We start from the raw sequence: 57,671 nt of genomic DNA, 5'->3' as shown, positions 1-57,671 counted from the left end.
CCCTGGCGCTGGCGGTCATCCATGCCATCTTCCGCAGCGGCTATCGCCTCAAGCCATGAATCGGCTTCGGTCTGACGCCCCAAGTACGCTATCATCTGCCGCCGTTTTTTGGTCACGAGGTTTCCATGCCGATCTCTGCCTGCGTCATCCAGCGCCTGGACAAGAGCGCCAGCGACATCCCGGCAACGCTTAAGCCTGCCAGCGAGCTGCATCCCGACAGCGACGCATTGGACAGCCTGGTCACCCGCCTGACCGACGCTTACCACGGCAAGGCCAAGCGCTGGGGCCGGCTCAATGAGCACGCTCCCCCCAGCACCACGGATCGCCCGAGCGTGCAGGATAGCGACGCCAGCGGCGAGGATGTCGCCCCTTGGGACGACGATGACTCCTCCGCGACAGGGACCTCTGGTGCAGGCTCCTCTGGCCTGGACGCCTCTGATGAAGGTCCGGTAGTGGCGACCACCAGCCGCTTCCCTGCGGAGTTTCGTGCCTTCCTCGACGGCGAGCGAGACTTTCAGACACTGGCCAGGGAGCTTGGCGAGGCCATCAAGGGCGTGGTCGACGCGCACCTGCCCACCGGAGGCCACCTGCTCATGGTCGACCAGCGCCAGGGCGAGACCCGCCACCTGTTCGTCGCACTGGTTCACCATCGGGACGGTTTCGTCATCGGTGAAGACGGTCGCGTCGGCATCACCGGGCAGCTCAATCACAGTCAGATGTCGCTGGCCTTTCGCCTCAACCTGACCCAATGGCAGGACGGCGGCCCGTCGAGTCAGTACCTGTCGATGCTGGCAGATCGCGGCGCGAAGAAGCTGGCCGACGACCTGCAGGCCCTTTTGGGCGCTAGCGAAGGCGTCGATCCAAAGAGCGAAACCCGTACCTTGCTGAAGGCCTTCAGCGACTATGTCGAGCAGGAAGACATGGAGGAGGAAGCGTCGCGGGAAAAGACCGATGCGCTGATCGACTACGCCCAGGACCAGGCAAGTCGCGGTGAAGCGATGACCCTGGATGAGCTCTCCGCCCTGGTCAACGATGACAATCCGCGGGCCTTTTACGAGCACATTCGCAACGCCGACTACGGCCTGTCACCGGAAATCCCGCCGGACAAGCGCACCCTCAATCAGTTCCGCCGCTTCACCGGCCGCGCCGAGGGCGTCTCGATCAGCTTCGACTCCCACCTGCTGGGCAACAGCATCGAGTACGACGAAGAACATGACCGATTGATCATCAAGAAGCTGCCCAGCAAGCTCAAGGAACAGCTGCAGGGGGGCTAGTTCAGGCCTCCCGGGATTGCGACGCCATGCTCTCGACCTCGACTACCCGATCCAGGCGCAGCTCGTCCTCCGAACGCTCGCCGGGATAGCCGCCGGGCACGGCCACCACGCGGGTGTCCCCCAGCGTCAGCATCACCGGGTCGTGGACGTGGCCATGGACCCACAGCGCCACGCCCTCCATCAGCGACTCGAGGCGTGAGGCAAAGGCCGGCGACAGCGGGTCGCCCTGATAGTGGGCAGGAATGCACTCGGCCAGGGGAGCGTGGTGGCTGACCACCACCGTGGCACCGGCGAAGGGCCTGGCGAGCTCGGTCTCAAGCCAGGCCCGGTTCTCGCGGTGCAGCTCGACGCTGCGCTCCGGCGAGAAGACCTCGCCATCAGGTTCTTCGATGATCGCGAAGTCGGGCATCTGCCTGAGTGCAGCGGACAGCGTCTCCGCAGGGATGTCCTGCGGGTCGGGACGCTCATCGTAGAGCGCGAAGTCGGTCCACAGTGTCGTCCCCAGAAAGCGCACGCCGTCGAGTTCAAGTCGTGCGTTGTCGAGCAGGTGAATGCCCAGCGTGGCCGCGCGCTCACGCATCTCCTTGCGCAGGGGCTCCATGCGATGCTTGTAAAATTCGTGATTGCCCGGCACGTAGATCACGGGCTGATCGGGAAAGCGCGCAGCAGCCCACTCGATTCCCTGCAGGCCTAGATGAATATCACCTGCCAGGATCACCATATCGGCCTCGATGTCGGGCAGCAGGCGATCCCCCTCGAAGTGCTCCAAGTGCAGGTCCGACAGGATTCTCAGGCGCATGAGCTCGCCTCCGGCTTAAGCGTTATGGGCTGCGCTCACTCATGGCCAGCCTGGCCGCCAGGCCAATGAACAGCGCCCCCAACCCTCGCTCACACCATAGACCAAGACGACGATTGCCGCGCAGCGCTGTGACCAGCCTGGCGCCCAGGATCACCAGCGGCGGCTCGATCAGCCCCGCCACCGCAATGATCAAGAACCCATGCAGGGCAAGCTGGAGGCTGGCCGGCCCTGCGCCTGGCACCACGAACTGAGGCAGAAAGGCCAGGAAGAAGATGGCGACCTTCGGGTTCAGCAGAGAGATCACGACGCCCTGGCGATAGATGCTGGCAGCCCCAGGCAGAGACGGGGCCGGCGCCGCCGTTTCGCTGGACGGGCGGGCGAGCAGCGCCTGAATGCCTAGCCACAGCAGGTACGCCGCGCCGACCCACTTGATCAGGCCGAAGGCGACCGCGGACGTTGCCAGCACGGCGGACAAACCCAGCGCCGCCATCAGCACATGCACGCCCGCCCCACTCCATACCCCGAACATCGCAGCGAAGCCCCCACTGCGGCCATGTCGCGCGGTCTGGCCCAGTACAAAAGCCATGTCAGGCCCCGGTGAGAGATTCAGCAGCAAGGCTGCCGACAGAAAGGTGACCCAGTGGGCCAGGGTATACTCGAGCATGGCGGATCTCGTGGCGGCAGCGTCGGTAGCAAAGCCTTCCACGCTAGGCGACGGGCCCTCAACGCGCAACCCAGTTGAGCCAGAAACACACCTTGCTGCATGCTGTCTTCCCTTGCCCGGCCAACTCAAGACGCCGCCCCCTTCTCCCCTGCCAAGGAGTTCTACCATGTCCGCGTTGCTGCCCCGCCTCGGCTTTATCGGTATCGGTCTGATGGGCGACCCGCTAAGCCGCCGGCTAGCCAAGGCCGGTCATCCGCTGGTCCTCTACAACCGCACCCGAGCTAAGGCCGACGCCGTCGCTGCGGAGACCGGCGCCAGGGTCGCCGATAGCGTGGCGCAGTTGGCCGCTCAGGTAGACGTGGTGATCACCTGCGTGGCCAATACCGAGGTGCTGCGCGAGCTGATGCTCGGGGCCGAGGGGGTCATCGCCAACGCGCGTCCCGGTGGCGCCATCATTGACCTGACCAGCGCCGACCCGGCCGCCACCCGGGAGCTTGCCCAGCTGGCCGCCGAATCCGGCCTCAGCTGGGTCGACGCCCCGGTCTCCGGTGGCGTGGCGGGTGCCGAGGCCGGCAGCCTGGCGATCATGTGTGGAGGCGACCGAGCCCACGTGGACGCCGCCAGGACGATCCTGCAACCACTGGCCTCGCGCATCACCCATATGGGTCCGGTAGGCGCAGGCCAGGTCACCAAGCTGTGCAATCAACTGCTGGTGGCCTGCAATACCGCAGCGATCGCCGAAATGGTGGCACTGGCCGAGTCCAGCGGTGTCGATGCCGGCCTGTTGCCAGAGGCCCTGGCGGGCGGCTTTGCCGACTCAACGCCTTTTCGCATGCTGGTACCGCGCATGGCCGAGCGTGATTTCAAGGCGCCCAGTTGGCACCTGCGCACCCTGCTCAAGGATGTCGACATGGCCACCGCTCAGGGTTATCGCCAAGCCAGCGCCACGCCGATGGCTGCGCTGGCCGCCCAGCTGATGCGCAGTCGACTGGCCAGGGGCGAAGGCGAGAGCGATCCGGCGACGTTGATTCGGCTCTATCGTGACGACGCGCAGCGTAGCTAGACCCGTCTGCGGCGGCGCCGTACACTCGTTCGACATCCGCCATCAGTTACAGGATGCTTTTCCATGGCGTTCAACTCCACCGCCACTTACGTGGCTACCGATGCGCTCAAGCAGGCCGTCAATGCGGCCGTCACCCTTGAGCGCCCGCTGCTGATCAAGGGCGAGCCAGGCACCGGCAAGACGCTGCTGGCAGAAGAACTGGCCGCGTCCCTGGGCACCCGCCTGGTGACCTGGCACATCAAGTCCACCACCAAGGCCGCCCAGGGCCTCTACGAGTACGACGCGGTCAGCCGTCTGCGAGATTCCCAGCTCGGCATCGACGGGGTCGAGGATGTGGCCAACTACCTGCGGCCCGGCAAGCTATGGGAAGCCTTCACCGCCGACGAACGGGTGGTACTGCTGATCGACGAGATCGACAAGGCCGACATCGAGTTCCCCAATGACCTGCTGCAGGAACTCGATCGAATGGAATTCTTTGTCTACGAGACCGGCGAGACGATCCGGGCGCGCCACCGCCCCATCGTGGTGATCACCTCCAACAACGAGAAGGAGCTGCCCGACGCCTTCCTGCGCCGCTGCTTCTTCCACTACATCGAGTTTCCCGACCGCGCCACCATGGAGCGTATCGTCGCCGTACACTTCCCGGATATCGCCCCAAGGCTGGTCAGCCAGGCCCTGGAAGTGTTCTTTGAGCTGCGCGAGGCGCCGGGCCTCAAGAAGCGCCCCTCCACGTCTGAGCTGGTCGATTGGCTGAAGCTGCTGATGGCCGACGACGTGGCGCGGGAAGCCCTGAGCCAGCGCGATCCAGCCAAGAGTCTGCCGCCCCTGGCCGGCGCCCTGGTCAAGAACGAGCAGGATACGGCTCTGCTGGAGCGCCTGGCCTTTATGGTGCGGCGTCAGGGGCGCTGATGTTTCTCGATCTGTTCGACAGTCTCAGGCGCCAGCAGGTCCCGGTATCCCTGCGCGAACTACTGGACCTGCATGCCGCCGTGGACTCCGGCATTGCCTTTGCCGATGTGGACGCCTTCTATCAGTTGGCCCGCACCATCATGGTCAAGGATGAGCGCCACTTCGACCGCTTCGATCGCGCCTTCGCCGCCTGGATCGGGTCCGTGGAAAGCCTCGATGCGGCCATTGACGCACTGATCCCCGAGGAGTGGCTGCGCCGGGAGTTCGAGCGCCAGTTGAGCGACGAGGAAAAGGCGCAGGTCACATCTTTGGGCGGACTCGAGGCGCTGATCGAGACCTTCAAGCAACGCCTCAAGGAACAGCAGGGACGCCACGCCGGTGGCAACAAGTGGATCGGTACCGGCGGTACCAGCCCCTTCGGCGCCTATGGCTACAACCCCGAGGGGATGCGTATCGGCCAGGATGGCTCGCGCCATCGTCGTGCGATCAAGGTCTGGGATGAACGCCGTTTCCGCGACTATGACGATGATCAGGCCCTGGGTCCGCGCAACATCAAGATGGCACTGCGCCGTCTTCGCCGCTTCGCTCGACAGGGTGCACTGGAAGAATTCGATATCGACGCCACGATTCGCGACACCGCTCGGGATGCCGGCCTGTTGAACCTGCGCATGCGCCCGGTGCGCCACAACGCGGTGAAGGTGCTGTTGTTTCTGGACGTGGGCGGTTCCATGGACGACCACATTCGCGTCTGCGAGGAACTGTTCTCGGCGGCGCGCTCCGAGTTCAAGCACCTGGAGCACTTCTACTTCCATAACTGTCTGTATGAAGGCGTGTGGCGACACAATGCGCGCCGTCACAAGGAGCGGTATTCCACGCTGGAGCTGATGCGCACCTTCGGCGCGGACTACCAGGTAGTGATCGTGGGCGATGCGTCGATGTCACCCTACGAGATCACTCACCCCGGCGGCAGCGTCGAACACTTCAACGAGGAGCCGGGCGGCATCTGGCTGAAGCGACTGGTGGAGCGCTACCCTCGCCTGGTATGGCTTAACCCCAACCCGCCGCGCTATTGGGAATATACGCCCTCGACCAGGATCATCCGCGAGCTGGTGCAGGCGCGCATGTACGCCATGACGCTGGAAGGACTCGACGAGGCCATGCGCGAGCTGGCTCGCTAGACCACGACCCCGGATCTGATCAAGGACCCGTCGATGCCCCACCTGCCGCAGCCACTTCGCCGACTCAGACTCTTGGTGCTTGCCGGCGCATTGGTGTGGCTGGCCGGCTGCGACATGGCCACCGGGGTCGCCACGGAAGGGCTGATCCACTCCTACTCTAGGCCCGCTCTGGAACCCCGTGACGGCTATGTGGTGGACCATCGTCACCCCGCCCGTGGCCACAACAGCCGCGTGCATTTCTTGATCCTGCACTATACCGATGAAAACCAGGCCGACTCGCTGCGCGCACTCACCGGACCACGGGTCTCCAGTCACTACCTACTGCCTTTGCCAACACGTCGACTCCAGGGCTCACCCGTGGTGTTTCAGCTGGTGCCCGAGTCTCGCCGTGCCTGGCACGCCGGCGCCAGCCGTTGGGGCAACCGCGTCGGCCTCAACGATACCTCCATCGGCATCGAGATTGTCAATCAGGGCCCCGACCAGCCCTGGGTCGGCAGCGAGCTGGAGCCCCCCGAGGGAGTCGGCTGGATGCCCTACCCCGACAGCCAGATTGAAGCGCTGATCGCCCTGTCCCGGGATATCATCGAGCGGCATGGCATCGAGGCCAGGCACGTGCTGGCACACTCTGACGTCGCGCCCACGCGCAAGCTGGACCCAGGCCCGGCATTTCCCTGGAAACGGCTGCATGATGCCGGCATTGGTGCCTGGCCCGAGCCGGAGCGGGTGGCCCACTATGCCCAGCGCTTCGACGCTCGCCAACGTATCGCAGGAGGGAGCCTCCCCTCGATTGAGACGGTGCAGCGGGCGCTGCGTGCCTGGGGCTATGACATCGACGTCAGCGGCGTGCTGGATGACGCGACCCGCGCCACCCTGCGAGCATTCCAGCTTCACTTTCGTCCCGCCGACTTCAGCGGAAATCTCGACGCAGACACCTGCGCACGCCTGTGGGCTCTACTGGAGCGATACCAGCCAGAGGCGCTGGCGACACTGGCCGAGCCGCAACCAGCTGAGCCTCAACCAGCCGCTCCTCCAGCCGCGCCGGGCAGGTAATGGATCACGTCGTGAAAACGCAGCACCGCGGGCCCTTCGTTGCGCATCAGGTGCGGCCGGTCAGCACAGAAACGTAGCCCTTCCCCCGCCGTCAAACGGTGCCACTCATCGCCCACAGCCAACACCAGCGTGCCCTCGAGCACGACCAGGTGCTCGACCACCCCAGGCGCATGGGGGCTGGAGGCGCTTTCAGCGCCTGCGGCGAGTTCAATCTCGAACATCTCGAAGCCCAGCAGGGGATCGTACGGAAACAACAACTTTGCCTGCATACCCGCGCTGTCCTGCCCCCACACCGAATCACTGGTACTGCAGTGGCGCTGCTCCAGCGGCGAGTCATCGGTGCCGGGGCCTTGACCGAACAACGACGAGAAACTCACCCGAAAACCACTGGCGATGCGCCACAGCGTCGCCACCGTAGGACTCGACTCCCCACGCTCGATCTGGCCCAGCATGGCCTTGCTGACCCCGGTCTCCCTGGCGGTATGTGCCAGGCTCCAGCCCCGCGCCTGGCGCAGCCCCTTGAGGGAGCTGGCGATATGGTGGCCGATGTGGTGGGCAGTGTCCGACATGTCGTCTCTCATGAAAATGCGTGACGCGCACCAGTATACAGAGGCTCGAGCCCACAGCGCTTGTGCGTTATAACGCCCACTGCTAGCCTTGGACGTTATAACGCACAACCTACCCGCCCTTCCCAACACACAGCGACACGCCCCATGACCGAGCCGTCTTCCACTCTTGCTGAGCCAGCGACTCCCCCCGAAAAGCGTCAGCTGGCCAACGACCTGCATGCTTCCACCGTGGCAGCAGGGCTGGTGTCGGTACTGATCGGCTACGCCAGCTCCGCCGCCATCATCTTCCAGGCCGCCCAGGCGGCGGCAATTCCCCCATCACAGATCGGCTCCTGGATGTGGGCCCTGGGCATCGGCATGGGCCTGACCACCCTGGGACTGTCCTGGCGCTATCGCATGCCGCTGCTGACGGCGTGGTCGACGCCGGGCGCAGCCCTGCTGGTCACCCAGCTACCGGGGGTCGCCTTCGACCAGGCCGTGGGCGCGTTCATCGTGGCCTCGGTGTGCATGCTGCTGGTCGCCGCCAGCGGCGTGGTCACTCGGATCATGGCCATCGTCCCGGCAGCATTGGCCTCAGCGATGCTGGCGGGCATCCTGCTGCCGTTCGTTCTCGATATCTTCGCTACTGTCCGTGTCGATCCCTGGATGCCATTGCTGCTATTGAGCGTATGGGTCCTGTGCCGACGCTGGCTGCCAAGGCTTGCCATCATCGCGGTGCTGATGGCCGGGATCGCGATAAGCCTGGCGCGGGGGGATTTCCAGGTCGCCCAGGTCTCGCTGATGCTGACGCGACCTGAATGGGTCTCCCCGGCGTTTGACCTGGCGACCTGTCTGGGCATTGGCGTGCCGCTGTTCGCCGTGGCCCTGACCACTCAGCATCTGCCGGGCCTGGCCATGGTCCGCAGTGCGGGCTACTCGCCTCCTGTCGGCGCCTGCCTGGGCACCACCGGGCTGGCGTCGCTGCTGATGGCTCCCTTCGCTGGGCATGGCATCAACATGGCCGCCATCAGCGCGGCGCCTTGCCTGGGGGAAGAGGCGCACCTTGACCCGCATCGCCGCTACACCGCCGGCGTGGCAGCCGGTATCGGCTACCTGGTGCTGGGGACCCTGGGCGCTACCGTGGCCGCGCTGTTCGCTGCCTTGCCTGAGGGATTGATTGCGGTAGTGGCGGGACTGGCACTGATGGCCACCCTGGGTGGGGCGATGACCACCGCCTTTTCCGACGCTCGCCATCTGGACGCGGCGCTGGTGACCTTTGCGGTCACCGCCTCTCCCCTGACCCTGGCTGGGATTGGATCGGCCTTCTGGGGATTGATCGCTGGACTGGTCATCGTTGCCCTGGGGGCATGGCGCGCCTGAGAAGGCCCCAGGCGCGTTACCAAGCTAGCTGGAGGTGGGCGCTGCTCCATGAGACGCCTCGTCACTGGCCATACGCACCATCGCCAGCGCCTCGTCCAGGGTCGCCACTTGCTCGACGCGCACCAGCTCATTGCTCAGGCTCACCGCGGTGCCGGCGCGTTCACTGATCAGCTGCTCCAGGCTCGCCAGATCACGGGCCTCGCCCATGGGCAATGCATCGACCGAGGTGGTGCTGGTACCGGGCAGGTAGATCGTGCCGTTGGAGAAATCTACCGCGTAGGCAATCACGCCAGGCACGATGAAGAACAGCAGGCCCACACCGTTGGCAACGGCCACCACCGGGTCGATACGTCCACTGATCTGCCCCTTGCGCTCCGGATGAAAGACGGTGCCGCAGCCGGCGAGTGAGGTCAGGGTAGTGGCCAGGACCAGGCCGGTAAGCAGACGGGGTGGACGTAACATGAACAACTTCCTTTGCAGTTTCTAGCGCGATGGTAACGCGATGGTAACAAGGTCGATATCGCTGCCTGGGGCGGCCGTGGAGGCCATCCCGCCGCCTTGGCGACATCTTCCATGAGAAAACTCGCACGCATCCTAGCACGTTTTTCTGCACCACTTAGCTGACCTGGCCAACGCTGCGCAGCACTCCCGCTGTCGACTCCGCTGCGGTACGTAGATTCCGGTTCGCACCAACGGTGGTCTGGCGTTGTGCAGGCTGCCAAGATTGGCTTCCCTGGATGACGCTGTTTTGCCGCCGCGACAGCTTCACCGTACAATGCTCGACACTTTTGATGAGTGACATCGTCAACACACCACACTCTCCATTGCGAGCGTCGACCGATATCAGGCAGCGCCTGATCACCGGCAATAGAAGACTCTGCCGTATCCCTCGACGCTCTACGATCTATCGACTCGATGTGAAGGAATCTGCGGACCCATGCGCGCCACCGACCTGCTGATCAGTACCCTCAAGGAAACGCCTGCCGACGCTGAAGTCGTCAGCCACCAGCTGATGCTGCGTGCGGGCATGATCCGCCGTCTGACCTCTGGCCTGTACACCTGGCTGCCACTGGGCCTGCGCACTCTGCGCAAGGTGGAACGGGTCGTGCGCGAGGAAATGGATCGCGCCGGTGCCCAGGAGCTGCTGATGCCTGCCGTACAGCCCGCCGAGCTGTGGCAGGAGTCTGGCCGCTGGGAGCAGTATGGACCTGAGCTGCTGCGCCTCAAGGACCGGCACCAGCGCGACTACTGTGTCGGCCCGACCCATGAAGAAGTCATTACCGACCTGGTGCGCAAGGAAATTGCCAGCTACAAGCAGCTGCCCGCCAACTTCTACCAGATTCAGACCAAGTTCCGTGACGAGATTCGTCCGCGCTTCGGGGTCATGCGCTCGCGCGAGTTCATCATGAAGGACGCCTACTCTTTCCATCAGGACGAGGCGTCCCTCAAGGATACCTACCAGAAGATGTATGACGCCTATGTGCGCATCTTCACGCGGTTGGGTCTCGACTTCCGTCCGGTGATCGCCGACAACGGCTCCATCGGTGGCACCGGCTCCCACGAGTTCCATGTACTGGCCGACTCCGGCGAAGACGACATCGTGTTCTCCACCGAGTCCAGCTACGCCGCCAACATGGAGAAGGCTGAAGCGCTGCCGGCGCCGCTGGGCAGTGACGCCAGCCGTGCAGCGCCCAGCGAGGAGCTGCGTCTGGTCGACACCCCCAACGCCAAGACCATCGCCACCCTGGTGGAACAGCATGGCCTTGCCATCGAAAAGACCATCAAGACACTGATGGTCAAGGGCAGCGAAGGCGGTCTGGTGGCGCTGCTGGTGCGCGGCGACCACGAGCTCAACGAGGTCAAGGCCGAGCATCTGGAGCAGGTGGCCACCCCGCTGACCATGGCAAGCGAAGAAGAGATCCGTGCTGCAGTTGGCGCAGGGCCTGGCTCACTGGGACCGGTGGGACTCGACATGCCGATCGTGATCGACCGCAGCGTCGCGCTGATGAGCGACTTCGGCGCCGGCGCCAACGTCGACGGCAAGCACTACTTCGGCATCAACTGGGAGCGTGATGTGGCGCTGCCCCAGGTGGCCGACATCCGCAATGTGGTCGAAGGCGACCCCTCGCCGGACGGCAAGGGGATACTGTCGATCAAGCGCGGTATCGAGGTCGGTCACGTGTTCCAGCTGGGCCGCAAGTACAGCGAAGCCATGAATGCCACCGTGCTCGGTGACGAAGGTCGTGCCATCCACCCGTGGATGGGCTGCTACGGCATTGGTGTGACCCGGGTGGTGGCTTCTGCCATCGAGCAGAACCACGACGACAACGGCATCATCTGGCCCGATGCGATCGCCCCCTTCCATGTGGCCATTGTGCCGATGAACGCACACAAGTCCCAGCGCGTGCGCGAAACGGCCGATCGCCTGCATGACGAGCTCACCGCGGCAGGCTTCGACGTGCTGCTGGATGATCGTGATCTGCGTCCCGGCGTGCGCTTTGCCGACCAGGAGCTGATGGGCCTTCCCCATCGCCTGGTCGTGGGAGACCGTAGCCTGGACAAGGGCGAGCTTGAGTACAAGGGGCGCCGCGACAGTGACGCCACCATGGTGCCCGCCGACGCCATCGTCGACTTCCTCAAGCAGCGTATCGCCCTGTAACAGGGCCCTCAACGGTCCCGGGCGCTGAGGCGTCCGGGCCGTTGGCACAGGTCTGATCTGGCGGCGACGCGACAGCCGCAGGGCTGCTCATGCCGTGCTGCGAATCCTGCAGATAAAAAAACCGGCCCCGAAGGGCCGGTTGAAAAAGGGGGATGACTCCCCCTCCCCTGACGCTGGTCAATGGCTGGGTGCTGTGCACATGACACCCAACCTGTCTACGCGGAACCTATCGCTTGCGACGATGACTGTCGCGAATGACAAAGGCGATCCAGCCCGCCATGAAGACCACAGAAAGGGCGACAGCCCCCAGACCGAAGATCACTGCATCATCGAGATACATGGCCCTGCCCTCCCCTTGCTGTGTTGATGGTTCAAGCTTAGCCGCCCTCCTGATGAATTGTGCTGACCTGAGTCAAGGGTCCCTGTGCGACATTCGCCCGCCGCCATATCAGCCGTCGTCCATTCACGCGAAAGCCGCCCAAGGGCGGCTTTTTCTGGCGGTCGCGGACAGCGCAGGCGGTGGTCAGCCAGCGGCCTACAGCACCTTGCGATCTTCCACCGATGAGGCTTCGGTACCCGCGGGCAGTGGGTGCCCCTTCGCCAGTTCCGCGCGGGTCGCGTCGCGTACCTCCAGCACCTCGACCTGATAGCGCAGGGTCTGCCCCGCCAGTGGGTGATTGGTGTCGATCACCACCGTGGTGTCCTTCACCTCGACCACGGTGACGATCTGGGGACCGGCATCGCCGGGGGTCTGAAAACACATCCCAGGGCGCAATTCCGCCGCGGGGAACGCCTGACGCCCCACCTCACGGACCAGAGACTCATCCCTGCGTCCGTATGCTTCGTCAGGGGCCAGGGTGACATCGACACGAGAACCCGGCTCGGTCGCTTCGAGCGCTCGCTCGAGCCCCGCCATCAGGTTGTCGTGGCCGTGAAGGTATTCCAGTGGCTCGCCTCGCTGACGCGAGTCGTCGAGCACCTCACCGTGGCTATTACTGAGCACATAATGGAGCTGGGCCACTTTCTGAGGGGCAATCTTCATGATGCGTTCCTTTCGGAGATAAGTCTCAGTCCTGACGCTTCAAGGCGGCGACAGGCATTTCAAGGCGCTGTTGGCGATGCAGCATGTTGAGCAGCACGATGGCGCGCTCCTCTCCCTTGTGGCTATCGAACACTGCCTTCAGGTCCTTGAACGGACCGTCGGTGATTTCGACGCTCTCGCCGGCGCGGAAATACAGCTGCCCCGGGCCTTCGTCCTTCTCTTGCCCGTGCCGACGCAACAGCTCGACCAGCTCGTCGCTGACCGGTACCGGCATCGACAGGCCGAAGGTGACGATCTTCAGCACCCCCCGGGTCGAGCGAATGGGGCGCCAGTTGCTTTCGACCTGGTCGAGGCGAAGAAACAGGTAGTAAGGAAATAGTGGCTCTTCGACCCAGGTCAGCTTGTTGCGGCGCTTCTTCTGCACTTCAAGCACCGGATGGAAGAGTTCGTAGCCCTGATTGGCCAGATGCTGAGCGGCGCGAAAGGACTCTCCACCCTTGCACTGGATCACGTACCAGCGCGGCGTGGAATCGCCACCAGTGACCGTCTCGTTGATGCTGTGACTCATGTAACTCCTTCCGGGCACCCACCAGGCGGACAAGGATATGACCTGGGGGCCTGTCTTGGTCTCAGTTTCCGGCTCGCCACCGACGCGGCTTGTCGCGCGCCGCTGGTATCGTCCCTGCGGCTTTGCAACAATTCGCCGAGCAGCGCCGGGATACTGAGCGCATTTTACCATTCGGATCGCCGACCATCATGCAAGGAGGCTTTCACATGCCCACCCCTTCGGCCATGCGCCGCTGGATCGAGGCCCTTGGCGTCTATCTGCGGCCGCCTGTACTGGCCATGCTGTTTCTGGGCTTCTCTGCCGGCCTTCCGTTCCTGCTGGTGTTTTCCACCCTGACGACTTGGCTGCGCACCTCCGGGGTTGAGGTGGCAGCCATCGGCTTCTTCTCATGGATAGGACTGCTGTATTCGATAAAGTTCTTCTGGGCGCCTGTGGTCGACGCCTTTCGGTTGCCTCTGCTGACACGCTGGCTGGGCCAGCGACGCAGCTGGATGCTGGCCGGCCAGACACTGATGATGGCCGGACTGGTGGGCCTATCAACGCTTGATCCTGCACAGCAACTTGGCAGCGTGGCGCTGTTCGCCCTGATGGTCGCCTTCGGCTCCGCCACCCAGGACATCGCCATCGACGCCTTTCGCATCGAGTCAGCGGAAGACGATGTGCAGGCAGCCATGGCTTCGACTTACATCATTGGCTATCGCGGTGGCCTGATCATGGCGGGCGCAGGAGCCTTGTACCTGGCCGACCTGGGCTCCTGGCAACTGTCCTATCAGTGCATGGCCGCACTGACCGCCATTGGCATGATCACCGTGCTGCTGCGCCCCGAGCCTCCCCGCAAGCCCCTGGCACAGCGCCTCAGCGCAGAACCCAGGGTCAGGAGCTTCCTGCGTGCCAGCCAAGGCCAACCCGCCTGGTTCAGGCGCACCGGAGCCTGGCTGATCGGCTCGGTGGTCTGTCCTTTCCTGGATTTCTTCTCGCGCTTTGGGCTAGGTGCCCTGGGACTGCTGGTGTTCATCGGCATCTACCGCATCAGCGACCTGGCGATGGCGTCGATGGCCTATCCGCTCTACGTTGACCTGGGCTTCAGCCTGGACACCATCGCCACCGTGACCAAGGTGTTTGGCGTGGTCATGAGCCTACTGGGGGGACTGCTCGGCGGGGTCCTGGTCGTGCGCTTCGGCATCGGACGCATCTTGGTGATAGGGGCTGCCGCCACCGTGCTCACCAACCTTATGTTTACCTGGCTCGCCATGAGCGGCGCTCAGAAAGAATTGCTGGTGCTGACCATCATGGGCGATAACCTCAGCAACGGTCTGGCCAGCGTGGTGTTCGTGGCGTTTCTTTCAAGCCTGACGTCTCGCGCTTACACGGCCACTCAATATGCGCTGTTCTCGTCACTGATGACCTTGCCTGGCAAGTTTCTGTCAGGCTTTGGCGGGCTGGTCGTGGAGGGTTGGGGCTACCCCAGCTTCTTCGTGCTGGCCTCGCTTCTTGGCCTTCCGGCGGTGGCGATGGCGCTGTGGATCAAACGGTATTATGTGAAGGAAGAGCCCTCCAGCGCCGAGGCCTGATACCGGTAGCGAACGTCAGACGCAAAGGTGCGGCTGACGTTCGCTCGCCGGGCGGTCACTTCAGCGGCGAGAACCGCGTTCCTGCAACCAGTCCAGCGCCCCTGGAGTCGTCCGCCACTGGTCACGCATCAGGGTGCGGTACTGCCAGGCTTCGGCACGGGTGCCAGGCTCTGCCAATTGTCCATTGGGAGGCGTCGCCGCGCGCTGGGGGTTGTCGCTGCACAGCAGAGAGACCGCATGGCTGTTATGGCGCTTGGCTCTCTCCAGCGCGGCCGCCGCGTCGTCGAGCTGCCCCAGTCGGTACAGTGCCAGCACCTGACCCATGTACATGCCCAACAGCGGCGCATCCTGCTCAGCGGCATCCGTTTCGCTTGCCTGCTCCAGCGCCTGCCGACTCATCGACAACGCCTCGCCGTCACGGCCCTCACGCAGCAACTGGTCGAGCACCAGCTCACGCAAGCCGAGGCTGTCCTGCTCGTCCAGCGACAGCAGCAACTCGGCCAATTCACGGGAATGCTGGCGCGATCCGCGCTCCATGCCGACCACCAGGGCCAGCCCCGCGCGCAACAGCTGCGCGTTGTCCGCCTGATCCCACTGGAAGGGACCGTCGCCGCTCTGACTGACCTGCTGCAGCCAGCGCTCAAGCCGTTCGGCCAGCGGCTCGAACAGGCTGGGCGCCATCCACGGCAGGCTACCGAAGCGACTGGTCAATGCCAGCGACACCGATTGCAGTACTGCCGGAGAATCGAGCTGTTCGGGATTGGCACACAGCGCCGGCAACCAGACGCTGGCATTGATCCAGGGATCCCCCAGAAACCCCATGGGGGCGTCCGGATCCACGTCCACCTGAAAGCCTTCCTGGAAGGCCGCAAACAGGGTGTCTTCCCGTGCCGTGGAGCGATACACCAGCACACCATCCTGCTGTTCGACCTTGATCGGCGGAGGCGTCGGCAGCTCAGCCAGCAGGGTCTGCAGCCCCACCAGCGGCTCGGCCAGATCCTCTTCAGCGCTCAATAGCTGGTCAGCCAGGGTAGCGCCGGGGTTGTCGGCCAGATCGGCAAGAAACTGCAACTGCTCGGGATCGAGGTCGCCCTGCCGGGTCAGACGACGCAGCCAGAAGCGTGAGCGCTCCACCGCCTCCTCGTCATTGCCTTCATGCAGCAGCAGCATGGCCTCGATGTATGCCAGGGTCGGCGAGTCTGGCAGGGCCTGTTGCGCACGCACGAAGGCTGCGCGGGCACTATCCAGATCGTCATTGTCCAGATGCATCAGGCACAGCCGCTCGAGGGCGACCCCGCGCAGGAACATCGGACCTCGCTCCAGCACCTCGTCCAGCAGCGCCTCCCGCTTGCGATGGAAGCCGCGCTCCTGGAACAGGTCGAGCAGTATCTCGAAGGCCGGCTCCGCCTGCTCGGGCAATCGCTCCCAGTCCGCATTGGTGAACAGGGACTCGAGTATCTGCTGGGCACGGCCGCGCTGACCGGACTCCGCCGCGATCAAGCCCGCCTCGAGCAGCGCCTGGGCGGGGGCTCGACCGCTGGCCAGCGCCGCTTTAAGTGCGTCGCCCTTCCACTCACGCAGCGACAGCATCCACATCAGGTGTGGAGGCAGGTGGCCCGGCAGGCTGACCGCACCACAGCACTGCTTCATCTTGCGTCCGGAGTCACACCAGCAAGGCTCGTTGCGGCCGGGGCGCGCCAGGGTTTCACAGGCGAAATCGAGCCGAGCCAGCGGCGTCTGCGACCACAGCTCCGGCGCCAGCGCCTGGGCCAGCGACTTGTCGCCACCCACACAGTCCGGGCCTTGCTCCCGCGCCCAGCTCATCAGGCTGGGATAGCGTTCATCCTGCCGAATGGCTGCCAGGGCGCCAGAGGCATAGCCCAGCAGTTGATCCACCCATAACGCCAGCATCGCCCTCTCCCCTGAAATTAAAAACGGCACAGTCTAACAGTGCAGAGCTCAGCTTGGCAGACCCACGCCCTGGCCGGCGTAGGTCTGAAAGACCTGCGCTGTTCGATTCTGCATATCCAGGCGCGCCTCGAGACGCACCAGGTTCCAGTAATGTCCGTTGAGCGTGCGCGCCAACATCAACATGCCGGGCGGTGGCTGGAGACGGTCCAGCGCGCTCCATACTCTGGGACTCAGCTCGCGCAGACGCCGATGGACACGCACATCGCCAAAATCCTGCAGCCCCGGCGCAAACAGCGGGGCAATGGCCTCAGCCGACTCCTGATACAACGCCAAGGGCGCGCCTTCGCCCTGCCGCCCGCCGAGTCCTCGAAGGGCCTCATCCATGGCCACAGGGTCCCGTTCCAGGGTCGCCGACAGCAGCGCCAGCATGCCCCTCAGTCGCTCCGGCGGCACCGCTATCACCGCCCCCAGGTCGTACAGGATCAAGCGACCCTGATCATCCACGGCAAAATTACCGGCGTGAGGATCGGCATGCACCTCGCCATGGACGAACAGTTCCTCTGTCAGCCAGTCCGCCAGTGTGCTGGCCACGTGCTGCCGTCGTTCGTCATCGACCTGCTCGATCTCGCGCAGCGGTGTTCCCGGCACATACTCCATGGCCAGCACTCGAGACGTGCAGAGAGAGTCGACAGGTGCGGGAATGCGGATATTGCCCCAGGCGTCATAGCGCTGACGATAGCGCCTCAACATGTTGCCCTCAGCGACGTAGTCGAGCTCCTGGCGCAGGCTCTCGGCCAATTCATCGAACAAGGCATCGAGGCGACTCTGGGAGACCTTGAACCAACGCCCCAGGCGAAGGATACGGCGGACCTGTGCCAGGTCCTGCTCCAGCACCTGCTCGAGGCCGGGGTACTGTACCTTGAGCACCACCTGCTGCCCTTCCAGGGTGGTGGCGAGATGCACCTGCCCAATGGATGCACTGGCGAAGGGGGCGGGCTCGACATGACGAAACAGGGCCTGCAGCTCCCCCAGTTCCTGCTCAAGCGTCGTCCGAATATCCTCCCACGGCGCCGGAGTGGCATTGCGCTGCAGGCGAGCCAGCTCCTCGGCGAGTTCAGGGGGCAGCAGGTCATCCCATTGGGACATGACCTGAGCCAGCTTCATGGCTGGCCCCTTCAGCTCCGACAAGCCGTCGAACAGCGACTCGCCAAGCGCCTGCCAGTCAGCATTGCCGCCTACCCGAGATCGCAGTAGCGTGGTCCCCGTGCGCACCGACAGACCCAACATACGGCGCGTTCTTCCAGCCTGTCGCATGATGCTCCTCGTGCCACCAACGGCAGCGGTCGCAGCGCTCGAGATGGCAAGACTGCCTGGTCAGCCCACTCTCGATGCATAAAAAAATGATATAAGAGTTGTACATCAATCACGTCATGGTACACCTGGCATCGCTCTTCAGATACTGGAAGAATATCCAGAAACATCCCTTCTGTGGTGCGCCATGCGATTGATCATTGCGGAAAAACCTAGCCTGGCGCGCGCCATCGCCGATGCCTTGCCCGGGGCTGCACAGAAACATGACGGCTACCTGTCCGTCGGTGACACCGAGGTCACCTGGTGTCTCGGGCATCTGCTGGAACAGGCGCCCCCGGATGCCTATGACCCAGCGCTCAAGCCATGGCGAAGGGACCACCTGCCCATCGTGCCGAGTCAGTGGAAACTGGTACCGCGGCCCAAGGCACGAGGTCAGCTGGCCGTCATCCGCGCCAGAATCAAGCGCGCCAGCCAACTCGTGCACGCCGGCGACCCGGACCGAGAAGGTCAGCTGCTGGTCCAGGAGGTCATCGAGCACCTGGGCTGGAAAGGCGACGTAGCACGCCTGCTGATCAATGACCTCAACCGCCCGGCGGTCGTCAGGGCATTGTCACGTATCGGCGACAATCGGCACTACCATGCTCTCTATCGCGCTGCCCAGACCAGGGCGCGTGCCGATTGGCTCTATGGCATCAATCTGACCCGAGCCTGGACCCTGATAGGGCGACAGGCGGGTCACGATGGTGTGCTGTCGGTAGGCCGTGTACAGACACCGGTGCTCGGGCTGGTGGTGCGCCGCGACGAGGAAATTCGCCAGTTCGTCCCCTATCCGTTCCACGTGCTGTGGGCAGAGGTGCGCGTCGTCGCAGGGGCCTTCAAGGCCTGGTGGGTACCGTCCGAACAGCATCGGCTGGATGAACGCGGCCGGCTGCTCGATGAGGCCCCGGCCCAGGCCCTGGCCGCGCGCTTGCCAGGCAGCCAGGGTGTCGTGACCAAGGTTGAATCCCGTCACCGGCGCCAGCCTCCCCCGCTGCCATACTCGCTGTCAGCACTGCAGGTCGATGCCGCCCGTCGTCATGGTTTGTCGGCCAAGGCGGTGCTGGATATCTGCCAGCGCCTCTACGAACGTCACCAGCTCATCACCTACCCACGCTCCGACTGCCGCTACCTGCCCCGAGAGCACTTGAAGAGCTTGCCCGGGCAGCTGGCCAGCGCCTGTCGAGATGATGCGACGCTGGGACGCTGGCTGGCCAACGCCGACATGCAGCTGCGCTCGCGCGCCTTCGATGACAGCAAGGTCGGCGCCCACCATGCTCTGGCCCCGACCGGCAAACCCTTCAGCGCAGAGCGGCTGTCCGCCCAGGAAGCCGACGTCTATCGGCTGATCGCCCGCAACGTCCTGGCACAATTCTACCCGGCCCTCGAGACCCAGGAGGTCAAGGCAGAATGCCGACTCCTGGATGAGCGCTTTGCGGCGTCGGGGCAGACACTGCTGGTACCTGGCTGGAAGCCGTTGTTCACTACCCGTGACGAGGCGCCTCCGCTGCCCGCCCTGCACCAGGGAGAAACCTGCCAGGCCATCAATGCCGAGGTGGAACAGCGCGAGACACGTGCGCCAGAACCCTTCACCGACGCCAGCTTGATCAAGGCCATGATGAACATCGCCCGCTACGTGGAAGACGCCGAGGTCAAGCGCACCCTGCGAGACACCGATGGGCTGGGCACCGAAGCAACTCGCGCCGGCATCATCGAGACACTGATCGAGCGGGGCTACCTGGTGCGCAAGGCCAAGACTCTGCGAGCGACCCGCCTGGGCGTCGGCCTGATTCACTCCTTGCCGGATGCGGTCAGCAGGCCTGAAAGGACGGCGCTGTGGGAGCAGCGCCTGGAGGATATCGCTGAAGCCCGAGCGGAGCCCGATCCCTTCGTATCTCAGCTGGTGGTCGACCTCACTGCGCTGGTGGCCAGCGCCGATAGCCAGCGGTTGCAGTCCGCCCTGCGCTCCGCTCAGGGTGAAGTCGCTGCCGCCACGCCCGCGAAGCGGGCTGGCACTCGCCGGCGCCGGAGCCAGCCCAGGGCCAAAAAAGGATCCAGCGCACGAGACGCCTCCAGCACCACCTCCGACGGCGGCGCCAACCGCAAGTCCAGCAGCGGCCGGGGGCGCCGCTCGCCACGCAAGGGGAACACCTGATGAGCACGCTGATCGTGGGACCGGGCGCCATTGGCCGCCTGCTGGCATGTCGCCTTAGCGCTGCAGGGCAGTCCGTGCGGCTGCTTGGCCGACGTCCGCTTCCCCGGCAACAATCACTGACGGACCCCCACGGCCAGCACCAGCGACTGCTACTCACCATCAGTACGGATCCCGGCGAGGCCTGCCAAGGCGTCGAGCGGGTCATGCTGACCACCAAGTCATACGCTACCCAGGACGCCTTTGCCGCCGTCGCCGGACATCTTGCCCCGCAGACGCCGGTGATCCTGTGGCAAAACGGCCTGCGCGTTCAGCGCCCCATCACCGAGGCCTGGACCGGGCCGGTGCTATGCGCCTCCACCACCGAAGGCGCCTATCTCGAGGACGACCACGGGGTGGTACATGCCGGTCACGGGCAAACCGTGATCGGTCATCTGGACGGCACCGCTAACCCAAGCGGCACTGAGCTTGCAGAGGCATTGGCCGGTCAACTCCGCCACGCCGGACTGGATGCCCGGGCCGTCGCAGACATCTCGGTCAGGCTGTGGCACAAGCTGGCCGTCAATGCCGCCATCAATCCCCTGGTGGCACGCCACCGAGTCCGTAACGGCGAGTTGGCACAAGCCCCCTATCGCGATGAGGTGAACACCATCATCGATGAAATCCGCCTGATCCTGGCGGCCCTGGAGATCCCCCCTCCCGCAACAGCGCTGGACGGGTCGTACCCGCTGCAGCACGGACACAGCGCCTGGCACGCCAGGGTCTGGCAGGTCATTGCGCAAACCGCCGCCAATCGCGCCTCAATGCTTCAGGACATCGAGGCGGGTCGCCCCACCGAGCACGATGCCATCCTCGGCCCGCTGCTCGACGCTGCGAGCGACGCAAACCTTCCCTGCCCTCAGCTGACGGCGTATTGGCACTTCCTGAATGCTTGAATCAGGCAAGCCTGGAGTAGCATCCACGGGCAGCGATTGCTATTTTTAGCTCCAACGCCAGCCTGGGTGCAGGCCAGGACAGCACTCGGCCCCGCGACGTTTGATGCGGCAGAACGCGACAACCAGACCACCGGCGACTGATACGCGGCAAGGCAAGGCAAGGCAAGGCAAACGGCAAGGTAGATCAGACAGGACAGCCACGACGATAGTCGTAGATACTACGGTCGCTACTGTCTATAGTGAATGGCTATCCATGCTCAGCAAGGCTCTGCCGATGACGCAAATCCGGCGATAAAGACTGTCCGGCGACAGAGACTGTCAGGTGATAGAGGCCGTCCGGTGATAGTAGCTGTCTGGCGATAGAGGCAGTCCGGTGATAGTAGCTGTCCGGTGACGGCTCGAGATTCGTCACAGTCGCCACGCGCTACCTCCTTGGCGGTGCGTCGTAGAAAACGACGCTTGTTGAGAGCGGCGCTTGTGAAGAGCGGCGCTTGTGAAGAGCGGCGCTTGTGAAGAGCGACGCTTGTTGAGAGCGGCGCTTGTGAAGAGCGACAGTCGTCAAGCAACAGAGATTCCGGCCCCGCCGAGCACGGCAGCGTGCACGGGGCCTGTAACAACGAGGCACGACCCGCCCCAGGAAGGGTCGCCATTAGCGGAGAGGCTCCGCCAGGACAACCATCATGACAGCTCCACGCTTCTTGATGTCACCCACGCGCATCGCCCACAGCGATTCGCCATCACGCTCACCGCTCGCGCGGAGACGCTCGATCACCCTGTTCCTGCTGGTCAGCCTGCTGATGCTGGCGGCCCAAGGGGTCTGCGCCAACGAAAACACCACCACGTCCACCCTGGCTGACAACGACGCGGGCCAGGGGGCGACACCGGCCTTTTCTGGCATGGGTCAAGAAATCGTCAGACTCGACAGCGGCGTGCTGGTACAGGGTGACAAGGTACATACACCTGACGGCTATACCTCTGGATTCCGCCTGACAGCCGGTATGGCTCCAGAAGATGTGTCCGGCTGGGACCTGGGCGCCGAGTTGCGTTATCGACATAGCGACGATGTCCCTATGACCGCCAGCGACAGTCAACACGTGCAGGACGTTACCAGCCTGGGTGGCAGCCTGGTGGCCGGCTACCGGATCGGACAGTTCGGGGTCTACGGCAAGACCGGTATGGCACAATGGATCAGCGATCCAGTTACCGGGCGTAACACCTTCGACTCCACCAGCGGCTCTACCCGGGTGCAGGGATTTGGTGCCCGCTGGATGACATCCAGCTGGATCGGGCAGGTCGAGTTCGAGGAAGTGGATGACCGCGAGCTGGAGCACCTGAACATGATCACCGCCTCCTTTCACTTGCCCTTCTGACCCCACGCCGGGGTCCATCGGAAGGTCCTCTGCTGCACTCGTCAGCACTCTCCCAGCAGTTCGCCAGCGCGTTTCCGGCACTTCGCCCACTCGCGGACGCCCCGAGGCAGCTGAAGACCTGCTTGCCCTGAAAAGGCCACCCATCTCTGAGTCGATATCGACTCAAAGAGGCTTGACGCGGCAACCATGAGCCACTTTCAGTCGTAAGTCGCGCCATGCGACATACTTTATCTCATTGTTTCATAAATCTTTTTCTCGAAATGGCCCATGATTCGCTAGATGCTGTGGCATAACACAACATCACAAGGAAATGCTGCCATGACGTCTTCGTCGCGCCCTGTCGATATCGATGCCCAGCGGTTGTGGGACAGCCTGATACAAATGGCCAAGATCGGCCCGTCATCCAACGGCGGCAACCGGCGACTTGCCATGACTGAGGAAGACGCAGCAGGCCGGCGTCTGCTGCTGGATTGGATTGAAGCCATCGGCTGTAGCTGGAGCCGGGACAAGGCAGGCAACCTGTTTATCCGGCGCAGTGGCCGCGAGGACGACCTGCCGGCAGTGTCCATGGGCAGCCACCTGGATACACAGCCCCTGGGAGGTCGATTCGACGGCATTCTCGGCGTGCTTGGCGGCCTGGAAGTACTGCGCAGCTTGCATGAGCGCGACATCGTCACCCGGCGTCCACTGCAACTGATCGTATGGACCAACGAGGAAGGCAGCCGCTTCGCTCCTGCCATGGGCGGTAGTGGCGTATGGTCCGGCCGCCTGGACGCCGCCACCTTCTTCAACGCCAAGGACAGCCAGGGCATCACCCTGGCCGACGCCATCGAGGCCTGCGGCGAGGCCGGCGATCAAGCCTTGGGCGAACCCGACCTTGACGCCTACTTCGAGCTGCATATCGAGCAAGGACCGGTACTTGAGGAACAAGGCCATGCCGTGGGTATCGTCACCGGCGTGCAAGGTATTCGCTGGTACGACATCCGTCTGACGGGACAGTCGGCTCACGCTGGCCCCACCCCGATGAGCTACCGGCACGACCCGCTGCTGGCTGCCACTCGGTTGATACAGCGCATGCGCGAGGAGGTCATGGCCGACTCCGAAGGTGCCGCGCGCTTGACGGTGGGGGACTTCAAGGTCATCGAGCCTTCCCGCAACGTGGTGCCCGGTGAGGTGGAGCTGACGATCGACCTTCGTCATGTCAGCGATAGCGAGCTTGACGCCTTGGACGCTGCGCTTGAGCGCATCGCCCACGAGTCCGCCGAGGCCGAGGGCGTGACGCTGAGCTTCGAGCGGCGCTGGCATTCCCCGGTCACGCCCTTTGACCCGGTGCTGATCGACGCCTTGCGCGATGCCGTCGAGGCCCGCCAACTCGATGCTCCCTGCATGATGAGTGGCGCAGGCCACGATGCGGTGCACCTGTCCCATGTCACCCCGACGGTCATGATCTTCGTGCCCTGCCGCGACGGCATCAGCCACAACGAGGCAGAGTACGCGGAGCCGGATCACTGTGCACTGGGTACCCAGCTGCTGTGCGATGCCGTCATCGCCAGGGCCGAGCGTGAGGATAGCTGAGCAATCGAGTCTAATTCGACTCAAATGAGTTGATATAGACTCAAACGAGCTCTAGCGAGGTGGGCAGAGATGCGCTGTCCCCTCGCTCACAACGCCAACCACCGCTATGACGATCCGCTCCATGATCTTCATGGCGGCGGGCCTCCCCGTCACACTCGTTCACAGCCACAGTCCTCACAGCAATCTTCACAGCAACCGACTTCACAACAATGGTCTTTACAACGATGGTCCCTACAACGACAAACCAACAGGGAGTCTGGCTCCCATGAGCAGTGTCTCGATGCATGATCAGATTCGCACGTTCATCAACGAACGGCGTGATGACTACATATCACTACTGAGCGAATGGGTTCAGGAGGCGACGCTTCCCGGCCACGAGCAACACTATCAGCAGCGCATTGCTGAGCGCTACCAAGCGCTGGGGCTGGATACCGACCTGTGGGAAATCGATATCGACACCCTCGCTGACAACCCCTACTTCCATTGCCAGAGAGATAGCCTGGCCGGTAGCCCCAATGTCGTGGGCACCTGGAAAGGCGCTGGCGGTGGCCGCTCGCTAATCCTCAATGGCCACGTCGACGTAGTGCCGGAGGGTGATCATGACCAGTGGCAGGATCACCCCTTCTCCGGCCATGTCAGCGACGGCTGCCTGTTCGGTCGCGGCGTCACCGACATGAAAGGCGGTAACCTGTCTGCCTTGATAGCGGTGGAAACCCTGATGGCACTGGGCATCCGCCTGAAGGGCGACGTCATTGTGCAAAGCGTGGTCGAGGAAGAGGCTGGCGGCGCTGGTACCCTGGCGGCTCTGGAGCGAGGCTACACCGCGGATGCGGCTCTGATCCCCGAGCCCAGCGAGCAGAAGTTGTTTCCGCGCCAGCAAGGGTCGCGCTGGTTCAGGCTGACGGTGTCCGGGGTCAAGGCGCATGGCGGCACCCGCTATGAGGGCGTCAGCGCGCTGGAGAAAAGCGTTCCCGTGATTCAGGCGATCCAGGCCCTGGAGGCACGCCGCAACGCCGAGCTGGATGACCCTCTCTACGCCGGTGTACCGATTCCTCTGCCGATCAATCTCGGCCGCATCGCCGGTGGAGATTGGCCGTCCAGCGTGCCGGACGATATCACCATGGAAGGCCGTATCGGTGTCGGCCCCGGTGAGACCGTGGCGGCTGCCGAACAGTCCCTGCGGGACGCCATGGCAGCCTTGGCAGAGGTGGACGACTGGTTCATCGACCACCCGGTAGACGTCACCTTCTACGGTGCCTGCTGGCAGCCAGGGGGCATCGATATGGACAACCCTTTGGTGACACAGCTCGCCGATGCCTTCGAGCGGGTCCACGGCCGCCAGCCGGCGGTGCAGGCCTCGCCCTGGGGAACCGATGGCGGGTTGCTTTCCCAGTACGGCATTCCGGCGCTGGTGTTCGGCCCAGGCATCACTCGACTGGCCCACCATCCCGATGAGCACATTCGCTTGGACGATGTCTTTGCCGTGGCCGAAATCATGGCGCTGACCTTGATGGACTGGTGTGAACTGGCCGACACCTGATCCGCTGACCCGATGACAGGACGGGCTAGGCGTGCGCGCTATACCCGACCCACAACAAGAGGCTTTTCGATGGATTTCCACCCCCACGTGCTGTTTCTGTTTGCCAACGCCTTCCTCACGACGGCACTTTCCGTCGCGATTGTCGGCGTCATTCTGGTCAGGGAGTATCGCCCGACCATTCGCCGGCTCAAGCAAGGCGCTCAGCCCGACAGCGCGCCTCAATCTGGGCAGCCCAGCCCTCAGCAAACCAGGAGCCCGTCACCACAGCCCGAGACTTCCCGGGGCTGACCCCTTTGCCAACCCAAGGGAAGTGCTGAAGACATCGGTCCAGCGCCACGAGACGCCAAGCGCCCACAGCGCAGCGAATTGGCAGCGCAGCGAATTGGCAGCGCAGCGAATTGGCAGCGCAGCGAATTGGCAGCGCGGCGAATTGGCGGCGCAGGCATTTGCTGCTGCATTTCCCTAACACAACCACAACCTGTGACAAGAGAGACCTGCCATGACTCTGGCAATCTTCGCTACCGTACTTACCGCCTACGTGGCGGTGGCGGCACTGCTCGCCCGTCGTATCAAGAACAAGGACGACTTCTATGTGATGGGCGAGCAGGGTTCGACGCTGCTGATCGTCGGCACCCTGGCTGCGACCTTCCTGAGTGCGGTGACCCTGATGGGCATCGCCGGCATTTCCTACAGCGAGGGTCCCCTGGTGATCGCGGCGCTGGGCTCCTTCGGTGCCTGGGTCGGCACCCTGATCGCGGTGGTCTTCATCGGGCGCAAGCTCAAGGCGCTCAACTGCCGCACCATGATGGACTTCTTCGACTATCGCTTTAACAACAAATGGGTCAGCGTGGTGGCGTTGATCCTGATGGTCGTGGGCCTGCTCGGCTACGGCATCATCCAGCTGATTGGTGCGGGCCTGGTACTGGCCGAGATCATCGACATCCCGTTCCCGGTGATCATCGTCGCCTTCACCCTGGCCCTGCTGGCTTTCTGCTCGCTGTCCGGCATGTATGGCGTGGTCTACACCGACACCATGATGTTCTTCACCATGCTGGCCATTGCCTTCGTCATTGCCCCGCTACTGATCGGCGATGCGGGCTTTGATGCCATGAAGGGCCTTGGCGAAACGCTGCCTGGCTTCTGGACCATCGGTGGCGCCAATGAGCGTCCGCTGGGCTGGTCCATCTCGCAGTTCCTGGTGTGGATCCTGTTCTTCGCCTGTACCCCTGCACTGGTCTCCCGCGTGTTTCCGGCCAAGAACGACTTCGTGATCCTCAAGGTCGCGGTGATTGGGGTGTTCTTTGCCCCCGCCATGCAGCTGCTGGTGTTTCTTGCGGCCGCCGCCATGCAAGTCATCCAGCCGGGTATCGAGCCGACTGACCGGGCCATGATTGTCGGCTTCATGGAGCACACCAATCCGACCCTGGCGGGCATCGGCCTGGCGGGTCTGATGGCCTCCATCATGTCCACGGCGTCCACCCTATTCGTGCTGACAGGCTTTGCCCTGGCGCGAGACCTCTACGAAAAGCTGTTTGACCGCCAGGTCAGCGAGCGCAAGGGGGTCGTCCTGGGTCGCATCTCCCAGGCGGTGGTGGCACTGATCGTCTGCGCGGTGGCGATCTCGCGCCCCGCCGGCATCTACTGGATCTCCATCTATGCCGGTGCCATCTTCGCCGTGGCCTGGCTGCCGACCATCGTGGCTGCGCTCCACTGGCGCCGGATGAGCGCCAACGCCGCGCTGGCCTGCATGCTGGTGGGCTCGATCACCTTCATTGTGGTGGGCGAACTGGAACGTCATGGTCTGCTGGCACTGCCGCTGCACATCGACAATCTGCAGGTCGCCATTCTGCTCGGCACCCTGGCGCTGATTGCCGTGGGACTCAAGAGCCAGCCCTCGGACTATGAGTTGAAGGTGTTCGACGACATCCGCGCCCGGCGGCTGTCCGACACCACCATCCGCGACATCCTGGCCCGCCCGAACGGCGCCAAGGCACTTATCCGCGAATACCGCCAGGTGTGGTTCATCATGGTGCTGTTCGTGGTCATCGCCGGCGCGCTGTGGGGCTACCTGTTCAGCCAGCTTGGGCTGTAACAGCAGGCTGAGGGGCTGCTGAGCCCCTCTCCCACCTTTACTAACGCTCGCTCCGGGCACACCATGACCCACCTGGTCACTGTCCGGAGCCTCGATGAACCACGGCACCCTCATGCCCGATCAACTGCTGGCCATCCTCAATGCACTCGAGGATGGCATCTTCATTACCGACCTCGAGGGACGCGTGCTGTGGGTCAACCAGGCCAGCCTGTCCCAGCTCGAGACCACCGAAGCACGGCTGTATGCCAGCGACGTCTATACCCTGGAGCAGGAAGGCGTGTTTTCTCCGTCGGTCACCCGCTTCGTGATCGATGAACGCAGGCCCGTCAGTGTCGTGCACCGCTATCGCGGCAAGGACTATCTGGTGAACGGCAGCCTGTTCTGCCTGAACTCAGGCTCTCCCGCCGAGCCCGATGCCGTGCTGGTACAGACACGCAATCTGGACCGTGACGTGCTGGCCTCCCGCTCCCCGGACACCACCCAGGCATTGCTTGACCATGTCATGCACCAGCTCAAGCGCATTCGCCAAGAGCAGGTCGCCAGCGAGACCAGTCCGGCCTCACCCAGCCGCAGTCCGCGCTATCGCCAGTGCCTCGAACGCCTGGACCGAGCCGCCGCCAGCGATACCACCGTGCTGGTCACGGGGGAAACCGGGGTCGGCAAGAGCTGGCTGGTCAATCGCCTGCACCAGTACAGCCCGCGCTCCGACAAACCGCTGATTCACGTCAACTGCGCCGCCATCCCCGAAGCGCTGCTGGAGGCCGAACTGTTCGGCCACCGCAGTGGCGCCTTTACCGGCGCCCATCGTGATGGCCGCGTCGGCTATGTCGCCCTGGCAGAAGGCGGCACGCTGTTTCTCGACGAGATCGGTGAGCTGCCGCTGCCGCTGCAACCCAAGCTGCTGCAACTGCTGCAGGAACGTCAGTACCATCCGTTGGGGGGCAAGGTGCAGAAGGCCAACGTGCGTATCGTGGCTGCCACCAACGCCGACCTGGCGACCCGGGTCCAGGACGGGAGCTTTCGCCCTGACCTGTTCTATCGCCTCAATATCGTGCCCATCGAGGTGCCGCCACTGCGCGAGCGCCCCGAGGACATCCCCCGCCTTGCCACGCAGCTGCTGAAGGACATTGCACAACGCCACAAGCGTCACCTGAGCCTTGAACGCGCCGCCTTGAGAGCGCTGAGCCGCTATCACTGGCCGGGTAACGTGCGCGAACTGGAGAACCTGCTGGAGCGCATGAGCGTCTTTTGCGAAGGTAGCACCATCGGCGTGGCCGATCTGGCCCTGGACCTACCCGAACTGGAGCCGAGTACCGCCGCTGATGCCACGACGTCCCACGGCGCGCTGCTGGCAACGCTTGAAGACAGTGACCCACGGCCACTACCTGAGCGCCTGACGGCATTGGAGCGGGCGGCCATCGATCAGGCCCTCGAACAGCATGGCAGCACGCGCAAGGCCGCCGAGGCGCTGGGAGTCAGCCAATCCTGGTTGATGCGCCGCCTCAGGAAGGGGTGAAGGCCTCAGTTGAGCGCATATCCCTGTGGGCTGGCATACCTTGCACCTCACACTATCTGCCCGGCCATATGGCCGGGCAGATAGTGTGGGCATCGCTAACAGCGCGCTACATGGTCGTCGTCAGCCGGTGTTACGCAGCCCGGCGGCGATACCTGCCATGGTGACCATCAGGGCACGGGACAGATCCGCGCTGATGGCACCGTCCGCGTCACGGTTACGCTGCAGCAGTTCGGCCTGCAAGCCGTGCAGCGGATCGATGTACGGATTGCGCACTTCGATGGCCTGACGAATCAACGGCGTCTTCTCCAGCAATTCCTGCTGGTCGAGGATCTTCAGCAGCTCTTCATGGAGCTTGCGGAAACGCTCCCGCAGCCGCTGACCCAGCGCCTCGAGACTGGGTTCGTCGACCAGTCGATGCTCGTAGTAGGCCGCCAGTTCCACGTCGGCCTTGGCCAGCAGCATCTCCAGCATATCCAGGTAGGTACCGAAGAAGGGCCACTGCTCACGCATCTCTTGCAGGACATCCAGGCCACCTGGTTCTGCCAGGCGCGTGGCGAAGGCCTCGCCGGTGCCCAGCCAGGCGGGCAGCATCAGGCGAATCTGGGTCCAGGCGAAGATCCAGGGAATGGCGCGCAGGGTCTCGACGCCACCATCCTGGCGCCGCTTGGTCGGACGCGAGCCCAGGGGCAGGCGACCCAGCGCACCTTCCGGGGTGACCGCGCGGAAGTACGGCACGAAGTCCGGATCCTTGCGCACCACGCCGACATAGGCAGCGTGGGCGATCTCGGCCAGCCGGTCCATCTCGTCACGCCAGGCGGGCTTGGGCTTGGGCGGCGGCAGCAGCGAGGCCTCGAGCACCGCGCAGGCATAGATTTCCATGGAACGCAGGGCGATATCCGGCTGGCCAAACTTGAAGCGAATCATCTCGCCCTGCTCGGTCACCCTGAGGCTGCCGTTGACCGACCCCGGCGGCTGCGACAGGATCGCCGCGTGGGAAGGACCACCGCCGCGACCCACGGTACCACCGCGACCGTGGAACAGGGTGAGATCGACCGCGTGCCGCTGACACACGTCGACCAGCGCTTCCTGGGCGCGATACTGCGCCCAGGCCGCTGCCAGTTGCCCGGCATCCTTGGCCGAGTCGGAATAACCGATCATCACCTCCTGACTGTCACCTGCAAACTGGCGATAGCCAGGCAACGCCAGCAGCCGGTCGATCACATCGCCTGCACGGTTCAGGTCATCGAGGGTCTCGAACAGCGGCGCGATGGGCATGCCCACGCGACCGCCGACTTCTTTCATCAGCAGTGCCACCGTCAACACGTCCGAGGGCTGGCCTGCCATGGAGATGATATAGGTGCCCAGTGCCTCGCCGTGCTCGGCGGCCACCACCTGGAAGGTGTCCAGGGTCTCGCGGGTCTCCGCCGAACATTCCCAGCGACGCGGAATCAGCGGCCGCGCGGATTCAAGCTCCGCCAGCAGGAAGGCCTGGCGCTGCTCCTCGCTCCAGTCGCGATAGTTGCCAAGCCCCAGGTCGTGAGTCAGCTCTTCCATCACCTGAGCGTGACGTCCGGCTTCCTGGCGCAGATCCAGCTTGGTCAGGGTGACGCCAAATACCGCCACCCGGCGCAGGGTATCCAGCAGCACGCCGTTGGCGATGGTGTCCAGGCCGACGTCACACAGCGAGCGATAGCAGGCCAGCAGCGGCGCATACAGCTGATCACGGGTCTCGATGATCGGCCCACCGTCGTAGCTCTTGCCGTCCAGCTCTGCCTTGGCCCAGTCGCGGGTCGCCTCGACCTTCGTCACCAGGCGCTTGAGCAGCTCCCGATAGGGCTCAGCGACATTGCCGACCTCGGCACGCAGGGCACTGTTGGTGCTCCACATGGACAGCTCGATCTTGAGCTGTTCGAGATCACGCAGATAGAGATCCGCCGCCATCCAGCGCCCCAGCAGCAGCACTTCCCGGGTAACCCGGGCGGTGACATTGGGGTTGCCGTCGCGATCGCCGCCCATCCACGAAGCGAAGCGCAGCGGCGCAGCGTCCAGCGGCAGGCGCTCACCGGCGCTCTCCAGCAACAGGTTGTCGAGGTCTCGATGGAAATCCGGCACCGCCTGCCACAGGGAATTCTCGATCACTGCGAAGCCCCATTTGGCCTCGTCCACCGGGGTCGGCCGATCATGGCGAATCTCGTCGGTGTGCCAGGCCTGGCTGATCAACTCTTCGAGCCGCCCCTTGGCCCGTGCCGCGCGCTCGGGGTATTCACCAGAAGATTCGATCGCGGTCAGGCAGTCATCGATCGCGTCGTACTTCTGGATCAGCGTGCGCCGGATGACCTCCGTCGGATGCGCCGTCAGCACCAGCTCGACGCGCATGTTGGCCAGCGTCTCGACCAGCTTGCGCGGGGTATGACCCTCCTGGCGCGCCCGCTCGAGCAGTTCGCCCAGTACCGGCTGCATCCCTGGCTTGTAGTCCTCGACCCGACGAAAGCGCGCGCGGTAGTGCTGCTCGGCGATGTTGGCCAGATTGAGGAACTGATTGAAGGCGCGGGTGACCGGCAACAGGTCCTTCTCCGGCAGGCGACGCAGATACTCGATGAGTTCCTGCTGGCCGGCCTCCTCTCCCTGGCGTCCCCGCTTGGCCAGTCCGCGAATCGTTTCAATGCGCGAGACAAACCCCGGGCCGAGGTCATCGGCAATCGTGCGTCCCAGGCTGTCACCGAGAATGCGGACGTTGTCACGCAGGGATTCGTGCAGGTCGTGGCTCATGGGGTCTCCTTGTCTATTGTGTCCAGCGGGACCCCTGACGCCGGCCCCACTACGTTGTGGTGGTAAGGTGCCCGTGGATCAGTCGGCGCCAGCCAAGCCCTGGTGTGGCGGCGAGGCCTGCTCGCGTTCTGGCTGCTTGCGTTCTGGCTGCTCGCGCTCCAGCCGCTTCGCCTCCTGCCAGCGCTCTTCCATCTGCTCGAGGGAGGCCCGCTCCAGCGCCGTGCCCTGCTCCACCAGTGCCCTTTCCATATAACGAAAGCGCCGTTCGAAGCGTCCATTGGTGCCCCTGAGGCAGGCCTCCGGGTCGACGCCAAGCCGGCGTGCCAGGTTGACCGTGGCAAACAGCAGATCACCCACCTCACTGGCCGCGTGGTCGTGATCGCCGGCGTCCAGGGCCTCGCGCACCTCGGCCAGTTCTTCCTCCAGCTTGTCCATCACTCCAGCCGCATCGGGCCAGTCGAAGCCGGCCCGCGCCGCCCGCTTGGACAGCTTGGACGCGCGGCTGAGGGCAGGCAGTGTGCGCGGCACATCATCCAGCGCCGATACATGACGGGCCTCGCCCTCGGCACGGCTCTCCCGCTCGGCCGCCTTCAGCGACTCCCAGCGCGACTTCACCTGACGCGTCTCGACCTCGGCCGCGGACTCACCCTGCCGGCGAGACTCCAGGGTGCCGTCCACAAACACATGTGGGTGGCGCTTGAGCATCTTGTCGGTCAGCACATGCACCACATCATGGAAATCGAAACGCCCTTCCTCGCGGCCGAACTGACTGTAGTAGACCACTTGAAACAGCAGATCCCCCAACTCACCAGGAAGCTCGTCAAACGCCCGGCGCTCGATGGCGTCAGCCACCTCGTAGGCTTCCTCCAGGGTGTGGGGCACGATGGAGTCCCAGTGCTGCTTGACGTCCCACGGGCAGCCCTGTTGAGGGTCCCGCAGCACGCGCATCAGCGTGAGCAGATCGTCGATGTCGTAGCGTCGACTCATCCTCGCGACCTCCCCTGGGCGCGCTTGCGCTTTACCTCGATGATGTTGGGCAACTGCTGGATCCGCGAGAACAGTCGCTCCAGCGTCTCCAGACCATCCACCTCGGCGGTGATCGACAGCCTGGCGATGCCATCGTCGGTATCGGTGCGCGTATTCACCGACAGCACGTTGACCTTGTCCTGGCCCAGCACGGCAGTGACATCCCGCAGCAGGCCGGACCGGTCCCAGGCAAGGATCTCGATGTCGACCGGATACTGGTTGCTCGCCCGCGACCCCCACTCGACTTCAATGACCCGCTGGGGCTCGTCGACCCTCAGTTGCAAGATATTGGGACAGTCCTGACGATGAATCGACACCCCACGCCCCTGGGTAATGAAGCCGACAATCGGCTCCCCGGGCATCGGATGGCAGCAATTGGCCATGTTGGTCTTGAGATTGCCCACCCCCAGCACCGTGATGTCGCCATCCGGGGTCTTGGCGGGACGCTGACGCTGCTTGGCCAGCAGTCGGTCCAGGTGTTCCTGCTCGTCGCTGTCGCCGAACAGCTGCTGGGCCTGATGCAGCACCTGACCGATGCGCAGATCCCCGGCGCCAAGCGCAGCATACATGTCATCTGCGTTGGCGTAGTTGACCTTCTTCGCCAGGGTGTCCAGATCCATGTCGTGCACATCGAGACGTTTCATCTCACGCTCGAACAGTGCCTTGCCTTCCTCGACGTTCTGGTCTCTGGCCTGGTGCTTGAACCAGGACTGAATCTTGGCCCTGGCCCTGGAAGTGCGCACGAAACCCAGATTCGGATTGAGCCAGTCACGGCTTGGCGCGCTCTTGTTGGCGGTAAGGATCTCCACCTGCTGGCCAGTCTTGAGCTTGTACGTCAGCGGCACAATGCGTCCGTTGACCTTGGCACCGCGACAGCGATGCCCGACCTCGGTATGCACCCGGTAGGCAAAGTCGATGGGGGTGGCGACCCGTGGCAAGTCGATGACATGACCATCCGGGGTGAACACATAGATGCGATCCGGAGCTACATCGCTGGTCAGGCCCTCTCGCAGATCGCCGAACTCGCCGACCTCCTCGTGCCATTCCAGCACCTGGCGCAGCCAGGCGATCTTCTCTTCGTAGCTGTCGCTGCGGGCGTTGGTGTCGTGGCCCTTGTAGCGCCAGTGGGCACACACGCCCAGCTCCGCTTCTTCGTGCATGGCGAAGGTGCGAATCTGGATCTCGAGCACCTTGTTTTCCGGACCGATGACCGCCGTATGAAGCGACTGGTAGCCGTTCTTCTTGGGATTGGCGATGTAGTCGTCGAACTCGTCCGGCACCGTGTGCCAGCGGGAATGGACAATACCGAGCATGGTGTAGCAGTCCTGGACGCTCGGCACCAGAATGCGGACCGCGCGAACGTCATGGACCTGGGAGAAGTCGATCCGCTTGCGCTTCATCTTGCGCCAGATCGAAAAGATATGTTTTGCCCGCCCATCCACCTGGAAATCATGGATACCCTGCGCCGACATCAACGTCTTGAGGGTGTCCACCACTTCCTGAATATACCGATCACGGTCCAGGCGCTTCTCGGCCAGCTGCCGCGCCACGGTCTTGTAGTCGTCCTCATGCAGGTAGCGGAACGACAGGTCCTCGAGCTCCCACTTGAGGTGACCGATGCCCAGACGATGCGCCAGCGGTGCATAGATATCGAAGACTTCTCGAGCGACCCGGACCTGCTTCTCCCGCGGCGCGTCCCGAACCTGACGAAGGGCGCAGGTACGCTCGGCAATCTTGATCAATGCCACGCGAACGTCATCGATCATGTTGACCAGCATCTTGCGCAGATTATCCTGCTGATCCTGCTGCTGCAGCCCCGGTGTGCTGGTCTGGGTGTTGCTGATGGCAGCCATCTGCAGCACGCCTTGAATCAAGCGGGCAACCTCATCACCGAAGCGCTTGGCCACCTGCTCGGGCTGGATCAGCTTCTCACGCACAGCACGATAGAGCACCGCCGCCTCGATGGCGGTCTGGTCCAGCCGCAGCTCACCCAGAATGTCCGCCATCTCGAGCCCCATGCGGAAGCTTGAGCCATCCTTCAGCCAGGACTTGTGGGGGCGCTCCGACGTCTGCTCCAGCGACTCCGCCAAGCGGCAGGCCTCAGCAAGCTCACTGGCGTCAGCGAGTTTGACATCCTCCTGCAGCCGCGCCACCCACTGGTCGATATCGACCCGACCCTCCGCATTCAGCGGCTGGTCTTCCCGCACTTTAACCATCTCTCCTGACTCCTTGGCGTGGCGACGACGTTGGACGCTCGAGCAACACCATCGACTCCAGGTGCGAGGTGTGCACGAACATGTCTGCCATGGCCACTCGTCGCAGACGATAGCCTCCCTGCAACAAATGTGCCGTATCGCGAGAAAGGGTGGAGGGATCGCAAGCAATATACAAGACCCTGGGCACCGTACTTTTGGCCAGTGCCCGACATAATGCCTCGGCGCCATCACGGGGCGGGTCAAGCACCACCACGCCGATGGACGGGTCTTGCAACAGCCTCTCCACCTGGGTCTGGTCATGCAGATTGGCCTGGTCGGCCGCCACATCAACGCCAACGCGCTGGGCATTGTCGCGCAAGCGCTCGACCATCTGCGCAGCGCCCTCCCAGGCCGCGACCTGATACCCGGCCGCCGCCAGGGGAAGGCTGAAATTGCCGATGCCCGCGAACAGGTCCAACAGGGGCTCGTCTGGCGTCCCAGGCGCGCCAAGCCACGCCAGGGCGGTCGCCACCATCAGTCGATTGACCTCGTCATTGGCCTGCAGAAAATCGCCGGGCGCAATCCCCAGCGCCATGCTGCCATGGGCGGATGGCACCTGCACGGTGAGCGCGGCGCGGGGCTCGATCACCCAGGCAAAGGCCGGCGACTGCCGGCCGGACAGCAGCGCCAGGGCCACCCCGTGGTGCTCTGCCCATTGCTGCCAGAGGTCGAGATCTTGCGCATGCTCGCGCAGCTGGCGGACCACCAAGGTCACCTGATCGTCACTGGCGAGAAGTTCCACGTGTCCCACCAGCCGCGGTGATGCCAGGGCCGACAGCTGCTGGTGCAACGCTGGCAGCAGTGCCGCCAGCTCTGGCACCAACACGGTGCACGAGGTCACCGACACCAGGCGGTGACTGCGCCTGGCACGAAAGCCCATGTGGACGACGCCTTCGGCATCGACCCTGACGCCAAGACGCGCGCGACGCCGATACCCCTCCGTATCGGTCGCCAGCACCTCGATACTGTCGATCTCTGCCTGGATCCCCTGGCGAGCCAGCAGATCGGACAACACCGCGGCCTTGTGCCGGCGCTGACCGCTGCGGGACAGGTGCTGCAGATCACAGCCGCCACAGCGGTCATTGTAGGGGCACGGTGGCGTAACCCGGTCCGGCGAGGGGTCGATCAGCTGGCGTACATGCGCCTCATCAAAACGCTTGCGCGTCAGGTGAACCGCCACCTCGACGCGCTCGCCAGGCAGGGCAGCGTCGATGAAGACCGTCTTGCCGTCCGCGCCTCGGGCAATTCCTCTGCCATCATGGGCCAGGCCGTGAACGTCGACCAGGCCCTCTTGGGCCAGCTCCTGGTGTGCCATTCCCTTGGCAGCTTGCGACGGAGCCGCTTGACGCTCCCTGGCCTGCTGGCCGGAAAGTCCAGAGCCACCAGAGGCACGACGCGGCGGACGGCGTTTTCCCAATCCCACGTCAAGCCTCCGGAGCCAACAGGCCGGTGGACAGGTAGCGATCACCACGGTCGCAGACGATAAACACGATCACGGCGTTCTCGACCTGCTCTGCCACCCGCAGGGCGCCCGCCAGGGCGCCACCGGAAGACACTCCGGCAAGAATGCCCTCCTCGCGGGCCAGGCGGCGCATGTGAACCTCGGCCTCCTGCTGGCCAATATCGAGCACCCGATCGACCCGTTCTGGCTCGAAAATCTTCGGCAGATACGCCGCTGGCCAGCGCCGGATACCGGCGATACTGGCACCGTCCTCCGGCTGCAGGCCGATGATCTGGATGTCGTCGCGCTGCTCCTTGAGATAGCGAGAAACGCCCATGATGGTCCCGGTGGTCCCCATGGAACTGACGAAGTGCGTGATCTGACCATCGGTCTGCTGCCACAGCTCTGGTCCCGTGGTGCGGTAGTGACCGAGCGGATTGTCGGGATTGGCAAACTGGTCCAGTGCCTTGCCCTCGCCCTTGGCGACCATGGTGTCGGCCAGGTCTCGGGCCGCCTCCATGCCACCTTCCTTGCTGACCTCGATCAGCTCCGCACCGTAGGCTGCCATCGCCTGCTTACGCTCGCTCGACGCACTCTCCGGCATGATCAGAACCATGCGATAGCCCTTCATCGCGGCCACCATCGCCAAGGCGATACCCGTGTTGCCGGAGGTCGCCTCGATCAGGGTGTCTCCCGGGGCAATATCGCCGCGCCGCTCGGCTTCGTCGAACATCGACAGCGCCGGCCGATCCTTGACCGACCCCGCCGGGTTGTTGCCTTCCAGCTTGGCCAGCAACACATTGTTGCGACCTGCGGTGATTCGCTTGAGCCGAACCAGCGGCGTATGACCCACCAGCTGTTCGAGATAGGGGAAATCCATCACGCTTTCCTTGTAACGTCGTCTGCGGCCATTATATCGACGCCCCTCGCGACTGGACAGGCGTGCTCACTTGGGGTGACATGGAACGTGCGCCGTGACGGGTTCCCGCCCCGGCACGCCTGTAACCCGGCAAGGACTGTGCCATGAGCGTGAAGACAAGGTTGATGCTGGCCCTGGTGGGGCTGCCGCTGGTGCTGCTCAGCCTGGCCGTCGGCCTGACCGTGCAGCAACAGCATGACCTGCGTCAATCGGCACTGGAACAGAACCTGGTTACCGCCACCCAGCTGGTCGCGCCGACGCTCGGCTCGGCGCTGTCGCTGGGGGATACGCCGGGGGTGCAGGCCGCGGCCAACCGGTTGATGGATATCACCAGCATTCGCGCACTGCGCCTGATCCATCGCGACCAGAGCGTAATTGAGCTTGGACGCCTGCGAGGGGCCGCTCTGGACGCCACCCCAGGGGGCCAGGCCCAACTGACCAGACACTACCGCCAATGGGTGATGACGGTGCCGGTCCCGGGCGTCACCGCCGCCTACCTGATCCTCGACGTCGACGCATCACTCCTGCTGCTGGCCACCTACAGCCACCTGGCCAGAGCCGCGGTGGCGCTGCTGGTCAGTGGGCTGCTGCTGTTTCTGGTCGCGCTGACCCTGAGCCGACGCCTGACCCGGCCCATGGACGACATTTCCCACCTGCTGGATCAGCTGGCCGCAGGCCGCCAGCCTAGCCATCTTGCCCTGGACCAGCCTCGGGAGCTGGCGGCGCTGGGCAGTCGTGTCAACGCCTTGATCGACCACCAGGCCCAGGCGCGAGACGACCTTCAACAGCAGATTGAGCACGCCACTGCAGAATTGCAGGAGTCGATGGAAACCATCGAGGTGCAGAACATCGAGCTGGATCTCGCCCACCGACAGGCGGTGGAGGCCAACCGCGTGAAATCGGAATTCCTGGCCAACATGAGCCATGAGATTCGCACCCCCCTGAACGGCATCATCGGCTTCTGCCGCTTGATTGGTCGCTCCTCTCTCGACACCCGCCAACGGGAGTGGCTCGATCAGGTACAGCGCGCCTGCGACAACCTGCTGTCTCTGGTCAACGATGTGCTGGACTTCTCCAAGCTGGAAGCGGGCAAGCTGATTCTGGAAAACGTGCCGGTGGACATTCAGTCGCTGGTCGACGAAGTGCTGGGGCTGCAGGCCCCGCTGGCTCAGCAAAAAGGCCTGCAGCTGCTGAGCCTGGTCTACGATGACGTGCCAGAGGAGTTCATTGGTGATCCCCTGCGCATCCGCCAGATCGTCACCAACCTGGTCAACAACGCCATCAAGTTCACCGAGCGCGGCGATATCATCGTCAGGGTCATGGTCGAAGACACCCAGCATGAGCCCATGAAGCTTCGGATCAGCGTCAGTGACACCGGTATCGGACTCAGTGACAGCCAACAACGACGTCTGTTTCAGGCTTTCCGTCAGGCCGCTGCGAGCCATACCCGCCAGTACGGCGGGACGGGTCTGGGGCTTGCCATATCGCGCCAGCTGGTGGAACAGATGGGTGGCATCATCGGCGTCGACAGCAGTCCTGGACGGGGCTCGACCTTTCACTTCACCCTGCCCTTGGCCGGCATCACGGGAGGCAGCCGCACGCCAGAGCTGTCCCTTGACCAGATGCCGATCTTTGTCGAGGAACCCCACGGCGCCACCCGCCGCGCCCTGCTGCACCTGCTCAACCAATGGGAAGGCCGCGTCGTGGAGAGCCCACAGCAGGCGCGCCTGGCGCTCGAGGCGATACCTGTCGAGGAGCTGGAAGGCCCAGAGCTCGCCCAACTGCGTGAGCGACTGAATGGCCGCAGCTGCCCCACCCTGCTGTTGATCAACGCGGGCCTGCCGGACATCCCGGCGCTGGAGCTACCGCACCATGTGCGAGTGCTGTCAAAGCCCCTCGCACGCCAGGCGCTGGCCAACGCGCTGGAACCGATCATCGCCCTGACCAAGACACCTTCGGTGACGGCACTGCCTGCACCGGAGGCTACCCTGCCACCGCCGGCCAACGAGCAGGCACTGACAGTCGACCACGCTGCCGGCACCGCTGGACCGGCGAACGCGCAACGGGACCGTCAGACAGAGATCGACAGCGACGCAGCAACACCACAGCCCGGCGGCGCTGTCGCTAGTGACGATCACGCAACCAGCGAGACGGCACAGCTACTGGTGGTGGACGACAGCGAAACCAACCGACTGCTGCTGCGCGAGCTGGTGGAAAGCCCGCGGCGACGGGTTACCCTGGCCAGCAGCGGCGAAGAGGCTCTGGCGCTCGCCCAACAGCAACTCTATGACCTGGTACTGATGGACATTCGCATGGGCGGCATGGATGGCGTGGAGACAGCCCGTGCGATCCGGCAACTCAGTGCCGAGTGGGCCGAACGACCGATTATCGCGGTGACCGCCCACGTACTCGAGAGCCAGCGGAGGGAATTGCTGGCCAACGGCATGAATGACGTACTGATCAAGCCGCTGGATACGACCCGACTCGATGAGCTGCTGACACTCAGACTGGGGAGTGGACTGGAGGAAGAGACACCGCAAGCGCCCCCCACTGCACCCACCCGCGAAGAAGACCTGCCGGACATCGATATCGCGCTGGGAGCGCGACTGGCGGGGGGACGCGAGCCCCTGGCGCGTCAACTGCTGGCGACCCTGGCGGCCTCCCTCGAGCAGACCCGCCAGGAGATTCAGGCGGCACTGGAGGACGAGAACGAGGAAGCCCTGCTCGACGCCATCCATGCGCTGAACGGTGCCTGCCGATACTGCGGCGTACCGCGCATGGCGTTGCTGGTCGAGACCCTCGAAACGCGCCTGCGCTCCCGCGGTATCGACGACGTCCGCCCCCTGCTACCCAGCCTGCAACACGCCATGGAACAGGTCGAACGCTGGCAGGCATCCTCCGGCGAAGTGCCCCTGGAAGCCCCAGGGGACCGCGAGTCACACCGCTAGTCTGGCCGCCTGGAGAGATCGCCGCCCTCGATCACGACGAAGGCGACCACCACATCGCTTTCATCGCTCAAGGACAGATGGCAGCGCGACATGCCGGCCTCCCCCGCAAGGCGCAGGGCTTCTCCCGACAGCGCAATATGGGGGCGCCCAAGAGCATCGTTGACGACCTCGATCTCGGTCCAGCGCATGCCCTGGCGCAGGCCCGTGCCCAGCGCCTTGACCCATGCCTCCTTGGCCGCAAAACGCTTGGCCAGGTAGGCGCTGGGGCGCGGGGCATGGGGGTAGCGCAACAGTTCCTTGGGCCCCAGGATACGCTGGGCAAAGCGCGGCCCATGGCGGACCACGGCGGCCTCGAAGCGCTCAATCCGCGCGATATCGGTACCGATTCCGAGAATCACCAGCCGCGCCCCCCTGACACGCTGACATCAATGGGCATGGTCGTGATCGTGATCGTGATCGTGGTCGTGGTCGTGGTCAAACTCCTCGATGGCCGCCACCAGGCCGGCCTCGTAGCCCGACAGCATCAACCGCTTCATCTCTGCCACGGCCTCCTTGAGCCCCACAAACAGCGCGCGCGCGATGATGGCGTGACCGATGTTAAGTTCGTGCAGCCCGGGAATGGCCGCCACCGCCTCCACATTGTGATAATGCAGACCATGTCCCGCATTGACGATCAGCCCCAGCTCCACGGCCATCTCGGCGCCAGCCACGATACGCTGATACTCGCGGCGTGACTCCAGGTCCGATGTCGCTTCCGCGTAGGCCCCGGTGTGAAGCTCGATCACCGGCGCCCCGGCACGCTGGGCAGCGGCAATCTGGTCGGGATCGGCATCGATGAACAGGGACACTTCGCAGCCCACCGCTGCCAGACGCTCGCAGGCGGCCTTGACCGCGTCAAACTGACCGACCACATCCAAGCCACCTTCGGTGGTCAGTTCTTCGCGCTTCTCGGGCACCAGGCAGACGTGTGCCGGACGGACCTCCTCGGCCAGGGCCAGCATCTCCTCGGTCACCGCCATCTCGAGGTTCATGCGCGTGTTGAGCACTTCAGCCAATACACGCACGTCACGCTCCTGAATATGGCGACGGTCCTCACGTAGATGCACGGTAATCCCGTCAGCACCCGCCTCTTCTGCCAACAAGGCAGCCTGTACCGGATCAGGGTAGCGAGTTCCTCGGGCCTGACGCAGAGTGGCAATGTGATCGATGTTGACGCCCAGCAGCAGTCTTGGGGGGTGCATCAGAGTTCTCCGTCTAGAGGGTGATGAGCAACGCGCCATCACCGGTACCGGCAAGCCGAACGCGCTGCTCTAGCGCGCATGGTATCACCCCCATGCATCGATCGCTTGCGAGGTTCGGGGCGAGTATCAGTACCGCTCAGGGCTGTTTCTCTCAACGCTCAGGGCTCGCTATATCCCGTATCGCTCAAGGCTGTCGCCCAACGCGCTCAAGGCTGTTGCCGGCGCCGTTGCGCCATGGACACCATCAACCCGCGCGAGCGCAGCGGTCGGTCCCCCAGCAAAGGGGCCAGGGCTGCCCTGCTGAGGACCTTGGCGGGACCGGCAAGGCCAGGCTCGCCCCAGTCGGCAGACGACAGCAGCTTCAGGGTGCGACCATCAAGCCCGCTGTCCGCGGCCACAAAGGTTCGGCTCGCGGCATCAAATCGATAGCGAGCCTGAGGATCCAGACTGGCACCGCTCGCCACGCTAAAGCGAGGCAAGGCGTCCAGCGCATCAAGCAGGGCGTATTCCAGGCGGCGCAGAGCTGACGCGCGGCTGGCGGGCACGGCCAGTGCGTCGACGGCCGAGGCATAGAACGCAAAGACCTGGGCCACGGGAAACTCCACCGGCAGCAGGCGCGTCAGCAGCTCGTTGGCATACAACCCGCACAGCAGTCCCTCACCCACCAGCATTGCCGCTGGGCCACGAGACTCCATCAGTCTCAGGCGCTTCAGCTCACGCTCCCCCTGCCAGGTCAGGTGCAATGGGGCGAACGGCTGCAGCTGACCGCGTGCTCGGCTCTTGGGACGCTGCACGCCCTGAGCCACGGCGCGCACGCGGCCGTGGTCCAGGGTCAGCAATTCGACCAGGGCACTGGTCTCGCGATAGGGTCGCTTGTGTAAGAGAAAGGCGGGTTGCGGCTGCATGTCGCGTCGCGTCCGAGAAGAGGCAGCGAAGGGGCCGCCGGCCTGGCCGGCGGCGGAGGGCTTCAGTCGAGGTCGTAGCCGAGGCTCTTCAGCGCTCGCTCGTCATCGGACCAGCCACGCTTCACCTTGACCCACAGGTTGAGCATGACCTTCTTGTCGAGCGCCCGTTCCATGTCCAGTCGGGCTTCGCGGCCAATCTTCTTGATCCGATCGCCGCTCTCGCCAATCAGGATCTTCTTCTGCCCCTGGCGTTCCACCAGGATCAGCGCGCTGATGTGCACCACCCGGGCCTCGTCACGAAACTCCTCGATCTCCACCGTCATCTGGTAGGGCAGCTCATCACCCAACTGACGCATGACCTTCTCGCGCACCATCTCGGCGGCCAGGAAGCGCATGCTCTTGTCGGTAACCTGGTCTTCCGGGAAGTAGTGAATGCCTTCAGGCAGGTGCTTTTCGATCTCGGCCTCAAGCTCGGGCACGTTGGTGCCGTGTTGGGCAGCAATCGGCACAACGGCGGCAAACTCACGCTTGTTGCCAAGCTCCGCGAGCCAAGGCAGCAATGACGCCTTGTCCTGCAGACGATCCACCTTGTTGACCGCCAGGATGACCGGTGCCTTCACGTTGGCCAGACGGTCCAGCACGATCTGGTCTTCTTCCGTCCAGCGCGTACGATCGACCAGGAACACCACGCAGTTCACATCACGCAGGGCCTGCACCGCCGCCTGGTTCATGAAGCGGTTGATGGCCTTGTTGCGATCCTTGCCGAGAATATGGATACCTGGCGTATCCACGAAGATCGTCTGGGCTTCGCCTTCGGTCTTGATCCCGAGCACCTGATGGCGCGTCGTCTGCGGGCGACGTGACGTGATCGATATCTTCTGGCCTAGAATGCGATTCATCAGCGTCGACTTGCCGACGTTGGGTCGACCGACAATAGCCACAAATCCACAGGTCTGGCTCATGCGCTGGCTCCCTTCGGGTCAAGACGCTTCAAGGCGCTTTCTGCCGCCATTTGTTCGGCGTGGCGACGGCTGGCTCCGGTGCCGGTCGTGTGTTCGTCGAGCATCTCGACGTGGCATTCGACGGTAAAGGTCTGGGCATGCGCCTCACCCTCCACCGAGGTCACCTCGTAACGCGGCAGCGGCGCCTGACGGGACTGCAGAAATTCCTGCAGGCGGGTCTTGGGGTCCTTCTGGGACTCCTTGAGGTCAATACGCCCCAGACGTTCCTCGAACCAGGCCAGCACACGGCTTCTGACCGTGTCCATACCCGCATCCAGATAGATGGCGCCGATCACCGCTTCGACGGCGTCGGCCAGAATCGACTCGCGCCGATGGCCGCCGCTCTTCATCTCGCCGGAGCCCAGGCGCAGACACTCCCCGAAGCGCATCTCCCGGGCCAGTTCCGCCAGCGTCTGTCCCTTCACCAGGCGGGCCCGCAGACGCGACAACTGCCCTTCCCGAGCTTCAGGGAAACGGGCAAACAAGGCCTCGGCAATGACAAAGTTGACGATCGAGTCACCGAGGAACTCGAGGCGCTCGTTATTTCGACCACCGTAACTGCGGTGGGTCATGGCCAGTTCCAGAAGATCGGGGTTCTGGAAATCATGGCCAATTCGGCGACTGAAGGGAATCAGGGGATTGCTCACGACGCTCCTGTTAATTCTGTAATCTGACGATGGGGACACCTGGCCGCCAGGATGCGATCAAGGAATCGACCGCACGCTGGCGAAACTCGGCAATCCACCGTCCCAATGCATCCACACTGCGAAGGCCTTGCCGACGATGTTTTCTTCGGGAATGAAGCCCCAATAGCGGCTGTCATTGGAATGGTCCCGGTTGTCACCCATGGCAAAGTACATGCCTTCAGGCACGACCACATCATGGACCAACGGGCTAGTAGCACGAGGATTATTGTAGATCTGATGCTGATGCTCGCCCAGCTGTTCGGAGAACAGCAGCTCGCCTGGTGCACTGTCGGGAGCATCGTCGAGCAACGTCTTGGGCACGGCCTCGCCATTGACGTAAAGCTGCCTGTCAACGTAGCGCAGGGTATCTCCCGGCACCGCCACGACCCGCTTGATGAAATTCACCGAGGGATCCTGGGGAAAGCGGAACACCATCACGTCTCCCCGCTCCGGCTCGTTGACGTCCAGCACCTTGGTATTGCTCACCGGAAGCCGAAGGCCGTAGGTAAACTTGTTGACCAGAATGAAGTCGCCGATCTCGAGGGTCGGACGCATCGAGCCCGAGGGAATCTGAAACGGTTCCACCACAAAGCTTCTGAGCACCAGCACCACCAGCAGCACTGGAAAGAAGGACCTGGCATAGTCCACCGGCCAGGGTTCCTTGCTGGCCAGGGTCCGCGCCGTGGTGCCTACCCCTTCGGTGGTGCCGGCTTCGGCCATCTCGGTGTGGGCTCGACGGCGAGGACGCCACCAGACCAGGTCGAGCAGCCAGATCAGGCCAGTGACGGCAACAGCGATCACCAGCAACAGGGAGAAGTCCATATCAGTCATTCCAGGTGGCTTGATAGACAATAGGGATCGGGCGGATGGCCCCGGCAACTACGCCGGGACGTGCACCACGCCCGAGGGGAACGCTAGTCGTTCACCTTGAGTACGGCGAGGAAGGCGTCCTGAGGAATTTCCACGCGACCGACCTGCTTCATGCGCTTCTTGCCGGCCTTCTGCTTCTCGAGCAGCTTCTTCTTACGCGTCATGTCACCGCCGTAGCACTTGGCGGTAACGTTCTTGCGCAGTGCCTTGACGGTCGAGCGCGCCACCACCTGACCACCGATGGCAGCCTGAATCGCCACGTCAAACATCTGACGGGGAATCAGCTCCTTCATCTTTTCCACCAGGATCCGGCCGCGGCTGTGGGCGTGGTCACGATGGATGATGACCGCAAGCGCATCGACCCGATCACCGTTGATCAGGACGTCAAGACGCACCAGCTTGGCCGCTTCAAAGCGCTCGAAATTGTACTCGAGTGAGGCATAGCCCTTGGAGATCGACTTGAGTCGATCGAAGAAGTCCATGACCACTTCGCTCATCGGCAGTTCGTAGGTCAGCTGGATCTGGCTGCCCAGGAACAGCATGTCCTTCTGGGTACCGCGGCGCAGTTCGCACTCGCTGATCACGTTGCCGACAAACTCCTGGGGCACCAGGATGCTGGCCCGAACGATCGGCTCACGCATCTCTTCGACGTCCGCCATGTCAGGCAGCTTCGACGGGTTGGAAACGTAGCGAACCTCGCCGTTCTTCATTCCCAGTTCATAGACCACCGTGGGAGCGGTGGTCAGCAGGTCCAGGTCGTATTCGCGCTCCAGGCGCTCCTGAACGATTTCCATGTGCAGCGTGCCGAGGAAGCCGACGCGGAAACCAAAGCCAAGGGCATCCGAGTTTTCCGGCTCATAGTCCAGCGAAGCATCGTTCAGTGCCAGCTTTTCCAGGGCGTCACGGAAGTCCTCGTAGTCATCTGCGCTGACCGGGAACATGCCTGCGTACACCTGAGGCTTGACCTTCTGGAACCCGGGCAGACGCTTGACGTCAGGAGTCTTGGCGTGGGAAATCGTATCCCCCACCGGCGCCCCGTGGATGTCCTTGATACCGGCTACCACAAAGCCCACCTCGCCGGCGCGCAGGATATCGGTTTCCTTGCGCAGCGGCGTGAAGATCCCCACCTCGTTGGCCTGCCAGTCACGCCCGGTCGACAGAATGCGAATCTTCTCGCCCTTCTTCAATACGCCATCGAAGATACGGACCAGGGATACCACGCCAAGGTAGTTATCGAACCAGGAATCGATGATCAGCGCCTGCAGCGGCTTCTCGGGATCCCCCTTGGGCGGCGGGATGTCGCGCACCAGGCGCTCCAGCAAGGCGTCAATGCCCATGCCGCTCTTGGCGGAAACCTGGCAGGCATCGGTCGCGTCGAGGCCGATGATTTCCTCTACCTCGTGAGCCACCTTGTCCGGATCCGCCTGGGGCAGGTCCATCTTGTTAAGCACCGGCAACACCTCGAGGCCTTGCTCGATGGCGGTATAGCAGTTGGCGACGGACTGGGCTTCCACCCCTTGAGCGGCATCGACCACCAGCAACGCGCCCTCACAGGCGTACAGCGAACGCGACACCTCATAGGAAAAGTCGACGTGCCCTGGCGTATCGATGAAGTTGAGCTGGTAGGTCTGGCCATCATTGGCGTGATAATCCAGCGTCACCGACTGGGCCTTGATGGTAATACCGCGCTCACGCTCCAGATCCATCGAATCCAGCACCTGATCCTTGAGCTCACGCTCGGTCAGGCCTCCGCAGTTCTGGATCAGGCGATCGGCCAGGGTAGACTTGCCATGGTCAATATGCGCGATGATCGAGAAGTTGCGTATATTATTGATTACCTTGCGGTTATCAGGTTCTGACATGCTGGATGATTCCATCTTGAGAACGCGCCGAAGGGCAACGAGAATAACCTTGCCTGGGTGACGCCGAGAAAAAGTTGGCGCCATTGTACCGGCATCCCCTGCCCCGCGCATCCCAAGCCGCATCGGCGGGCTGCTGTCGCGTGGCAGAAGACGACAACGCCCGGGGGTGAACCCGGGCGTTCGTCACCAGCCAAAAATGCCAGTTGGCGCTCAGTCGTCGGCCAGGCGCAGCGCCACGAACAGCGAGCGCCCATCGCGATACAGGCGCACCGGCACCGCACGATCAGCGGGCAATTCACGCACCAGCTGGCTCAACTGGCGACCGCTTTCCACCGGCGTCTGATCCACACTGACGATGATGTCGCCAGGGCGAATACCGGAAGCCGCCGCCACGCCACGGGGATCCACATCACTGACTCGCACACCAGCGTCGATGCCGTACTTGCCGAGCTCCGCCTGTGTCAGCGCCTGCACCGCAATCCCCAGGCGGGCCGGCGAGGCGCTGCTGGAGGACTCGCCACTGCCCCCAGCCAACGCTTCAGGCCAGTCGCCCACGGTGACCGTCAGGGTTTGCCGATCTCCTCCACGCAGCACGCTCAGCTCAACCTCACTGTCCGGGGCCACGCGACCAATCAAGCGCGGCAGGCTGCTGGAACGCTCGACGGCTTCGCCGTCCACTTCCAGCACGATATCCCCCGCTTCCAGACCGTCCCGGGCGGCAGGACCATCCGGGTCGACATCGGCGATCAAGGCGCCTTCTGGCCGCTCCATGCCAAAGGACTCTGCCAGATCCTTGGAGACCGGCTGAATCATCACGCCCAGCCAACCACGGGTGACATGGCCTTCGCTACGCAATTGATCGGCAATGTCCATGGCCACGTTGATCGGAATCGCGAACGACAGGCCCATGAAGCCGCCGCTACGGGTGAAGATCTGCGAGTTGATACCGATCACCTCGCCATCCAGGTTAAACAGCGGACCGCCGGAATTGCCGGGGTTGATCGCCACGTCCGTCTGGATAAAGGGCACATAGGCATCCCGCGGCAAGGTGCGATTGATGGCAGAGATGATGCCCGCCGTCACCGAATGATCAAAGCCGAAGGGCGAGCCGATGGCCGCTACCCACTCGCCAACCTTGAGGTCATCGGAGTCCCCCAGGGACAGCGTCGGCAGGTCACTGGCGTCGACCTTGAGCACCGCCACGTCGGTCTTCTCGTCAGCACCGACCAGTTCGGCCTTGAGATCCCGACGATCATTGAGGCGAACCATGATCTCGTCGGCACCCTCCACCACATGGGCATTGGTCATGATGTAGCCATCGGCATCGATCACGAAACCAGAACCGAGCGACTGGCGCTCTTCGGTGTGGCCACCACCGCCACCGCCCGGGGGTACCGGAAAGCGATCCCCAAAGAAGTGACGGAAGATATCGGGAATCTCCTGACCGCCAAAGTTGCCAAAGGGCGTTGAATACCCTTCTGTCACGCGGGTCGTGGAAATATTGACCACGCCTGGGGCGGCCTCTTCGACCAACTCGGTGAAATCGGGAAGATCCCTGGCCAGACTGGATTGGGCTACGACCATGCCCACCATCAGCGCCATCCACGTGGACAGGGTGCGAGTCATCGGCTTCATGCAAGGCTCCTGCTAGGACTCTGATTGCGAGAGAAGCGACCTGAGAGAGGCACGGAATACACCGCTCTGTGCGTCATCTATTCGATGCGTCCCTGGGGTCGCTACATGTTTTACCGTCGCCAGCGCAAAAGGTTCAATCGTTAGCGAGCAAGCCACCGTTAACGAGACCGCACCTCGGCCGCCTCGTCCGACACATCGACAGGCGCGCCCACCAACTGAGGGCGAAACTGTGCTCCCTGCCGCTGCAGATGACGACGCAGCAACGCCGCGCCGACCACCAGCCCAGCAACAAAGGCGAGAGGAGATGACCAGTGCTCCGGCCAGGCCAGCTCCACCAGCAGGGTCAGGCCCAACGCCACCCATAGCGGCAGCCCGTACATCAACACGCTGGCTCGCACCAGCGTCGCCGAGGCCAGCCTGATCGTCACAGGCTTGCCAATGGGAGGCCGGGATGTAGTCGTCACCTCAAGCTCACGGCGCTCAGGCGTGTCCTGGGACAGCCAACGGGCGCCGCAACCGCCCCGCGCAGCACACTGCCCGCAGCCAGGCTGAGGCTTCACGGCCACCCGAATACCGTCGAGGGTCCAGCCGATCACGGTCGCCTCTGCGGTGGCGCAGGACCCACTCATGATGACGTGCTCTGGCCGTCAGTCGTCAACGAGGGAGCCGATGACGCCTCTCCCATCTCCAGGGTCTCGACCACTCGGATCAATACGCTGGGGGGCAACTCACCGACGGCCACCACCTGGAGCAACTGTCCCTGCTGCTGAATCCGACGTACCGCGGCGTGACTGGCGCCCAGTCGGTGCACCCCAGGACGCAGCGCCCGCGCCCCGGCAACCGGCTCGACAAACAGGCTGATGGTCGACAGGCCATCACTGTAAAGCTTGTGACGACGGGGCTCATCGGTATCGTCCGCCATCGCCATCAGGGGCTGGGCAACGAACCCACCCGGCAGCCAGCCGGCGCGCCAGGCGAGGGTCGCAGAGGACGCGGGGCGCTTCAGTTCGACCCTGCCCTGATAGCGCTGCGGCGGTGTCATCGCGACGACCTGGAAGGTATCCAGCACGCGCCCGTTGTCATCGATCAGCGCCCGCTTTAGAGGAATCGCCGTTTCCCGGTCCAGCCACATGCGATAGCCGTAGCGCATGTCATCCAGGGGCAGCAGCTCGAGCCGCACCGCGGCCCGGTTGGCAATGCGCTCTTCACCGTCGAGTCGCAGGCGATAGAAATGGCTCAGATGCTTGACCAGGGCCTCGGGGGAAGCCGGTGCAGCACCCTCCGGGGAAGGCAGTTCGAAGCGAAAGGCACCGCCCTCTCGCAGCAGCGAACGATTAGGCCCATCAAGAAAGTGCAGGCGATCTCGCTCCACCCCCTGACGGATGTCTCGCGCTACCGACAGGGTAACCACCTCGTCATCGACAATCCGCACCGCGCGGGCCTGATACTGGTAGCAATGGGATGCCCACACACTGCGCTCGAACCATTCTCCCGGTTCAGAGGGAGGCGCCAGTGCAGGTAGCGCGGCACAGTCATAGACGCTCTGAACGTCAGCCGCCTCAGACGGCGCCCCGGCAAGCGCGGGGCTGGAGGAGACGGGCGCGCTCTGCGCCAGCGTCAGCGGAGAAAGGCACAGGCAGGCGAGAAGGAGCGTCAGCCGACCCGTCACGGAAGCATGCGGCCCTGCATATGGCATAGGAGGTGTGTCCCGACAGGCTTGTCATTAACGACGCCCGGCCCCATCAGGGGCCGGACAAATCCATCATGTGCGCAGGCGACAGTCATCGCTGCGGCAATCCGCGTCTGTTCAGCGCGCCTCGACGGGCGTACTGCGCAGCATCGGCATCCAGTTGTCGGCGCTGCTGAAGGCGGCGCCCTGGGCATGCCGATCAAGGTAGGACTGCAACAGCTGTGCCTGGGCCTGATCGCTGACGCGAGATTGCTGGGCCGAAGGTGACAGCATCATCGGCGACGCCACCTGCGCACCGACCGTCATCAACCCGCTATTCGTTGCACCATTGCCGGCCCCGGACTGGAACATCGGCAAATCCATCAGCGAGGGGCGCGAGGCCGCCACGCTGGCCAGCTCCGCGCCGGCATTGGCATTGGCATTGGCATTGGGCACGCTGGCCGGCTGGGCGGCACCGTTTCCAGCGGCCAAGCCTGCAGTGCCAGCGGCAGGCGCGGCATCAAAGGACGAGTTGTAGAACTGCACGCCGCTGATCACCATCAACGACACCGCCGCCGCAATGCCAGCTCCGCGTGCCAGGCCAATGCCTCCACGCTGCGCTGTGCCTTGTGGGGACGACTCCACCAGCGGAGCAGGCTCATCCTCCAGTCGGGCCATGATGCCGGCCGACAGATCCACGGAGGGATCGGTATCTGTCTCGCGGCGCAGAGCAGACCGCATCAGATGGTAACGGCGCCAGCTTTCTGCGCTGTCCTGGTCGCCATCCAGTGCCTTCAGCACCCGACGCAGCTCCAGCTCGTCACCTTCATTGTCCATCAGGGCTGAAAGCGATTCCCGTGCGTTCAGACTCATTCTCCACACCTCATTTCGACGAAGCGTCACGCCTACAGGTCCAAGACCCTAGAATCGGCGTCAGGTTCCACTACCGAACTGCCTTTGTTCTGCCGCCTTGAAGCCAGCTACAGCGTGCGGCGTGAGGCAATGGAAGCCCAATGCATGTATCGGTCAGTCACTGGGTAAGACGCCCATTCTCGCCAACAGTTCATCTCAATTTGAAAAAAATGGGGAAGTCGCATGATTTGCCCTTTTCCCCAGGCCACTAAAGCCGCTCCTGCCGCCTATTCAGACAGGGATTCCGCATTGCGCGACGTGGTCATCAGCGGCTGAATATGCTGATCCACTGCTTCCCGCGCGCGGAAGATACGCGATCGCACGGTACCGACCGGACATTGCATGATCTGGGCAATATCTTCATAGGACAGGCCGTCGAGCTCACGCAGGGTGATTGCGGTACGCAGGTCATCGGGCAGATTTTCGATGGCCTCGAACACGGCTGACTCAAGCTGATCCCGAGCAATCGAGGCCTCGGGCGTCTCGATGTCAGCGAGCCGACCGCTCATGTCCAGAATCTCGGCATCGTTGATGTCCAGATCACTGCCCGGCGGACGCCGACCACGTGATACCAGGTGGTTCTTGGCGGTGTTGATGGCAATACGGTACATCCAGGTATAGAAAGCACTCTCGGCCCGAAACTTGCCAAGTGCGCGATAGGCCTTGATAAAGGCCTCCTGAGCAACGTCCTGCACCTCGGCATGATCATTGATGTAGCGCCCGATCAGTCCGAGAATCTTGTGCTGATACTTCTTGACCAGAAGATCAAAGGCGCGGGTATCGCCCTTCTGGGCTCGCGCTACCAGTTGCTGGTCCGTTTCCTTGGCCGTCATCTCTCTCCTCCCCGACGGTGTCGGGCTGACGGCGCCGGACCCTCGGACTGGCCCGTGGCAACAGGGAAGCCCCTTTCACCCGTCGGCGACGTATAGGTCATAAGACTCGTCATGATAAAAGGCACAAGTGTTCCTGTTTCCGTGTCTCGCATCAAGCGTTCTCTGGCTCTATTTGTTGAAGCCGGTCGGACAGCGGATGCGCGACAAGGTTCCGTTGAACGATTGAAGTTTCCCTTGCCTCAAGGGATAGTAGGACCACGCAAAAACGTCAGCGCTGACACGATACACACAGGTAGACCTCATGTCCGACAAGCAGGTGAACAACCTCAACGTCCTGGCCCAGGATGTTCTCGTCACCCCAGAGCAATTGAAGCAGGAAATTCCACTGTCCGCCGAGGCAGAGGCCACGGTGATCGAAGGCCGCAAGACCGTCCAGAATATTCTCGACGGCAGCGACCCGCGCCTGCTGATGGTCGTCGGCCCCTGCTCCATCCACGACGTCGACGCAGCGCTGGATTACGCGCGCCGTCTGCGCCGCCTCGCCGATGAGGTAAAGGACAGCCTGTTCATCGTCATGCGCGTGTATTTCGAGAAGCCGCGCACCACCGTTGGCTGGAAGGGACTGATCAACGACCCTCACCTCAACGACTCCTTCGAGATTGAGGAAGGACTGCACATCGCCCGGCGCCTGCTGGTGGAACTGTCGGAGCTTGGCCTGCCACTGGCCACCGAAGCGCTTGACCCGATCTCCCCTCAGTACCTGCAGGACTGCATCAGCTGGTCGGCGATTGGTGCTCGCACAACCGAGTCTCAGACCCACCGCGAAATGTCGTCTGGCCTGTCCTGTCCGGTGGGCTTCAAGAACGGCACTGACGGCAGCCTGGACGTGGCGGTCAATGCGCTGCAGTCGGTGGCTCACCCCCATAACTTTCTCGGCATCGACCAGCAGGGCAAGGTCGCCATCATCCGCACCCGTGGCAATGCCTACGCCCACGTGGTTCTGCGCGGAGGCAACGGCAAGCCCAACTATGACAGCGTCAGCGTGGCGCTGGCAGAGCAAGAGCTGAAGAAGGCTGGGGTGAAGCCGAACATCATGATCGACTGCTCCCACGCCAACTCCAACAAGGACGCTGCCCTGCAGCCACTGGTGCTCGACAACGTCACCCACCAGATTCTGGACGGCAATCGCTCGATCATCGGGCTGATGGTCGAGTCCAACATCGGCTGGGGCAACCAGAAGATCAAGCAGGATCGCAGCGAAATGGCCTACGGCGTTTCGGTCACCGATGCCTGTATCGACTGGGACACTACCGTGGAAGCGCTGCGCGGCATGAACGAGCGCCTGGCCCCGGTACTGACCAAGCGCCTCGGCTAGCCCCACCAAGCCAGAGAACTGGCTGCACCAGCGTCTTCACGCAACGAGCCCGCCAATGGCGGGCTCGTTGCGTTGTGCTGACACACCCCATCATTGCCGCCTGAGCCAGCTCAACCTGACTGGCGCACTCCGTCCACCTCGCGCACGAAGGGCGGCAGTGAATCAAGCAGTGCCCGACCATAACGACGGGTCAGCACACGGCGGTCGAGCAGCGTAATCCGGCCACGATCGGCTTCCTTGCGGATCAACCGGCCGCAGGCCTGCACCAGCTTGATCGACGCATCGGGTACGCTGATGCGCATGAACGAATTGCCGCCTTGGCTCTCGATCCACTCGGCCAGGGTCGCGCCTACCGGATCATCAGGCACCGCGAAGGGCAAGCGGGTAATTACCACATGCGTCAGGTAATCCCCGGGCAGATCGATGCCTTCGGCAAAACTTGCCAGACCAAACAGGATGCTGCCTTCGCCGTCGTCGACCCGCTGTCGATGACGGGTGACCAGCTCGCGCTTGGGCAACCGGTCCTGCGCCAGCACCCGCTCGCGACGCTCCCGTGACAACGCCTTCTCTACCCCGCGCAGCTGTGCACGAGAAGAAAACAGCACCAGCACCGCCTCGCTGGCATCGAGAGCCTCGACGAAGTCAACGATGGCCCGCTCATGCCCTTCACGGTCAGACGGATCCACCGCTTCCTTAGGCACACTCAAGACGGCCCGCGAATAGTCGAACGGGCTCGGCAGTCGCTGGTAACGATAACGATTGGCCAGACCGGCACGCTCTTGCAGGCGCTCGAAGCGACCCAGCGCCGTCAATGTCGCCGAGGTCACCACGGCACCGTGGCAGCGCCCCCACAGCGAGCGCGCCAAGGTATGCGCCGCCGACACCGGGCTAGCCGAAAAGATCAGCTCGGGCTCCCCCTGGAAGCGCTCGAGCGTCAGCCAGCGGGCCCTGGGCGGCGCGTCCGCGGGATCCATCTCGGCAAAGGCCTGCCACAGCGCATGGGCCTCCAGCGCCCTGCCGTGCAACAGTGCCAACAGGGGCAGCCAGGCCTCTGCCTGCTCACGTGCCAGCCCCGTGGACTTCTCCGGATCCAGGCTTTCACGCAGGATATCGGTCATCGATTCCAGGTGACGGCAGAGCTCGGCGAAGGGCACGACCAGCCCCTCCGCCTGGGTGCGCAAGGCCTCTGGCACACGCCCCATCTCGAAGCGGTGCTGGGCACCATCCTCTTCGTCGGCCAGGCCGTGGGGACGCTCGGCGAGCTGGTGCCCCAGCGCAAAAATCTCACCCAGTCTTGGCTCAAGGGCATCCATGGCCACCGGCAGCGCCGCCAGCAGCCGTGCCAAGGTGGGCTGCACGCCCAACGCTGTATTGAGCTCTGTCAGCGAACCCTTGAGATTGCGCAACCAGCGCAAGCCCCCACCCACGCTGAAGCGGTGGGTAAAGTGCGAGATGGCCTTGTCCGGCAGGTGGTGTCCTTCGTCAAAGACGTAGATGCAGTCCGCTGGATCAGGCAGCACCATGCCGCCCCCGAGCGCCAGGTCCGCCAGCACCAGATCGTGATTGGCGACGATGACATCGGCCTGATCAAGATCGCGCCTAGCGCGAAAGAAAGCACAGGCGCCAAAGTGGCCACAGCGACGATTGGTGCACTGGCGATGATCCACCGTCAGGCGCCGCCAGTGCGCATCGTCGATGGCTTCACCCCAGCTGTCGCGATCCCCTTCCCAGCGACCGTTGCCGTAGGCGTCGCCCATGGCGGCGACCAGATCCTTGAAGTCGTCGCCACTGGCGCTGTCCAGGCTCTGCTCGAACAGCGACAGCGTGGGGTTGTCCTCTACCCCGTCCATGGCGGCATCAAGCTTGGCCACACAGACATAGCGCCCCCGCCCCTTGGCCAGGGCAAAGTCAAAGGACAGTCCGCTATGGGCCTTCAGCGAAGGAAGATCCTGATGCAGCACTTGCTCCTGCAGCGCCACCGTCGCGGTCGCCAGCACCAGTCGCTTGCCCCGCGCCTTGGCCACCGGCAATGCCGCCAGCAGGTAGGCCAGGGTCTTGCCGGTACCGGTGCCCGCCTCCAGCACGCAGACATGCTCGTCGCTCGTGCGCTTGCCGTCCTCATCCGTTTCGATGGAGGCCAGGGTGCGCGAAATTTCAGCGATCATCAGGCGCTGACCGTAGCGAGGCGTTAGTTCCAACGCCTCCAGCACACGGCGATAAGCGGTCTGAATCTCGCGTTTTAGGGCATCATCCAGCATGGCGGGTCCCGCTATGTTCGGCGATCACGGAGGTCGGGCAGGCATTGCCCACAGACAAGCAGGGCCGGCACTGAGCCGGCCCTGTCACACAGGCAACCCGTTCACCCAGGTGAGCTTAAAGCAGCCCTTCCGGTGGGTGTTCACAAGGCAACTTGTCACCGATGAAGCGCTCGATCTCGGGCAGCGAGAAGGCATCTTCCTCACCAACAAAACTGATCGAGACGCCCTTGGCTCCCGCACGGCCGGTCCGGCCGATCCGGTGCACGTAGTCCTCGGGATCTTCCGGCAGGGTGTAGTTGATGACGTGGCTGACGTCTTCAATGTGTATCCCTCGCCCGGCGACGTCCGTTGCTACCAGCACCTGGATTTCGCCCTCGCGGAACTGCTCCAGGGTGCGGATGCGCTGGTTCTGGGGCACATCACCAGAGAGCATCGCCACGTTGATATCGGCCTTCTTGAGCAGGTCCTGAAGCTTGCGCACCAGGTCGCGACGATTGCCGAACACCATGACGCGATCAAACGACTCCTGCTGCAACAACTGCACCAGCAGCCGCTGCTTGTCGTCATCGCTGACCATGTAGACGCGTTGATCAATGTTCGCGGCGTTGTCCACGGTCACCGCGATTTCCACGTGGGAAGGCTGATGCGTCCACTGGCTTGCCAGATTGAGGATGTCCTCGGTGAAGGTCGCCGAGAACAGGAACGTCTGGCGCTCTTCGGGCTTGGGGGTGTAGCGAATGATCCGCTTCACGTCCGGAATGAAGCCCATCGACAGCATGCGGTCGGCCTCGTCCAGCACCAGCACCTCGACCTGACTCAGATCGATGTCCCGCTTTTGCTGGAAGTCCAGGAGGCGACCAGGCGTCGCGACCAGGATGTCCACGTTGCCTGCCAGACCATCGCGCTGCTTTTGATAATCCATGCCACCAACAACGCTGGTCACCTTGAGTGAGGTGAACCGTGCCAGGGCCTTGGCATCCTTCTCGATCTGCAGCGCCAGCTCACGGGTTGGCGCCACAATCAGCGCGCGCGGGGCGCCAGCCTTCTGACCGTCCGGCGCCTCTTCTTCCAGAAAGTAGGCCAGCATGGAAATCAGGAAGGCGGCCGTCTTGCCGGTCCCGGTCTGCGCCTTGCCGACCACATCCCCACCCAGCAGCGTGTGGGTCAGCGCCTCGGCCTGAATCGGCGTGCAATATTCAAAGCCCAGGGCATGAATGGCACGCATCAGCGGCAGCGGCAGATCGAAGTCATGGAACCGCCACTTGCCCGCCACGGCGGGCACCTGGAACTGGCGCAGGTCCCAGTTGGACTGACGGCGCCGCGGCTTGCGACGGCGACGCTTGGGCTTGCGGCTCTCGGCCGGTGCGGTGGTCTGTTCCGACTCGCTCATAGGCTGTGCTGTGTGTCCGTCTCGGGAGGTGAATGCAAACGGGACACGCAGAGCGGCTGCTCTCATGTCCTGACTCAAGCCGGCCATTGTAACAGCCTCTGGCGGTTTGGGCTTGCCTGATGCGTATTCGTTGCACGACGACGACTGCCCCGTCAGCCCTCGCCCTGTTAGAATGCGCACATTATAGAGAGGAGCCCCGCGTCATGACACGCCGCAAGAAGACCCGCTCGCTGGCCGACAAGGTGACCATTCGCACCGGTCGGCGCAAGGACTACAAGCAATGGCGCCACGAAAACCCCGACGAAGTGACCTCGTCCCGGCGCTTTTCAGCCAAGAAAAAGCAGCAGCGCAAGAACCAGGCGGCCAAGCGCCTGGAACGTATGCGCGCTGCCCCCAACATCGAGATCCACCCCTCACGTCCGGACACTCCTGACAGCGATGCTGGCAAGGGAGATTCCTGATGCGGCTGGTGTCCTTCAACATCAACGGTATTCGCGCCCGCCTGCATCAATTGGAAGCCCTGATTGCGGCCC

The 57,671-nt window shown here is 63.6% G+C and carries 49 protein-coding genes (2 of these 49 running past the window's edge); 21 read left to right on the top strand and 28 right to left on the bottom strand.

Annotated elements, in window-relative coordinates:
- Window positions 1–59, top strand: the end of a protein-coding gene (locus KUV72_RS10270) for an ABC transporter permease (protein ID WP_222163075.1). Its footprint begins 703 nt before the window's first position; only the last 59 of its 762 coding nucleotides appear in the window; its start codon lies off the left edge, out of view; the stop codon is at window positions 57–59.
- Window positions 60–125: 66 nt separating this feature from the next.
- The gene (locus KUV72_RS10265; RefSeq protein WP_222238229.1) at window positions 126–1,274 is read left to right on the top strand and encodes a nucleoid-associated protein; all 1,149 of its coding nucleotides are present in this window, start codon (window positions 126–128) and stop codon (window positions 1,272–1,274) included.
- A 1-nt stretch (window position 1,275) separates the two neighbouring features.
- Here KUV72_RS10265 and KUV72_RS10260 read toward each other — a convergent pair whose 3' ends face one another.
- Entirely contained in the window at window positions 1,276–2,073 is a 798-nt protein-coding gene (locus KUV72_RS10260; RefSeq protein ID WP_222238228.1) for a metallophosphoesterase, read from the bottom strand.
- Window positions 2,074–2,095: 22 nt separating this feature from the next.
- Window positions 2,096–2,737 (bottom strand): LysE family translocator, encoded by a 642-nt coding sequence (locus KUV72_RS10255; protein WP_222238226.1) that lies wholly within the window; start codon window positions 2,735–2,737, stop codon window positions 2,096–2,098.
- A gap of 166 nt (window positions 2,738–2,903) precedes the next feature.
- On the opposite strand from KUV72_RS10255, the gene KUV72_RS10250 reads away from it, so the two are divergent.
- The 4 genes from KUV72_RS10250 (at window position 2,904) to KUV72_RS10235 (ending at window position 6,937) form a co-directional block, all read left to right on the top strand.
- Window positions 2,904–3,800 carry an NAD(P)-dependent oxidoreductase gene (locus tag KUV72_RS10250; protein ID WP_222238225.1) on the top strand — a complete coding sequence of 299 codons (897 nt, stop codon included), beginning with the start codon at window positions 2,904–2,906 and terminating at the stop codon, window positions 3,798–3,800.
- Between the two features lie 63 nt (window positions 3,801–3,863).
- Window positions 3,864–4,709: an AAA family ATPase gene (locus KUV72_RS10245; RefSeq protein WP_222163072.1), complete on the top strand. Its 846-nt coding sequence runs from the start codon at window positions 3,864–3,866 to the stop codon at window positions 4,707–4,709.
- Window positions 4,709–5,887 carry a vWA domain-containing protein gene (locus tag KUV72_RS10240; RefSeq protein ID WP_222238223.1) on the top strand — a complete coding sequence of 393 codons (1,179 nt, stop codon included), beginning with the start codon at window positions 4,709–4,711 and terminating at the stop codon, window positions 5,885–5,887. The genes KUV72_RS10245 and KUV72_RS10240 overlap by 1 nt, the downstream gene beginning before the upstream one ends.
- Before the next feature lie 33 nt (window positions 5,888–5,920).
- Complete coding sequence (locus tag KUV72_RS10235; protein WP_261317437.1) at window positions 5,921–6,937, top strand: N-acetylmuramoyl-L-alanine amidase; 1,017 nt, start codon at window positions 5,921–5,923, stop codon at window positions 6,935–6,937.
- On the opposite strand, the gene KUV72_RS10230 is transcribed toward KUV72_RS10235, so the two are convergent.
- Complete coding sequence (locus tag KUV72_RS10230; RefSeq protein ID WP_222238221.1) at window positions 6,901–7,506, bottom strand: helix-turn-helix domain-containing protein; 606 nt, start codon at window positions 7,504–7,506, stop codon at window positions 6,901–6,903. The two genes, KUV72_RS10235 and KUV72_RS10230, sit on opposite strands and share 37 nt — an antisense overlap.
- Before the next feature lie 144 nt (window positions 7,507–7,650).
- On the opposite strand from KUV72_RS10230, the gene KUV72_RS10225 reads away from it, so the two are divergent.
- Window positions 7,651–8,865 (top strand): benzoate/H(+) symporter BenE family transporter, encoded by a 1,215-nt coding sequence (locus KUV72_RS10225; protein ID WP_222238219.1) that lies wholly within the window; start codon window positions 7,651–7,653, stop codon window positions 8,863–8,865.
- 24 nt (window positions 8,866–8,889) lie between these two features.
- Here KUV72_RS10225 and KUV72_RS10220 read toward each other — a convergent pair whose 3' ends face one another.
- Window positions 8,890–9,327, bottom strand: coding sequence for a hypothetical protein (locus KUV72_RS10220; protein ID WP_206937751.1), 438 nt, complete (start codon window positions 9,325–9,327; stop codon window positions 8,890–8,892).
- A gap of 475 nt (window positions 9,328–9,802) precedes the next feature.
- Here KUV72_RS10220 and KUV72_RS10215 point away from each other — a divergent pair, with 475 nt between their 5' ends.
- A complete protein-coding gene (locus tag KUV72_RS10215; RefSeq protein WP_222238217.1) occupies window positions 9,803–11,524 on the top strand; it encodes a proline--tRNA ligase in 1,722 nt (573 codons plus the stop codon).
- Window positions 11,525–11,750: 226 nt separating this feature from the next.
- Here KUV72_RS10215 and ccoM read toward each other — a convergent pair whose 3' ends face one another.
- The 3 genes from ccoM to rfaH form a co-directional block, all read right to left on the bottom strand.
- Window positions 11,751–11,864: a cytochrome c oxidase subunit CcoM gene (gene ccoM, locus KUV72_RS19970; protein WP_277987364.1), complete on the bottom strand. Its 114-nt coding sequence runs from the start codon at window positions 11,862–11,864 to the stop codon at window positions 11,751–11,753.
- Window positions 11,865–12,059: 195 nt separating this feature from the next.
- Window positions 12,060–12,566 carry a peptidylprolyl isomerase gene (locus KUV72_RS10210; RefSeq protein WP_222238216.1) on the bottom strand — a complete coding sequence of 169 codons (507 nt, stop codon included), beginning with the start codon at window positions 12,564–12,566 and terminating at the stop codon, window positions 12,060–12,062.
- Window positions 12,567–12,591: 25 nt separating this feature from the next.
- The gene (gene rfaH / locus KUV72_RS10205; protein WP_206937742.1) at window positions 12,592–13,134 is read right to left on the bottom strand and encodes a transcription/translation regulatory transformer protein RfaH; all 543 of its coding nucleotides are present in this window, start codon (window positions 13,132–13,134) and stop codon (window positions 12,592–12,594) included.
- Between the two features lie 206 nt (window positions 13,135–13,340).
- On the opposite strand from rfaH, the gene KUV72_RS10200 reads away from it, so the two are divergent.
- Entirely contained in the window at window positions 13,341–14,705 is a 1,365-nt protein-coding gene (locus tag KUV72_RS10200) for an AmpG family muropeptide MFS transporter (protein WP_222238214.1), read from the top strand.
- A gap of 60 nt (window positions 14,706–14,765) precedes the next feature.
- Here KUV72_RS10200 and KUV72_RS10195 read toward each other — a convergent pair whose 3' ends face one another.
- Together KUV72_RS10195 and KUV72_RS10190 are read right to left on the bottom strand one after the other, a co-directional pair.
- Window positions 14,766–16,616 (bottom strand): SEC-C domain-containing protein, encoded by a 1,851-nt coding sequence (locus tag KUV72_RS10195; RefSeq protein ID WP_222238212.1) that lies wholly within the window; start codon window positions 16,614–16,616, stop codon window positions 14,766–14,768.
- 48 nt (window positions 16,617–16,664) lie between these two features.
- A complete protein-coding gene (locus KUV72_RS10190) occupies window positions 16,665–17,930 on the bottom strand; it encodes an ABC1 kinase family protein (protein WP_222238210.1) in 1,266 nt (421 codons plus the stop codon).
- Window positions 17,931–18,114: 184 nt separating this feature from the next.
- On the opposite strand from KUV72_RS10190, the gene KUV72_RS10185 reads away from it, so the two are divergent.
- The 8 genes from KUV72_RS10185 to KUV72_RS10150 all read left to right on the top strand — a co-directional run bounded on the left by KUV72_RS10185 (window position 18,115) and on the right by KUV72_RS10150 (window position 29,143).
- Window positions 18,115–20,118: a DNA topoisomerase III gene (locus tag KUV72_RS10185; protein ID WP_222238208.1), complete on the top strand. Its 2,004-nt coding sequence runs from the start codon at window positions 18,115–18,117 to the stop codon at window positions 20,116–20,118.
- The gene (locus KUV72_RS10180) at window positions 20,118–21,050 is read left to right on the top strand and encodes a ketopantoate reductase family protein (protein WP_222238206.1); all 933 of its coding nucleotides are present in this window, start codon (window positions 20,118–20,120) and stop codon (window positions 21,048–21,050) included. Before KUV72_RS10185 ends, KUV72_RS10180 begins: the two co-directional genes overlap by 1 nt.
- Window positions 21,051–21,730: 680 nt before the next feature.
- Complete coding sequence (locus tag KUV72_RS10175; protein WP_222163062.1) at window positions 21,731–22,420, top strand: hypothetical protein; 690 nt, start codon at window positions 21,731–21,733, stop codon at window positions 22,418–22,420.
- Window positions 22,421–22,738: 318 nt separating this feature from the next.
- The gene (locus KUV72_RS10170) at window positions 22,739–23,995 is read left to right on the top strand and encodes a M20 family metallo-hydrolase (protein WP_222238204.1); all 1,257 of its coding nucleotides are present in this window, start codon (window positions 22,739–22,741) and stop codon (window positions 23,993–23,995) included.
- A gap of 265 nt (window positions 23,996–24,260) precedes the next feature.
- On the top strand, window positions 24,261–25,535 hold the full coding sequence (locus KUV72_RS10165) for a peptidase (RefSeq protein ID WP_222238202.1): 1,275 nt from the start codon (window positions 24,261–24,263) through the stop codon (window positions 25,533–25,535).
- Window positions 25,536–25,604: 69 nt separating this feature from the next.
- A complete protein-coding gene (locus KUV72_RS10160; protein WP_206937697.1) occupies window positions 25,605–25,823 on the top strand; it encodes a hypothetical protein in 219 nt (72 codons plus the stop codon).
- A gap of 211 nt (window positions 25,824–26,034) precedes the next feature.
- The gene (locus KUV72_RS10155) at window positions 26,035–27,627 is read left to right on the top strand and encodes a sodium:solute symporter family protein (protein ID WP_206937694.1); all 1,593 of its coding nucleotides are present in this window, start codon (window positions 26,035–26,037) and stop codon (window positions 27,625–27,627) included.
- Window positions 27,628–27,721: 94 nt separating this feature from the next.
- On the top strand, window positions 27,722–29,143 hold the full coding sequence (locus tag KUV72_RS10150; protein WP_222238200.1) for a sigma-54 interaction domain-containing protein: 1,422 nt from the start codon (window positions 27,722–27,724) through the stop codon (window positions 29,141–29,143).
- A 120-nt stretch (window positions 29,144–29,263) separates the two neighbouring features.
- Here the strand turns inward: KUV72_RS10150 and ppc are convergent, their stop codons facing one another.
- The 5 genes from ppc to cysM form a co-directional block, all read right to left on the bottom strand.
- Window positions 29,264–31,912, bottom strand: coding sequence for a phosphoenolpyruvate carboxylase (ppc, locus tag KUV72_RS10145; RefSeq protein WP_206937664.1), 2,649 nt, complete (start codon window positions 31,910–31,912; stop codon window positions 29,264–29,266).
- A 78-nt stretch (window positions 31,913–31,990) separates the two neighbouring features.
- Window positions 31,991–32,899 carry a nucleoside triphosphate pyrophosphohydrolase gene (mazG, locus tag KUV72_RS10140; RefSeq protein ID WP_222238198.1) on the bottom strand — a complete coding sequence of 303 codons (909 nt, stop codon included), beginning with the start codon at window positions 32,897–32,899 and terminating at the stop codon, window positions 31,991–31,993.
- The gene (gene relA, locus KUV72_RS10135; protein WP_222163056.1) at window positions 32,896–35,154 is read right to left on the bottom strand and encodes a GTP diphosphokinase; all 2,259 of its coding nucleotides are present in this window, start codon (window positions 35,152–35,154) and stop codon (window positions 32,896–32,898) included. The genes mazG and relA overlap by 4 nt, the downstream gene beginning before the upstream one ends.
- Window positions 35,147–36,616, bottom strand: coding sequence for a 23S rRNA (uracil(1939)-C(5))-methyltransferase RlmD (rlmD, locus tag KUV72_RS10130; protein WP_222163055.1), 1,470 nt, complete (start codon window positions 36,614–36,616; stop codon window positions 35,147–35,149). The genes relA and rlmD overlap by 8 nt, the downstream gene beginning before the upstream one ends.
- 1 nt (window position 36,617) lies before the next feature.
- A complete protein-coding gene (gene cysM / locus KUV72_RS10125; protein WP_206937626.1) occupies window positions 36,618–37,514 on the bottom strand; it encodes a cysteine synthase CysM in 897 nt (298 codons plus the stop codon).
- Between the two features lie 143 nt (window positions 37,515–37,657).
- Between cysM and KUV72_RS10120 the strand changes: the two genes are divergently transcribed.
- The gene (locus KUV72_RS10120; RefSeq protein ID WP_222163054.1) at window positions 37,658–40,501 is read left to right on the top strand and encodes an ATP-binding protein; all 2,844 of its coding nucleotides are present in this window, start codon (window positions 37,658–37,660) and stop codon (window positions 40,499–40,501) included.
- Here the strand turns inward: KUV72_RS10120 and KUV72_RS10115 are convergent.
- From KUV72_RS10115 to rpoE, 12 genes are all read right to left on the bottom strand, one after another.
- Window positions 40,498–40,899: a holo-ACP synthase gene (locus KUV72_RS10115; RefSeq protein ID WP_222163053.1), complete on the bottom strand. Its 402-nt coding sequence runs from the start codon at window positions 40,897–40,899 to the stop codon at window positions 40,498–40,500. The genes KUV72_RS10120 and KUV72_RS10115 overlap by 4 nt on opposite strands.
- A 27-nt stretch (window positions 40,900–40,926) precedes the next feature.
- Window positions 40,927–41,742, bottom strand: coding sequence for a pyridoxine 5'-phosphate synthase (pdxJ, locus tag KUV72_RS10110; RefSeq protein WP_222163052.1), 816 nt, complete (start codon window positions 41,740–41,742; stop codon window positions 40,927–40,929).
- Window positions 41,743–41,948: 206 nt separating this feature from the next.
- Window positions 41,949–42,647, bottom strand: a complete 699-nt coding sequence (recO, locus tag KUV72_RS10105; protein ID WP_222163051.1) for a DNA repair protein RecO — start codon at window positions 42,645–42,647, stop codon at window positions 41,949–41,951.
- A 62-nt stretch (window positions 42,648–42,709) separates the two neighbouring features.
- Window positions 42,710–43,609, bottom strand: coding sequence for a GTPase Era (gene era, locus KUV72_RS10100; RefSeq protein WP_222238196.1), 900 nt, complete (start codon window positions 43,607–43,609; stop codon window positions 42,710–42,712).
- Window positions 43,606–44,295 carry a ribonuclease III gene (rnc, locus tag KUV72_RS10095; RefSeq protein WP_222163050.1) on the bottom strand — a complete coding sequence of 230 codons (690 nt, stop codon included), beginning with the start codon at window positions 44,293–44,295 and terminating at the stop codon, window positions 43,606–43,608. Before rnc ends, era begins: the two co-directional genes overlap by 4 nt.
- A 57-nt stretch (window positions 44,296–44,352) precedes the next feature.
- Window positions 44,353–45,156, bottom strand: a complete 804-nt coding sequence (gene lepB / locus KUV72_RS10090; protein WP_206937539.1) for a signal peptidase I — start codon at window positions 45,154–45,156, stop codon at window positions 44,353–44,355.
- A gap of 92 nt (window positions 45,157–45,248) precedes the next feature.
- Window positions 45,249–47,066 (bottom strand): translation elongation factor 4, encoded by a 1,818-nt coding sequence (gene lepA, locus KUV72_RS10085; RefSeq protein ID WP_206937537.1) that lies wholly within the window; start codon window positions 47,064–47,066, stop codon window positions 45,249–45,251.
- A gap of 210 nt (window positions 47,067–47,276) precedes the next feature.
- A complete protein-coding gene (locus KUV72_RS10080; protein ID WP_206937534.1) occupies window positions 47,277–48,701 on the bottom strand; it encodes a DegQ family serine endoprotease in 1,425 nt (474 codons plus the stop codon).
- A gap of 158 nt (window positions 48,702–48,859) precedes the next feature.
- Window positions 48,860–49,330, bottom strand: coding sequence for a SoxR reducing system RseC family protein (locus KUV72_RS10075; RefSeq protein WP_222238194.1), 471 nt, complete (start codon window positions 49,328–49,330; stop codon window positions 48,860–48,862).
- Complete coding sequence (locus tag KUV72_RS10070) at window positions 49,327–50,397, bottom strand: MucB/RseB C-terminal domain-containing protein (RefSeq protein ID WP_222238192.1); 1,071 nt, start codon at window positions 50,395–50,397, stop codon at window positions 49,327–49,329. Before KUV72_RS10070 ends, KUV72_RS10075 begins: the two co-directional genes overlap by 4 nt.
- 111 nt (window positions 50,398–50,508) lie before the next feature.
- Window positions 50,509–51,243: a sigma-E factor negative regulatory protein gene (locus tag KUV72_RS10065; RefSeq protein ID WP_222238190.1), complete on the bottom strand. Its 735-nt coding sequence runs from the start codon at window positions 51,241–51,243 to the stop codon at window positions 50,509–50,511.
- Window positions 51,244–51,509: 266 nt separating this feature from the next.
- The gene (gene rpoE, locus KUV72_RS10060; RefSeq protein ID WP_206937507.1) at window positions 51,510–52,115 is read right to left on the bottom strand and encodes an RNA polymerase sigma factor RpoE; all 606 of its coding nucleotides are present in this window, start codon (window positions 52,113–52,115) and stop codon (window positions 51,510–51,512) included.
- A gap of 301 nt (window positions 52,116–52,416) precedes the next feature.
- Here rpoE and KUV72_RS10055 point away from each other — a divergent pair, with 301 nt between their 5' ends.
- Entirely contained in the window at window positions 52,417–53,490 is a 1,074-nt protein-coding gene (locus KUV72_RS10055) for a 3-deoxy-7-phosphoheptulonate synthase (protein WP_206937503.1), read from the top strand.
- Window positions 53,491–53,600: 110 nt separating this feature from the next.
- Here the strand turns inward: KUV72_RS10055 and dinG are convergent, their stop codons facing one another.
- On the bottom strand, window positions 53,601–55,748 hold the full coding sequence (gene dinG / locus KUV72_RS10050; RefSeq protein WP_206937489.1) for an ATP-dependent DNA helicase DinG: 2,148 nt from the start codon (window positions 55,746–55,748) through the stop codon (window positions 53,601–53,603).
- A 115-nt stretch (window positions 55,749–55,863) separates the two neighbouring features.
- Complete coding sequence (gene rhlB / locus KUV72_RS10045; RefSeq protein ID WP_206937487.1) at window positions 55,864–57,138, bottom strand: ATP-dependent RNA helicase RhlB; 1,275 nt, start codon at window positions 57,136–57,138, stop codon at window positions 55,864–55,866.
- A 203-nt stretch (window positions 57,139–57,341) separates the two neighbouring features.
- Here rhlB and KUV72_RS10040 point away from each other — a divergent pair, with 203 nt between their 5' ends.
- Window positions 57,342–57,599, top strand: coding sequence for a hypothetical protein (locus tag KUV72_RS10040; protein WP_206937484.1), 258 nt, complete (start codon window positions 57,342–57,344; stop codon window positions 57,597–57,599).
- Window positions 57,599–57,671, top strand: partial view of an exodeoxyribonuclease III gene (gene xthA / locus KUV72_RS10035; protein WP_222238188.1) — the beginning only. Its footprint extends 743 nt past the window's final position; the window shows 73 of its 816 coding nt (coding positions 1–73); it begins with the start codon at window positions 57,599–57,601; the stop codon falls past the right edge of the window. The genes KUV72_RS10040 and xthA overlap by 1 nt, the downstream gene beginning before the upstream one ends.

Origin of the sequence: Halomonas sp. DP4Y7-1, from assembly GCF_019800705.1 — a bacterium.
Lineage (GTDB): Bacteria > Pseudomonadota > Gammaproteobacteria > Pseudomonadales > Halomonadaceae > Halomonas > Halomonas litopenaei_A.
The sequence above is the reverse complement of the archived record's forward strand: the minus strand, read 5'-3'. Positions and strand labels throughout refer to the sequence as shown.

What these genes read in the sequence shown, in the direction of transcription:
- KUV72_RS10265 (WP_222238229.1), top strand. Translation starts at nt 126, where the DNA reads ATGCCGATCTCTGCCTGCGTCATCCAGCGCCTGGACAAGAGCGCCAGC.
- KUV72_RS10260 (WP_222238228.1), bottom strand. Translation starts at nt 2,073, where the DNA reads ATGCGCCTGAGAATCCTGTCGGACCTGCACTTGGAGCACTTCGAGGGG.
- KUV72_RS10255 (WP_222238226.1), bottom strand. Translation starts at nt 2,737, where the DNA reads ATGCTCGAGTATACCCTGGCCCACTGGGTCACCTTTCTGTCGGCAGCC.
- KUV72_RS10250 (WP_222238225.1), top strand. Translation starts at nt 2,904, where the DNA reads ATGTCCGCGTTGCTGCCCCGCCTCGGCTTTATCGGTATCGGTCTGATG.
- KUV72_RS10245 (WP_222163072.1), top strand. Translation starts at nt 3,864, where the DNA reads ATGGCGTTCAACTCCACCGCCACTTACGTGGCTACCGATGCGCTCAAG.
- KUV72_RS10240 (WP_222238223.1), top strand. Translation starts at nt 4,709, where the DNA reads ATGTTTCTCGATCTGTTCGACAGTCTCAGGCGCCAGCAGGTCCCGGTA.
- KUV72_RS10235 (WP_261317437.1), top strand. Translation starts at nt 5,921, where the DNA reads ATGCCCCACCTGCCGCAGCCACTTCGCCGACTCAGACTCTTGGTGCTT.
- KUV72_RS10230 (WP_222238221.1), bottom strand. Translation starts at nt 7,506, where the DNA reads ATGTCGGACACTGCCCACCACATCGGCCACCATATCGCCAGCTCCCTC.
- KUV72_RS10225 (WP_222238219.1), top strand. Translation starts at nt 7,651, where the DNA reads ATGACCGAGCCGTCTTCCACTCTTGCTGAGCCAGCGACTCCCCCCGAA.
- KUV72_RS10220 (WP_206937751.1), bottom strand. Translation starts at nt 9,327, where the DNA reads ATGTTACGTCCACCCCGTCTGCTTACCGGCCTGGTCCTGGCCACTACC.
- KUV72_RS10215 (WP_222238217.1), top strand. Translation starts at nt 9,803, where the DNA reads ATGCGCGCCACCGACCTGCTGATCAGTACCCTCAAGGAAACGCCTGCC.
- ccoM (WP_277987364.1), bottom strand. Translation starts at nt 11,864, where the DNA reads ATGTATCTCGATGATGCAGTGATCTTCGGTCTGGGGGCTGTCGCCCTT.
- KUV72_RS10210 (WP_222238216.1), bottom strand. Translation starts at nt 12,566, where the DNA reads ATGAAGATTGCCCCTCAGAAAGTGGCCCAGCTCCATTATGTGCTCAGT.
- rfaH (WP_206937742.1), bottom strand. Translation starts at nt 13,134, where the DNA reads ATGAGTCACAGCATCAACGAGACGGTCACTGGTGGCGATTCCACGCCG.
- KUV72_RS10200 (WP_222238214.1), top strand. Translation starts at nt 13,341, where the DNA reads ATGCCCACCCCTTCGGCCATGCGCCGCTGGATCGAGGCCCTTGGCGTC.
- KUV72_RS10195 (WP_222238212.1), bottom strand. Translation starts at nt 16,616, where the DNA reads ATGCTGGCGTTATGGGTGGATCAACTGCTGGGCTATGCCTCTGGCGCC.
- KUV72_RS10190 (WP_222238210.1), bottom strand. Translation starts at nt 17,930, where the DNA reads ATGCGACAGGCTGGAAGAACGCGCCGTATGTTGGGTCTGTCGGTGCGC.
- KUV72_RS10185 (WP_222238208.1), top strand. Translation starts at nt 18,115, where the DNA reads ATGCGATTGATCATTGCGGAAAAACCTAGCCTGGCGCGCGCCATCGCC.
- KUV72_RS10180 (WP_222238206.1), top strand. Translation starts at nt 20,118, where the DNA reads ATGAGCACGCTGATCGTGGGACCGGGCGCCATTGGCCGCCTGCTGGCA.
- KUV72_RS10175 (WP_222163062.1), top strand. Translation starts at nt 21,731, where the DNA reads ATGACAGCTCCACGCTTCTTGATGTCACCCACGCGCATCGCCCACAGC.
- KUV72_RS10170 (WP_222238204.1), top strand. Translation starts at nt 22,739, where the DNA reads ATGACGTCTTCGTCGCGCCCTGTCGATATCGATGCCCAGCGGTTGTGG.
- KUV72_RS10165 (WP_222238202.1), top strand. Translation starts at nt 24,261, where the DNA reads ATGAGCAGTGTCTCGATGCATGATCAGATTCGCACGTTCATCAACGAA.
- KUV72_RS10160 (WP_206937697.1), top strand. Translation starts at nt 25,605, where the DNA reads ATGGATTTCCACCCCCACGTGCTGTTTCTGTTTGCCAACGCCTTCCTC.
- KUV72_RS10155 (WP_206937694.1), top strand. Translation starts at nt 26,035, where the DNA reads ATGACTCTGGCAATCTTCGCTACCGTACTTACCGCCTACGTGGCGGTG.
- KUV72_RS10150 (WP_222238200.1), top strand. Translation starts at nt 27,722, where the DNA reads ATGAACCACGGCACCCTCATGCCCGATCAACTGCTGGCCATCCTCAAT.
- ppc (WP_206937664.1), bottom strand. Translation starts at nt 31,912, where the DNA reads ATGAGCCACGACCTGCACGAATCCCTGCGTGACAACGTCCGCATTCTC.
- mazG (WP_222238198.1), bottom strand. Translation starts at nt 32,899, where the DNA reads ATGAGTCGACGCTACGACATCGACGATCTGCTCACGCTGATGCGCGTG.
- relA (WP_222163056.1), bottom strand. Translation starts at nt 35,154, where the DNA reads ATGGTTAAAGTGCGGGAAGACCAGCCGCTGAATGCGGAGGGTCGGGTC.
- cysM (WP_206937626.1), bottom strand. Translation starts at nt 37,514, where the DNA reads ATGGATTTCCCCTATCTCGAACAGCTGGTGGGTCATACGCCGCTGGTT.
- KUV72_RS10120 (WP_222163054.1), top strand. Translation starts at nt 37,658, where the DNA reads ATGAGCGTGAAGACAAGGTTGATGCTGGCCCTGGTGGGGCTGCCGCTG.
- pdxJ (WP_222163052.1), bottom strand. Translation starts at nt 41,742, where the DNA reads ATGCACCCCCCAAGACTGCTGCTGGGCGTCAACATCGATCACATTGCC.
- recO (WP_222163051.1), bottom strand. Translation starts at nt 42,647, where the DNA reads ATGCAGCCGCAACCCGCCTTTCTCTTACACAAGCGACCCTATCGCGAG.
- era (WP_222238196.1), bottom strand. Translation starts at nt 43,609, where the DNA reads ATGAGCCAGACCTGTGGATTTGTGGCTATTGTCGGTCGACCCAACGTC.
- lepB (WP_206937539.1), bottom strand. Translation starts at nt 45,156, where the DNA reads ATGGACTTCTCCCTGTTGCTGGTGATCGCTGTTGCCGTCACTGGCCTG.
- lepA (WP_206937537.1), bottom strand. Translation starts at nt 47,066, where the DNA reads ATGTCAGAACCTGATAACCGCAAGGTAATCAATAATATACGCAACTTC.
- KUV72_RS10080 (WP_206937534.1), bottom strand. Translation starts at nt 48,701, where the DNA reads ATGAAGCCGATGACTCGCACCCTGTCCACGTGGATGGCGCTGATGGTG.
- KUV72_RS10075 (WP_222238194.1), bottom strand. Translation starts at nt 49,330, where the DNA reads ATGAGTGGGTCCTGCGCCACCGCAGAGGCGACCGTGATCGGCTGGACC.
- KUV72_RS10070 (WP_222238192.1), bottom strand. Translation starts at nt 50,397, where the DNA reads ATGCCATATGCAGGGCCGCATGCTTCCGTGACGGGTCGGCTGACGCTC.
- KUV72_RS10065 (WP_222238190.1), bottom strand. Translation starts at nt 51,243, where the DNA reads ATGAGTCTGAACGCACGGGAATCGCTTTCAGCCCTGATGGACAATGAA.
- rpoE (WP_206937507.1), bottom strand. Translation starts at nt 52,115, where the DNA reads ATGACGGCCAAGGAAACGGACCAGCAACTGGTAGCGCGAGCCCAGAAG.
- KUV72_RS10055 (WP_206937503.1), top strand. Translation starts at nt 52,417, where the DNA reads ATGTCCGACAAGCAGGTGAACAACCTCAACGTCCTGGCCCAGGATGTT.
- dinG (WP_206937489.1), bottom strand. Translation starts at nt 55,748, where the DNA reads ATGCTGGATGATGCCCTAAAACGCGAGATTCAGACCGCTTATCGCCGT.
- rhlB (WP_206937487.1), bottom strand. Translation starts at nt 57,138, where the DNA reads ATGAGCGAGTCGGAACAGACCACCGCACCGGCCGAGAGCCGCAAGCCC.
- KUV72_RS10040 (WP_206937484.1), top strand. Translation starts at nt 57,342, where the DNA reads ATGACACGCCGCAAGAAGACCCGCTCGCTGGCCGACAAGGTGACCATT.